The sequence below is a fragment of the Gordonia sp. PvP123 genome, assembly GCF_040547295.1.
Taxonomy (GTDB): Bacteria; Actinomycetota; Actinomycetes; order Mycobacteriales; family Mycobacteriaceae; genus Gordonia; species Gordonia terrae.
The window spans coordinates 457,057-514,130 of the sequence record NZ_JBEPPN010000003.1 but is presented as its reverse complement, the minus strand read 5'-3'; the positions used below and the strand labels follow the sequence as shown (position 1 = coordinate 514,130).

At 67.6% G+C, this 57,074-nt stretch carries 54 protein-coding genes (2 of these 54 only partly in view); 27 read left to right on the top strand and 27 right to left on the bottom strand.

The window, feature by feature from the left end:
- Nucleotides 1-460: the 3' portion of an SDR family oxidoreductase gene (locus ABIC25_RS07775; RefSeq protein WP_064569247.1), read on the top strand. Its footprint begins 395 nt before the window's first position; 460 of the gene's 855 nt are visible here — the last part of the coding sequence; its start codon lies off the left edge, out of view; it ends in the stop codon at nt 458-460.
- A 77-nt stretch (nt 461-537) separates the two neighbouring features.
- Here ABIC25_RS07775 and ABIC25_RS07770 read toward each other — a convergent pair whose 3' ends face one another.
- The 3 genes from ABIC25_RS07770 to ABIC25_RS07760 form a co-directional block, all read right to left on the bottom strand.
- On the bottom strand, nt 538-1,908 hold the full coding sequence (locus ABIC25_RS07770; RefSeq protein ID WP_064569224.1) for an MFS transporter: 1,371 nt from the start codon (nt 1,906-1,908) through the stop codon (nt 538-540).
- Nucleotides 1,909-2,129: 221 nt separating this feature from the next.
- On the bottom strand, nt 2,130-2,786 hold the full coding sequence (locus ABIC25_RS07765) for a TetR/AcrR family transcriptional regulator (protein WP_354560779.1): 657 nt from the start codon (nt 2,784-2,786) through the stop codon (nt 2,130-2,132).
- A gap of 28 nt (nt 2,787-2,814) precedes the next feature.
- Nucleotides 2,815-3,696 carry a TetR-type transcription factor C-terminal domain-containing protein gene (locus ABIC25_RS07760; protein ID WP_354560777.1) on the bottom strand — a complete coding sequence of 294 codons (882 nt, stop codon included), beginning with the start codon at nt 3,694-3,696 and terminating at the stop codon, nt 2,815-2,817.
- A 298-nt stretch (nt 3,697-3,994) separates the two neighbouring features.
- Between ABIC25_RS07760 and ABIC25_RS07755 the strand changes: the two genes are divergently transcribed.
- From ABIC25_RS07755 to ABIC25_RS07745, 3 genes are all read left to right on the top strand, one after another.
- A complete protein-coding gene (locus ABIC25_RS07755) occupies nt 3,995-6,535 on the top strand; it encodes an ATP-dependent Clp protease ATP-binding subunit (protein WP_004020727.1) in 2,541 nt (846 codons plus the stop codon).
- A gap of 135 nt (nt 6,536-6,670) precedes the next feature.
- Nucleotides 6,671-7,537, top strand: a complete 867-nt coding sequence (locus ABIC25_RS07750) for an enoyl-CoA hydratase-related protein (RefSeq protein ID WP_354560776.1) — start codon at nt 6,671-6,673, stop codon at nt 7,535-7,537.
- Nucleotides 7,538-8,066: 529 nt separating this feature from the next.
- On the top strand, nt 8,067-8,564 hold the full coding sequence (locus ABIC25_RS07745) for an HNH endonuclease (RefSeq protein ID WP_004020724.1): 498 nt from the start codon (nt 8,067-8,069) through the stop codon (nt 8,562-8,564).
- Between the two features lie 30 nt (nt 8,565-8,594).
- Here the strand turns inward: ABIC25_RS07745 and ABIC25_RS07740 are convergent, their stop codons facing one another.
- From ABIC25_RS07740 to ABIC25_RS07730, 3 genes are all read right to left on the bottom strand, one after another.
- Entirely contained in the window at nt 8,595-9,254 is a 660-nt protein-coding gene (locus tag ABIC25_RS07740) for a DUF305 domain-containing protein (protein ID WP_354560774.1), read from the bottom strand.
- Entirely contained in the window at nt 9,251-10,726 is a 1,476-nt protein-coding gene (locus tag ABIC25_RS07735) for an LVIVD repeat-containing protein (protein WP_354560846.1), read from the bottom strand. The genes ABIC25_RS07740 and ABIC25_RS07735 overlap by 4 nt, the downstream gene beginning before the upstream one ends.
- Nucleotides 10,727-10,973: 247 nt before the next feature.
- Nucleotides 10,974-11,300, bottom strand: coding sequence for a hypothetical protein (locus ABIC25_RS07730; RefSeq protein WP_239400275.1), 327 nt, complete (start codon nt 11,298-11,300; stop codon nt 10,974-10,976).
- A gap of 183 nt (nt 11,301-11,483) precedes the next feature.
- On the opposite strand from ABIC25_RS07730, the gene ABIC25_RS07725 reads away from it, so the two are divergent.
- Both ABIC25_RS07725 and ABIC25_RS07720 read left to right on the top strand, forming a co-directional pair.
- Nucleotides 11,484-12,329: a 3-hydroxybutyryl-CoA dehydrogenase gene (locus ABIC25_RS07725; RefSeq protein WP_354560772.1), complete on the top strand. Its 846-nt coding sequence runs from the start codon at nt 11,484-11,486 to the stop codon at nt 12,327-12,329.
- 134 nt (nt 12,330-12,463) lie between these two features.
- The gene (locus ABIC25_RS07720) at nt 12,464-13,330 is read left to right on the top strand and encodes an oxygenase MpaB family protein (protein WP_435529042.1); all 867 of its coding nucleotides are present in this window, start codon (nt 12,464-12,466) and stop codon (nt 13,328-13,330) included.
- Here ABIC25_RS07720 and ABIC25_RS07715 read toward each other — a convergent pair.
- Entirely contained in the window at nt 13,327-14,613 is a 1,287-nt protein-coding gene (locus tag ABIC25_RS07715; RefSeq protein WP_354560769.1) for an MFS transporter, read from the bottom strand. The two genes, ABIC25_RS07720 and ABIC25_RS07715, sit on opposite strands and share 4 nt — an antisense overlap.
- A gap of 65 nt (nt 14,614-14,678) precedes the next feature.
- Here ABIC25_RS07715 and ABIC25_RS07710 point away from each other — a divergent pair, with 65 nt between their 5' ends.
- Entirely contained in the window at nt 14,679-15,371 is a 693-nt protein-coding gene (locus tag ABIC25_RS07710) for an SDR family NAD(P)-dependent oxidoreductase (RefSeq protein ID WP_064569231.1), read from the top strand.
- A 93-nt stretch (nt 15,372-15,464) separates the two neighbouring features.
- Here ABIC25_RS07710 and ABIC25_RS07705 read toward each other — a convergent pair whose 3' ends face one another.
- From ABIC25_RS07705 to kstR, 3 genes are all read right to left on the bottom strand, one after another.
- Nucleotides 15,465-15,932: a MaoC/PaaZ C-terminal domain-containing protein gene (locus ABIC25_RS07705; protein ID WP_354560767.1), complete on the bottom strand. Its 468-nt coding sequence runs from the start codon at nt 15,930-15,932 to the stop codon at nt 15,465-15,467.
- On the bottom strand, nt 15,929-16,939 hold the full coding sequence (locus ABIC25_RS07700) for an alpha/beta hydrolase (RefSeq protein ID WP_004020715.1): 1,011 nt from the start codon (nt 16,937-16,939) through the stop codon (nt 15,929-15,931). Before ABIC25_RS07700 ends, ABIC25_RS07705 begins: the two co-directional genes overlap by 4 nt.
- 124 nt (nt 16,940-17,063) lie before the next feature.
- Nucleotides 17,064-17,714 (bottom strand): cholesterol catabolism transcriptional regulator KstR, encoded by a 651-nt coding sequence (gene kstR, locus ABIC25_RS07695; RefSeq protein WP_004020714.1) that lies wholly within the window; start codon nt 17,712-17,714, stop codon nt 17,064-17,066.
- A 133-nt stretch (nt 17,715-17,847) separates the two neighbouring features.
- Here kstR and ABIC25_RS07690 point away from each other — a divergent pair, with 133 nt between their 5' ends.
- The 7 genes from ABIC25_RS07690 (at nt 17,848) to ABIC25_RS07660 (ending at nt 26,969) form a co-directional block, all read left to right on the top strand.
- Nucleotides 17,848-20,055, top strand: a complete 2,208-nt coding sequence (locus tag ABIC25_RS07690) for an acyl-CoA dehydrogenase family protein (protein WP_354560765.1) — start codon at nt 17,848-17,850, stop codon at nt 20,053-20,055.
- 123 nt (nt 20,056-20,178) lie between these two features.
- Nucleotides 20,179-21,318: an acyl-CoA dehydrogenase family protein gene (locus ABIC25_RS07685; protein WP_354560764.1), complete on the top strand. Its 1,140-nt coding sequence runs from the start codon at nt 20,179-20,181 to the stop codon at nt 21,316-21,318.
- On the top strand, nt 21,308-22,471 hold the full coding sequence (locus ABIC25_RS07680) for an acyl-CoA dehydrogenase family protein (RefSeq protein ID WP_101820883.1): 1,164 nt from the start codon (nt 21,308-21,310) through the stop codon (nt 22,469-22,471). Before ABIC25_RS07685 ends, ABIC25_RS07680 begins: the two co-directional genes overlap by 11 nt.
- Entirely contained in the window at nt 22,468-23,532 is a 1,065-nt protein-coding gene (locus ABIC25_RS07675) for a bifunctional MaoC family dehydratase N-terminal/OB-fold nucleic acid binding domain-containing protein (RefSeq protein ID WP_354560762.1), read from the top strand. Before ABIC25_RS07680 ends, ABIC25_RS07675 begins: the two co-directional genes overlap by 4 nt.
- Entirely contained in the window at nt 23,529-24,002 is a 474-nt protein-coding gene (locus ABIC25_RS07670; protein WP_354560760.1) for a MaoC family dehydratase, read from the top strand. Before ABIC25_RS07675 ends, ABIC25_RS07670 begins: the two co-directional genes overlap by 4 nt.
- Complete coding sequence (locus tag ABIC25_RS07665; RefSeq protein ID WP_101820886.1) at nt 24,002-25,174, top strand: lipid-transfer protein; 1,173 nt, start codon at nt 24,002-24,004, stop codon at nt 25,172-25,174. The genes ABIC25_RS07670 and ABIC25_RS07665 overlap by 1 nt, the downstream gene beginning before the upstream one ends.
- A 160-nt stretch (nt 25,175-25,334) precedes the next feature.
- Nucleotides 25,335-26,969, top strand: a complete 1,635-nt coding sequence (locus tag ABIC25_RS07660) for an acyl-CoA synthetase (protein ID WP_239400256.1) — start codon at nt 25,335-25,337, stop codon at nt 26,967-26,969.
- Here the strand turns inward: ABIC25_RS07660 and ABIC25_RS07655 are convergent, their stop codons facing one another.
- Nucleotides 26,970-27,611 (bottom strand): LysE family translocator, encoded by a 642-nt coding sequence (locus ABIC25_RS07655; RefSeq protein ID WP_239400254.1) that lies wholly within the window; start codon nt 27,609-27,611, stop codon nt 26,970-26,972.
- Nucleotides 27,612-27,826: 215 nt separating this feature from the next.
- Here ABIC25_RS07655 and ABIC25_RS07650 point away from each other — a divergent pair, with 215 nt between their 5' ends.
- Nucleotides 27,827-29,392 carry a PE family protein gene (locus tag ABIC25_RS07650; protein ID WP_275447413.1) on the top strand — a complete coding sequence of 522 codons (1,566 nt, stop codon included), beginning with the start codon at nt 27,827-27,829 and terminating at the stop codon, nt 29,390-29,392.
- A gap of 139 nt (nt 29,393-29,531) precedes the next feature.
- Here the strand turns inward: ABIC25_RS07650 and ABIC25_RS07645 are convergent, their stop codons facing one another.
- Both ABIC25_RS07645 and ABIC25_RS07640 read right to left on the bottom strand, forming a co-directional pair.
- Nucleotides 29,532-30,827: an SLC13 family permease gene (locus ABIC25_RS07645; protein ID WP_354560757.1), complete on the bottom strand. Its 1,296-nt coding sequence runs from the start codon at nt 30,825-30,827 to the stop codon at nt 29,532-29,534.
- 13 nt (nt 30,828-30,840) lie between these two features.
- Nucleotides 30,841-32,502 carry an MFS transporter gene (locus ABIC25_RS07640; RefSeq protein WP_239400250.1) on the bottom strand — a complete coding sequence of 554 codons (1,662 nt, stop codon included), beginning with the start codon at nt 32,500-32,502 and terminating at the stop codon, nt 30,841-30,843.
- 213 nt (nt 32,503-32,715) lie between these two features.
- Between ABIC25_RS07640 and ABIC25_RS07635 the strand changes: the two genes are divergently transcribed.
- On the top strand, nt 32,716-32,913 hold the full coding sequence (locus tag ABIC25_RS07635) for a hypothetical protein (protein ID WP_354560755.1): 198 nt from the start codon (nt 32,716-32,718) through the stop codon (nt 32,911-32,913).
- 52 nt (nt 32,914-32,965) lie between these two features.
- Here the strand turns inward: ABIC25_RS07635 and ABIC25_RS07630 are convergent, their stop codons facing one another.
- The 3 genes from ABIC25_RS07630 to kstD form a co-directional block, all read right to left on the bottom strand.
- Entirely contained in the window at nt 32,966-33,397 is a 432-nt protein-coding gene (locus ABIC25_RS07630; RefSeq protein ID WP_004020702.1) for a DUF6918 family protein, read from the bottom strand.
- Between the two features lie 122 nt (nt 33,398-33,519).
- The gene (gene chsH3, locus ABIC25_RS07625; protein ID WP_354560754.1) at nt 33,520-34,383 is read right to left on the bottom strand and encodes an enoyl-CoA hydratase ChsH3; all 864 of its coding nucleotides are present in this window, start codon (nt 34,381-34,383) and stop codon (nt 33,520-33,522) included.
- A 3-nt stretch (nt 34,384-34,386) separates the two neighbouring features.
- Nucleotides 34,387-36,120 carry a 3-oxosteroid 1-dehydrogenase gene (kstD, locus tag ABIC25_RS07620; protein WP_354560752.1) on the bottom strand — a complete coding sequence of 578 codons (1,734 nt, stop codon included), beginning with the start codon at nt 36,118-36,120 and terminating at the stop codon, nt 34,387-34,389.
- A 327-nt stretch (nt 36,121-36,447) separates the two neighbouring features.
- Between kstD and ABIC25_RS07615 the strand changes: the two genes are divergently transcribed.
- Entirely contained in the window at nt 36,448-36,828 is a 381-nt protein-coding gene (locus ABIC25_RS07615; RefSeq protein ID WP_354560750.1) for a nuclear transport factor 2 family protein, read from the top strand.
- A 140-nt stretch (nt 36,829-36,968) separates the two neighbouring features.
- Here the strand turns inward: ABIC25_RS07615 and ABIC25_RS07610 are convergent, their stop codons facing one another.
- From ABIC25_RS07610 to ABIC25_RS07600, 3 genes are read right to left on the bottom strand one after another with little or no spacing between them, the layout of a single operon-like run.
- Nucleotides 36,969-37,772 (bottom strand): MaoC/PaaZ C-terminal domain-containing protein, encoded by an 804-nt coding sequence (locus tag ABIC25_RS07610; RefSeq protein ID WP_354560749.1) that lies wholly within the window; start codon nt 37,770-37,772, stop codon nt 36,969-36,971.
- 56 nt (nt 37,773-37,828) lie between these two features.
- A complete protein-coding gene (locus ABIC25_RS07605) occupies nt 37,829-38,281 on the bottom strand; it encodes a MaoC family dehydratase (protein WP_354560747.1) in 453 nt (150 codons plus the stop codon).
- Nucleotides 38,282-38,317: 36 nt separating this feature from the next.
- A complete protein-coding gene (locus ABIC25_RS07600; protein ID WP_354560745.1) occupies nt 38,318-39,673 on the bottom strand; it encodes an MFS transporter in 1,356 nt (451 codons plus the stop codon).
- Nucleotides 39,674-40,032: 359 nt separating this feature from the next.
- Between ABIC25_RS07600 and ABIC25_RS07595 the strand changes: the two genes are divergently transcribed.
- From ABIC25_RS07595 to ABIC25_RS07570, 6 genes are all read left to right on the top strand, one after another.
- A complete protein-coding gene (locus tag ABIC25_RS07595; RefSeq protein WP_354560743.1) occupies nt 40,033-40,548 on the top strand; it encodes a nuclear transport factor 2 family protein in 516 nt (171 codons plus the stop codon).
- 288 nt (nt 40,549-40,836) lie between these two features.
- Nucleotides 40,837-41,784, top strand: a complete 948-nt coding sequence (locus ABIC25_RS07590) for an SMP-30/gluconolactonase/LRE family protein (protein WP_354560742.1) — start codon at nt 40,837-40,839, stop codon at nt 41,782-41,784.
- Nucleotides 41,785-41,855: 71 nt separating this feature from the next.
- Entirely contained in the window at nt 41,856-42,764 is a 909-nt protein-coding gene (locus ABIC25_RS07585; protein ID WP_354560740.1) for an SDR family NAD(P)-dependent oxidoreductase, read from the top strand.
- 34 nt (nt 42,765-42,798) lie between these two features.
- Complete coding sequence (locus tag ABIC25_RS07580) at nt 42,799-44,049, top strand: cytochrome P450 (protein WP_354560738.1); 1,251 nt, start codon at nt 42,799-42,801, stop codon at nt 44,047-44,049.
- 9 nt (nt 44,050-44,058) lie between these two features.
- On the top strand, nt 44,059-44,379 hold the full coding sequence (locus ABIC25_RS07575) for a 2Fe-2S iron-sulfur cluster-binding protein (protein ID WP_354560737.1): 321 nt from the start codon (nt 44,059-44,061) through the stop codon (nt 44,377-44,379).
- Between the two features lies 1 nt (nt 44,380).
- Nucleotides 44,381-45,667: an NAD(P)/FAD-dependent oxidoreductase gene (locus ABIC25_RS07570; RefSeq protein ID WP_354560735.1), complete on the top strand. Its 1,287-nt coding sequence runs from the start codon at nt 44,381-44,383 to the stop codon at nt 45,665-45,667.
- A gap of 46 nt (nt 45,668-45,713) precedes the next feature.
- Here the strand turns inward: ABIC25_RS07570 and ABIC25_RS07565 are convergent, their stop codons facing one another.
- The 6 genes from ABIC25_RS07565 to ABIC25_RS07540 form a co-directional block, all read right to left on the bottom strand.
- A complete protein-coding gene (locus ABIC25_RS07565) occupies nt 45,714-46,685 on the bottom strand; it encodes an alpha/beta hydrolase (RefSeq protein ID WP_354560733.1) in 972 nt (323 codons plus the stop codon).
- A 68-nt stretch (nt 46,686-46,753) separates the two neighbouring features.
- A complete protein-coding gene (locus tag ABIC25_RS07560; RefSeq protein WP_354560732.1) occupies nt 46,754-47,464 on the bottom strand; it encodes a GntR family transcriptional regulator in 711 nt (236 codons plus the stop codon).
- Nucleotides 47,461-48,690, bottom strand: coding sequence for a CaiB/BaiF CoA transferase family protein (locus ABIC25_RS07555; RefSeq protein ID WP_435529049.1), 1,230 nt, complete (start codon nt 48,688-48,690; stop codon nt 47,461-47,463). Before ABIC25_RS07555 ends, ABIC25_RS07560 begins: the two co-directional genes overlap by 4 nt.
- A 50-nt stretch (nt 48,691-48,740) precedes the next feature.
- The gene (locus ABIC25_RS07550; RefSeq protein WP_354560728.1) at nt 48,741-49,841 is read right to left on the bottom strand and encodes an acyl-CoA dehydrogenase family protein; all 1,101 of its coding nucleotides are present in this window, start codon (nt 49,839-49,841) and stop codon (nt 48,741-48,743) included.
- Nucleotides 49,838-50,995, bottom strand: a complete 1,158-nt coding sequence (locus ABIC25_RS07545; RefSeq protein ID WP_354560727.1) for an acyl-CoA dehydrogenase family protein — start codon at nt 50,993-50,995, stop codon at nt 49,838-49,840. The genes ABIC25_RS07550 and ABIC25_RS07545 overlap by 4 nt, the downstream gene beginning before the upstream one ends.
- The gene (locus tag ABIC25_RS07540) at nt 50,992-51,804 is read right to left on the bottom strand and encodes an enoyl-CoA hydratase-related protein (RefSeq protein WP_354560725.1); all 813 of its coding nucleotides are present in this window, start codon (nt 51,802-51,804) and stop codon (nt 50,992-50,994) included. Before ABIC25_RS07540 ends, ABIC25_RS07545 begins: the two co-directional genes overlap by 4 nt.
- Nucleotides 51,805-51,990: 186 nt before the next feature.
- Here ABIC25_RS07540 and ABIC25_RS07535 point away from each other — a divergent pair, with 186 nt between their 5' ends.
- The 4 genes from ABIC25_RS07535 (at nt 51,991) to ABIC25_RS07520 (ending at nt 55,783) form a co-directional block, all read left to right on the top strand.
- Nucleotides 51,991-52,806, top strand: coding sequence for an SDR family NAD(P)-dependent oxidoreductase (locus ABIC25_RS07535; protein ID WP_354560723.1), 816 nt, complete (start codon nt 51,991-51,993; stop codon nt 52,804-52,806).
- A gap of 97 nt (nt 52,807-52,903) precedes the next feature.
- Nucleotides 52,904-53,662 (top strand): SDR family NAD(P)-dependent oxidoreductase, encoded by a 759-nt coding sequence (locus ABIC25_RS07530; RefSeq protein ID WP_354560721.1) that lies wholly within the window; start codon nt 52,904-52,906, stop codon nt 53,660-53,662.
- On the top strand, nt 53,659-54,060 hold the full coding sequence (locus tag ABIC25_RS07525) for a VOC family protein (protein ID WP_354560720.1): 402 nt from the start codon (nt 53,659-53,661) through the stop codon (nt 54,058-54,060). Before ABIC25_RS07530 ends, ABIC25_RS07525 begins: the two co-directional genes overlap by 4 nt.
- 151 nt (nt 54,061-54,211) lie before the next feature.
- Nucleotides 54,212-55,783 carry an FAD-dependent oxidoreductase gene (locus ABIC25_RS07520; RefSeq protein ID WP_354560718.1) on the top strand — a complete coding sequence of 524 codons (1,572 nt, stop codon included), beginning with the start codon at nt 54,212-54,214 and terminating at the stop codon, nt 55,781-55,783.
- Between the two features lie 124 nt (nt 55,784-55,907).
- Here the strand turns inward: ABIC25_RS07520 and ABIC25_RS07515 are convergent, their stop codons facing one another.
- On the bottom strand, nt 55,908-56,699 hold the full coding sequence (locus ABIC25_RS07515; RefSeq protein ID WP_354560716.1) for an SDR family NAD(P)-dependent oxidoreductase: 792 nt from the start codon (nt 56,697-56,699) through the stop codon (nt 55,908-55,910).
- A gap of 127 nt (nt 56,700-56,826) precedes the next feature.
- On the bottom strand, nt 56,827-57,074 hold the 3' end of the coding sequence (locus tag ABIC25_RS07510) for an IclR family transcriptional regulator (RefSeq protein ID WP_354560714.1). 553 nt of this gene lie beyond the right edge of the window; 248 of the gene's 801 nt are visible here — the last part of the coding sequence; its start codon lies beyond the right edge, outside the window — the gene reads right to left on this strand; the stop codon is at nt 56,827-56,829.

The following is a 57,074-nucleotide window of genomic DNA, read 5'->3' as shown; positions in this document are numbered from 1 at the left end:
CTTCGCGCTGACGAAGGCGGCGATCCCGCATCTGCGGGCGTCGGAGAATGCGCATGTGCTGACGCTCTCGCCGCCGATCGATCTCGATCCCAAGTGGTTCGCTCAGATCGGCACCGCGTACACGATCTCGAAGTTCTCGATGTCCATGGTCACCATCGGCCTGGCCGCCGAGCTGAAAGCCGATGGCATCGCAGTCAATTCGCTGTGGCCGCGGACCACCATCAACACCGCGGCCGTGCGCAACATCCTGAGCGAGGAGCTCGTCGCCCGGAGTCGGAAGCCGAGCATCATGGCCGACGCCGCGATGAGCATCATCACCAAACCGGCCTGGCTGGCGACCGGGCAGTGCTTCATCGACGATGACGTCCTCGCACGAGACGGTGTCCGTGATTTCGAGCAGTACCGCGTCGTGCCCGGGGACGAGGAACTCGAGCTCGACTTCTGGATGAACTGGAACTGAACCACCACGACGGCGCCGGGGCATCAAGGACGATGACCCGGCGCCGCCGCGTTGTCTTGGTTGCCGGTCGTGGGTGACTATCGAACCGGCTGAGCCTGTGGCTGCGTGTCGTCGACGCCGGCCGAGGCCGGTGAGTCGAACTCGCCGTGATAGCGCTTCTTGACGATGACGTACAGGCAGAGCAACGACGCGGCGGCCAGCAGGGTCAGGAAGAGCCCGACGCGCCAGGCGTTGTCCGGGTTGCCGTTGATGATCGCGACCATCACGAACGGCGCGAACCCGCCGACGATCGCCGAGATCTGGTAACCCAGGGACGCGCCCGAGAAGCGGATCTCCGGTGGGAACAGCTCGGCGAAAAGTGTTCCCTGCGTGCCGGTCTGCAATGCCATCGCCACGACGCCGACGAGAACGGCGACTGCGAAGGGCCAGATGGACGTCGGCGAAGACGACCCGATCAGCAGCCACATCGGGATGGCCCAGATCATCATGGCCGCCGAGCCGATCGCGAAGACCAGTTTGCGGCCGACGCGATCCGACAGCCAGCCGAAGGCCGGAACCAGCGGGACCATCACGACGCAGGAGATCAGAATCCAGGTCAGCACAGTGGATCGCGCGACGTCGAGGTAGGTCGTCACGAACTGCACCGAACCGGTGATCATGATGTAGAAGAAGACGATTCCGATCGTGTTCGCGCCGGCGGCCATCAGGATGGTCCCCGGGTTGCGGCGGATGACGTCGAGCATCGGGGAGCGCTGCACGTCGGGTGTCTGTGCGATCTTGGCCGCGACTGCCTTGAATTCCGGTGTCTCCTCGAGGAACCGATGGATGGCGAACGCGACCGGGAGCATGACCAGGCTGATCCAGAACGGGATTCGCCAGACCCAGGACAGGAACGCGTCCGAACTCGACAGCCCGGTGGCGAGCAGGAACGCGACATTGCCCAGCACCAGGCCGATCGGCACGCCGAGCTGGGCGAAACTGCCGTAGAACCCACGCAGATGTGCCGGTGCGTTCTCGGTGGCGATCAGGACGGCACCTCCCCACTGTCCGCCCACGGCCAGGCCCTGGCAGATGCGGAGGATCACGAGGAGGGTCGGTGCCAACCACACCGTCTGGGTGTTGGGCACGCAGCCGATCAGGAAGGTGGCGACGGCCATCAGGCACACCGCCCCGACCAGAACGGGCTTGCGGCCGTAGCGATCACCCAGTTGGCCCGCGAGAATGCCGCCGATCGGCCGGGCGATGAAGCCGACGGCGACGGTGGCGAAGGAGTTGAGTGCGGACACGACGGTGCTGTCGGTGGCGAAGAACGTCACGTTGAACACCAGCGCAGCCGCGGTGGAGTAGATGAAGAAGTCGTACCACTCGAGCGACGTCGAGATCGCGGCGGCGATCGACGCTCGAGCCGAACGGGGTGCCGGCCGTTCGCCGGTGTGATCTGTGGGCACGGAGATGCTCCTGGCTCAAGGGGGGGGTGCCCGGCCGACGGACTCGAGCCACGGCCGTTCTTCCGGGGGTCGCCGTGAGGTCGTCGAAGGTGCGGCCGTCGGGCCGGAGGGGTGTTCCCGGGCACAGTCCGCGCCGAGTGTCGGTCACGTCCCAGCTCCGGGTAGCTGGAGATTAGCCAACCCCGATCGAAACAGTCAACCCGTACTCTTACGGGTGGAGGTCAGACCTCGAGGAGTACGAGGGCAGTGTCCGTCCACTGCGGCAGATGGGGGTCGCGCCGCGGGTCCCGGTGATCGAAGGCGTAGGCGAGGGCGACCCCGCGCATGCTGGTGAAGAGGATCTCGCGCAACTGCGCGTAGCGCGGGTGGCCGACCAGCTCGGGGCCCCACATCCGGTCGATGCTCGATCGGATCACGCCCCCGAGGTGCCGCTCCACGGGAAGCAGCGCGCCGGCGATCCACTCGTTGGTCCTGGACGCGGTCCAGAGTTCGACCGCGGCCCAGAAATGTGGCTCGTGGAACGACATCCACATCATCTCGACGACGTTCGTGACCCTGGTGGAACCCGTGACGTGACCATCGATCTCGGCCACCGCGCGTGCCGTGGTCGCCGCCACCCGTTCGGCGGCGAGGTGTCGGGCGGCCGCCACGAGCAGGTCCTCCCGGGAGGGGAAGTGATGCAGTAACCGGCCGCGCGAGACGCCCGCCCGTGCCTGGATCGCCGACGTCGTCGCCCCGGCGAAGCCGTGCTCGATCAGGCAGTCGACGGCTGCCTCGAGAATGCGTCGCTGGCTGGTGATGGTCCGCTGTTCGCGGCGAGTGGGCGCCGTCTCGGCAGGTGCTGCCGTGCCGGCCGGTACCTCGGGTGAACTCACCATGCCAATATAGGGGTCAGAGTTGACTTGTTCACGACGCCGGCGGTTGGTATCGCATGATCCCCAGGGCGTAGTCGACGTATTCGGCTGCCAGTTGTTCCGGGGTGAGCCGACCGTCGGGCTGCCACCAGGTCGGCAGGGCCGTGCACATCGTGACGACGGCGCGTGCGGCGTCGTCGGGATGCGGCGGCCGGAAATGTCCGAGGGCACCCGCGGCGTGTACCTGCTCGTCGACCAGCGCTTGTTGACGGTTTCGTCGCCGGCTGACGTTCCGCTGGTTGGACGGTTCGAGCGCTCGCACCTCGCTGGAACCGAGAAATCCGAGCCGGCGGCGGTGCGTGTGGTAGAGCGCGAGGTTCTCCACGAGCGCACAGAACTTCCCGACGGCGTCGTCCTCGCTCGCCGCCGCGGCCGCGGCTCGCCATTCGAGATCCGCCATCGTGCGGTCGAGGATGTCGACCAGGATGAGCTGCTTGCTCGGGTAGTAGTTGTAGATCCCGGGCACCGACATCCCGCACCGCGTGGAGATCCGTCGCATCGTCGTCCCGTGATATCCGACCGCCAGGAACTCCTCGACGGCGGCCAGCAGGATGGGGGAGAAGTCGAGCGGGCCGTACTGCCGCCAATCCCCGTGAACGACGGCCGCGTCCGGTGCGCCGGTCGCCGAACGCCGCGGCACCGTGCCCTCGATGATCTGGGTGACGCCGACTCCGAGAGCTGCCGCGATCGCCTCGAGCCGATCGACGCGCAGGCCCGTTCTCCCGTTCTCGATCTGGCTCAGCGTCGCGGGACTCACGCCGATGGAGGCGGCCAACGACCGTAGACTCACCCCGGCGGCCTCGCGCGCTCGCCGGACCCGCACCCCGGCGGCGGACCGGGCCGTACTGTCGTCGATCGGCTCTCCCCGGGACACGCACCGCAGTCTAGGTTCTCCGGATGGGCCCGGGCGAGGAGATGCGGGCCCGTCGGCGCCGCGTTCGCTCTCGGCGTAGCCGCCCGGGAACACCGCCCCGGCCAGCGCAGTTGTACTGTGCACATCCCCGCCGCATCGGTGGATCCATGCACTCTGCGCAGGCGTTAACTGCAGGTGCACCCGAGACGACCTCTAGAGTGGAAGCAGGCTGGTCGTCGTCTATCCGCACCGGTTGTCCTCCGGGACCTCCGAGGTGGTCTCCGCGGCGGCCGGGGCGCTAGCAATGTGAGGGAGAACAATGTTCGAACGGTTCACCGACCGCGCGCGTCGGGTTGTGGTTCTGGCCCAAGAAGAAGCGCGCATGCTCAACCACAACTACATCGGTACCGAGCACATCCTCCTCGGCCTCATCCACGAGGGCGAGGGCGTGGCCGCCAAGGCGCTCGAGTCGCTCGGGATCTCCCTGGAAGGGGTCCGCAGCCAGGTCGAGGAGATCATCGGCCAGGGCCAGCAGGCACCGTCGGGACACATCCCGTTCACCCCGCGCGCCAAGAAGGTGCTGGAGCTCTCGCTGCGCGAGGCCCTGCAGCTCGGCCACAACTACATCGGTACCGAGCACATCCTGCTCGGCCTGATCCGTGAGGGCGAGGGCGTCGCCGCCCAGGTGCTGGTGAAGCTCGGCGCCGACCTCAACCGGGTCCGCCAGCAGGTCATCCAGCTCCTCAGCGGATACCAGGGCAAGGAGCCGCAGGAGGCGGGCACCGGCGGACGCAGCAGCGAGTCCGGCACCCCGTCGACCTCGCTGGTCCTCGACCAGTTCGGTCGTAACCTGACCGCCGCGGCCTCCGAGGGCAAGCTCGACCCGGTCATCGGCCGGGAGAAGGAAATCGAGCGTGTCATGCAGGTGCTCAGCCGCCGCACCAAGAACAACCCGGTGCTGATCGGTGAGCCCGGCGTCGGCAAGACCGCCGTCGTCGAGGGCCTCGCGCAGGCCATCGTCAACGGCAAGGTCCCCGAGACACTCAAGGACAAGCAGCTCTACACCCTCGACCTCGGTTCGCTGGTCGCGGGCAGCCGCTACCGCGGTGACTTCGAGGAACGCCTCAAGAAGGTGCTCAAGGAGATCAACACCCGCGGCGACATCATCCTGTTCATCGACGAGCTGCACACGCTCGTCGGCGCAGGTGCCGCCGAGGGCGCGATCGACGCCGCCAGCATCCTCAAGCCGAAGCTGGCCCGGGGCGAGCTGCAGACCATCGGTGCGACGACCCTCGACGAGTACCGCAAATACATCGAGAAGGACGCCGCCCTCGAGCGTCGCTTCCAGCCCGTGCAGGTCGGCGAGCCGTCCGTCGAGCACACCATCGAGATCCTCAAGGGTCTGCGCGATCGGTACGAGTCGCACCACCGCGTCTCCATCACCGACGGTGCGCTGGTCGCGGCTGCGACGCTGGCCGATCGCTACATCAACGACCGGTTCCTGCCGGACAAGGCGATTGACCTCATCGACGAGGCCGGTGCGCGGATGCGCATCCGCCGGATGACCGCGCCGCCAGACCTGCGGGAGTTCGACGACCGCATCGCCGATGCCCGCAAGGAGAAGGAAAGCGCGATCGACGCGCAGGACTTCGAGAAGGCCGCCAGCCTCCGCGACAAGGAGAAGCAGCTGGTCGCCGAGCGGGCCGAGCGTGAGAAGCAATGGCGCAGCGGCGACATGGACGTCGTGGCCGAGGTCGACGACGAGCAGATCGCCGAGGTCCTCGGCAACTGGACCGGTATCCCGGTGTTCAAGCTCACCGAGGAGGAGACCACCCGTCTGCTCCGCATGGAGGACGAGCTGCACAAGCGGATCATCGGCCAGGAGGACGCCGTCAAGGCGGTGTCGAAGGCCATCCGTCGTACGCGCGCAGGCCTCAAGGATCCGAAGCGTCCGTCGGGCTCGTTCATCTTCGCCGGCCCGTCCGGCGTCGGTAAGACCGAGCTCTCCAAGGCGCTGGCGAACTTCCTGTTCGGCGAGGACGATGCGCTCATCCAGATCGACATGGGCGAGTTCCACGATCGCTTCACGGCGTCGCGCCTGTTCGGTGCGCCTCCCGGATACGTCGGCTACGAAGAGGGTGGCCAGCTCACCGAGAAGGTGCGCCGTAAGCCGTTCTCGGTGGTGCTGTTCGACGAGATCGAGAAGGCCCACTCGGAGATCTACAACACCCTGTTGCAGGTCCTCGAGGACGGTCGCCTGACCGACGGTCAGGGTCGCACGGTCGACTTCAAGAACACCGTGCTGATCTTCACCTCGAACCTCGGTACCTCGGACATCTCCAAGGCCGTGGGCATGGGCTTCTCGTCGAGCGACGGCACCCAGTCGAACTACGAGCGGATGAAGCAGAAGGTCAACGACGAGCTCAAGAAGCACTTCCGGCCCGAGTTCCTCAACCGCATCGACGACATCGTCGTGTTCCACCAGCTCACGCGTGAGGAGATCATCCAGATGGTCGATCTCATGCTGACGCGCGTGGAGGGTGCGCTGAAGAACAAGGACATGGCGCTCGAGGTCACCGACCGCGCGAAGTCGCTGCTGGCCAAGCGTGGGTTCGATCCGGTGCTCGGTGCGCGTCCGCTGCGTCGTACGATCCAGCGCGAGATCGAGGACCAGCTCTCGGAGAAGATCCTGTTCGGCGACATCGCTCCCGGACAGATCGTGCTGGTCGACGTCGAGAACTGGGACGGCGAGGGCGACGGCGAAGACGCCCGGTTCGTCTTCACCGGCTCGGAGAAGCCGCGCATGGTTCCCGACGCACCGGTCGAGCTCACCAAGGCCGGCGAGGCCGACGCGAGCTGACACCAGGTCCGTCTGAGCTGATCTGACACCACTGACGGCGGCGTCACCCGACAAGGGTGGCGCCGCCGTTGTGGTGATTCCGGGACGGATTGACACAGCCGACGCGGAGTGTCCAGCGCCCGATAGCATCGACCTGTGACGAGCGATACATCAGAGGTCGGGCGCAAGTCCCGGCAGGACCAGCCCACCATCACCGTCGAGCGGGACGGCGAGATCGCGATCTTCCGGCTCAACCGGCCCGACCGGCTCAACGCCTTCACCCTGCAGATGGGTGAGGAGCTGCGAGCTGCGTTCGACGACACCGACGCCGATGACTCCGTCCGAGCGGTGGTGATCACCGGCAACGGACGCGCGTTCTGTGCGGGTGCGGATCTCGAGGCGGGCGGGTCGTCGTTCGACGCCTCGTCAGCTGTCGAGTCCGACGAGATTCCCGCGGACGAGGGCGGCAAGCTCACGCTGCGGATGTTCGCATCGCTCAAGCCGATCGTGGTGGCCGTGAACGGGCCGTCGGCCGGTGTCGGCGTCACGATGACGCTGCCCGCCGACGTCCGGATCGCCTCGGAGGATGCGAAGTTCGGCTTCGTCTTCGCGGCGCGAGGCCTCGTACCCGAAGCCGCGTCGAGCTGGTTCCTGCCCCGGCTCGTCGGACTGCCGACCGCACTGCAGTGGACGATCGGCGCCAAAATGGTCCCGGTCGCCGAAGCCCACGAGCACGGACTGGTCCAGCAGGTGGTGCCCAAGGAGCAGGTCCTCGACACCGCGATCGCCGTCGCCCGCGAGATGACCGCGAACAGTGCGCCCGTCTCGGCGGCACTGACCCGGCAGCTGCTCTGGCGGATGGCCGGTGCGCCGAGCCCGCTCGACGCCCACCACGCCGACTCGAAGGCGATCTTCTACCGCGGGCAGTCCGGTGACGTGTACGAAGGCGTCATGTCGTTCCTGGAGAAGCGTCCGGCGACCTACCCCAACACCGTCTCGGACGATCTGCCCGAGATCTTCTGACCATTCAGTCGAGGGTCCCGGCCTGGCTGCCGATCTCGAGTACCACGAAGATCATCACCAGCTGGATGGCGCAGCACCACGCTGCGGCCGGCCACGCCGGGAGTCCTCGGCGCGTCGAGGGTCGACACGGGTGGCGGCGGTGGGGGATTCTCGGCGGTCTCCTCGGTGGGCATCCGCCGAAGATAGCGTCGGACATTCTCCCGCGGGACCGGCTCGCGGTGAAAAAGTCCTGCAAACAGCCCGTGTGAACTGGGTGAACATCCGAACACGCCGGACATAAACGGTGGCAGTGCTCATCGACCGCGGTTATCGTGGCGACAGAGCAGGCCAGACCAACGAGAGGAGGTGACGCAGATGTCGATGGGTGACAAGGCTTTCGCCGGCGAGTGGCGGACGGCCCCATCCGAGCGTCGATGCGGACTGAAATCCGACGGCAGGCCCGGACCGATCACATCACGCGTCACCAGTTCCTGAGGTCATGAACCTCGGTGGTCGGCGCACTCACTCGCCCACGCATCGAGGAGCTGTCATGACCATCTTCGTCACCAATGCCGGACTGCAGATCCTGGCGCGCGTCACCTGGCGTCGTGCTGCCGTCCTGCTGACCACCGAGGTCGCGCGGAACGTCGAGGGCACCCCGCTGGTCCGCGTCGTCCATTCCCCGACGCTGTCGCTGCCCATTCACAAGGTGGTGGCGATCAAGCGAGATGCCTACCGCCCGTTCGCCGGTAAGACGATGGACTCGTATGCGTCGAACGCGACCATCCTGCGCCGTGATCAGTGGATCTGTGCGTACTGCGACGGACCGGCAGACACCGTCGACCACATCGTCCCGGTGTCGCAGGGCGGCCCGAGCACGTTCGGCAATCAGGTCGCGGCATGCAAGTCCTGCAACGGGTTCAAGGCCAACCGGACGCCACGCAAGGCGGGGATGGCCCTGCGGCACGCACCGTTCGTCTACGACCCCTGGGCGGCGGACCAGAAAGAGGTGTGGGAGATGTTCACCCTGCATCCGAAGACCGATTGAGGCTGACGCCGATTCGTTGACGACCCGTGATCAGGTCGGCAGCGGGTCGGCGCCGCGCTCCTTGAGCAGCATCGTCATCACCCCGATCTCGTCGCCCTGGTCGCCGATCATCATGAGCGCCAGGTCTTTTGTCGCGGACCCCGAACGCGCGTCGTTGTAGGCCGCCTGGGCCATCGACATCCCGCCGCGATGGTGCCGGATCATCAACTGCAGGAACAAGATCTCCGCCTCGTCCGGTGGCAGCGTGGAGAGCCGCCCGACCTCGTCGATCGTGGCCATGCCCGGCATCGGCGGACGGGAGTCGTCGGGTCCGGCGCCGTGGTGGGAGTGCCCGCCGGACATCCAGGACATCGGCTCCGTCGCGGTGATCGGCTGGTCGAACCACTGAAGCCAGCCTCGCATGGTCGCGGTCTCGGCGGTCTGCGTGTAGACGATCCGGTCGGCGACACCGCGGATCTGCGGTGTGACCCCGGGTACCGCGCCGATCGCCCGCGACATCAGGATGGCCTGGTCGTGATGCGTCGACATGTCCTGGGCGAACCCGATGTCCGACAGGCTCATCGCGGACGAACCATGGTCGCGTCCCGGCCACACCGCACCGATGACGACGCCCATGGTGACGAGCAGGGCGGCGGTGACGCCGAGGACAGCCGCCCGCACCAGCGGGACGCCGGGCCGACGACTGCTCATCCGATCGAGGAGTTCTGGTCCGGCGGCGGGGTGTACACCGCGGGACTCAGCCGCAACACCTGGAAACCGCCGTCGGAACAGGTGACCCGCAGCTCGTTGCCCCGGAACTCCGGCGGGGACATGCACCAGTCGGTCGACATGTCGCCGCCGACGACCATTCCGCTACGCGGACCGACCATCTCGTTCAACCGGACCTTGCCGTTCGCGATCGACATCCCGAGACTGAGGAATTCGACGGCGGGCACACCCAGCAGCGAACCGACGACGTGCGGCGAGTTGGGTGTCTCCAGCAGGGTGGTGCCGGTACGGGCCGGCGGGTTGTAGTAGGCGATCTCGCGAATCCGGTCGAGGTCGCGGATGTCGAAGACGCGGATGCCCGACGACTCCCAGCCGCATGCCAGGGCGGTGGGATCGTTCGGCCGGTCGACCGCGCAGTAGTGCGGATTGCTGCTGAACAGCGAACCGCCGGTCGACGACCGCAGGTTGGTGTCGAGGTTCTCCGGGAGATTGATCTCGAGTTTGATCTGCGCGGTGTAGCGGGGTTTGTTCACCCTCGTCACGTCGAAGATCTTCACCCCGCCGGAGCCGGCCTCGTCCGCGGTGACGATGTGCGGCCGGCCGCGGTAGGTGATCGGGATCGAATGCTGGTTGAGCTGGCCGTCGGGCCACAGATACGCGGCGACGTGGGGGACCTGGGGGTGCGGCCGTCGGCGCTGGACGTCGCTGATGTCGAGCACGGTCACCCCGGCCATGTTGGACAGGAACATCCGATTGCCGTCCGGCGAGACGCCGAAGCCGTGCCCGAGAAACGAGTGGAGCCCCTGCCAGATGACGCGGGGCGACCGGGGATCGGCGATGTCGATCGCGCTGAGGTGACCGGGGAAGACGCCGGAGGCCCAGTAGGTGCGGCCGTCGGGGGAGAAGCCGCCCTCGTGCGAGGTGAACGGGAGTGGCGTCGACGTGCCCGGTCCCCTGTTGAGGAGTTTGGGGCGGGCGCAGTCGGAGATGTCGTACACGGCGAAGAAGCCGCCGCCCCACAGCAGCGGCACCGAGGTCGCGGCGAGGAGCTTGCGCTCCTTGTTGACCTTCAGGGTCTCCCAGGTGCCGCCGCGCATCGCCGGGTCGGTCAGCGAGCCGACCACTCGCGGTGCGCGGGGGTTCGAGGCGTCGATGACCTGAACGCCCGGCGGGTTCACCCAGTTGTTCCCGGGGAACAGGCTGCCGGTGTAGCTGCAGTTCTCGAAGTTCGCCGACACGATGCCACCGCCCGCGCCGCGCACCCCGCCGAGTCGCGTGATGTTGCAGCGGTAGCCGCGCATGCTGCGTCCGGACAGGCGATCCTCGGCGCTGACGTCACCCTGCAGGCCCGGTTCGGGTTGCGACCCGGGGCCACACTCGGCCTGGGGAACCGAGACCTCGGAGATGTCGGGGAACAGGTGGTTGGCCGCCTGTGCGGGTGCGGCCACCAGCATCGTGGCGAGGAGTGTCGCGCCGGCGGCGAGACACGTGACGGCGCGTGACCGTCGGCGCCATCGCCCTGCCGGGCGGGCCGAAACGTGCGCGTCGAATCGAACTGGCATCATCGCATCCCCCGATCGTGATCTGAGTCACGCTAGCGGGCGAGGTGAGACGACACGGCGGAATCGTCGAATCGGCCCCGACGCAGGCAACCGGCCCGGGATCGCCGGGCCGGCTGTCGCTGGAGGGGATGGAACCCGGTCAGACGGCGTCGCCGCCGTCGATGCTGCCGAAGTCGCCGACCTCGACGTTGCCCTCGTCGTCGACGGCGGTGTCGAAGGTGCCGTCACCGTCGGTGTCGGCGACGGCGATGTCGGTGAGACCGTCGGCGTCGGTGTCGGCTTCGATGACGTCGATCTCGCCGTCGGCGTCGGTGTCGTAGGCGATGGAGTCGGCCTGGCCGTCGCCGTCGGTGTCGAGGATGGCGTCGGTGGTGCCGTCACCGTCGACATCGGTGAGTGCGGCGTCGACGGCTCCGTCGCCGTCGGTGTCGACGAGAACGGCGTCGGCGGGGATCTCGGTGCTCATGGTGGGTCCTTCCACGTGGATCGCTGAGGGTGGTGGAGCGCTGCTGGTGCAGCGCTTCCGGGCGGTTCGTGTACTTGGAGGCGGCACCCGGGGCGAATGTTCCCGAGATGCCAGGAGTCGTTCGATCGGCTGATCCGAGGACCGACTACCGTTTGTCGTACCACTCGACTTCGGAGGTTCACTGTGCAGCAGATCGGCGTCATCGGCGGAGGCACCATGGGTGCGGGCATCGCGGAGGTGTGTGCCAAGGCGGGCAGCGACGTCGTGATCGTTGAGGTCAAGCAGGAGTTCGCCGACGCCGCGCGATCGCGGGTGGAGAAGTCGTTGGCCAAGGCGGTCAGCCGGAACAAGCTCGCCCAGGACGACGCCGACGCCGCGCTCGGGCGTCTGCGGGTGACGACCAAGTACGCCGACCTCGCCGATCGCGAGCTCGTGATCGAGGCGGCCCCCGAGATCGAAGAGCTCAAGCGCGAGATCTTCGCGAACCTCGATCAGGCAACCGGCGCGAACACCATCCTCGCCACGAACACGTCGTCGATCCCGATCATCAGGGTCGCGACGGCGACCAAGACGCCCGAGCGCGTCGTCGGCGTGCACTTCTTCAACCCGGTGCCGGTGATGCCGCTGGTCGAGATCATCTCCACGCTGACGACCGCGCCCGAGACGGCCGACGCCGTGAGCGCATACGTCACCGACACCCTCGGCAAGACCGCGGTCCGCGCGGGCGACCGGTCCGGTTTCATCGTCAACGCCCTGCTCATCCCGTACCTGTGTCAGGCGATCCGGATGTTCGATTCGGGTTACGCCTCGGCCGAGGACATCGACCTCGCGATGAAGGGCGGCTGCGGCTACCCGATGGGCCCGCTGACCCTGCTCGACACCATCGGCCTCGACGTCACGCTGTCCGCCGCGGAGTCGCTGTACGCGGAGTTCGCCGAACCCAACTATGCGCCGCCGGCCCTGCTGCGCCGCATGGTCGACGCCGGCCGCCTCGGACGGAAGACCGGTCGCGGGTTCTACGCCTACTGATCCGGCAGAAGACAGACGCCGAACCCCGGCTCACCTTCGGGTGAGCCGGGGTTCGCTGCATCCGGGACTGTCGACCGATGTGTCGACACGCGCTAAGCTGGCCACGACACAATCAGACAACACTTGTTATCAGAATGGGCGGGGCCATGACGCAGGGCGATCAGCGCATGTCGCGGACGGAGATGGACAACATCGACAGCAGCTTCTTCGCGCGTTCGCTGCTGTCGATGGGGCAGACGATGAGCACGACGAACGTGATCATGCAGCTGGCGAACCCTGCGGTCGGATACGGCGTCGCACACAGCAAGGTCGAGAACGGGCGACTCGATCGTCATCCGGTCAAGCGCGCCCGGACCACCGCGTCGTACCTCGCGGTCGCGATGCTCGGCAACGCCGACGACCGGCGCCGGTACCGGCACGCCGTCAACCGGCAGCACGCACAGGTGCGGTCGGACGAGAACAGTCCGGTCGAGTACAACGCGATGAACACCGACCTGCAGCTGTGGGTCGCGGCGTGTCTGTACTACGGCTGGGAGGACATCTACGAACGGGTGCACGGCCCCCTCCACGGCGCGGATCGCGAGAAGTTCTACCAGCAGGGCAAGGTCTGCGGCACGACGCTGCAGATGCCCGCCGAGGCCTGGCCCGCCACGCGCGACGAGTTCACGGCCTATTGGGACGACCAGGTCTCGCGCATCGAGATCAGTGACGAGATCCGCGACTTCCTGCTCGACATCGCGAACTTCGGCTACGCGCCGACCCGCATCCAAAAGAAGTACGGCCCGGTCAAACTCCGCCGGACCATCGGCTACCTGCCCCAGCCGTTCCGCGACGCTCTCCGTGTCGAGTGGACCGACGAGGACCAGGAATGGTTCGACGGCTACGTCGCCGGGCTGGTGGAGAAGGAGCGTCGCACGCCGCTGTGGGTGTCCCGGTTGGGTTTTCGCCTTCTGCTCGCCGATGTTCGGCTTCGGGTCCGGATGGGACGGCCGCTCGTCTAGGGGAGAGCGGCGCCGCTGCGGCGAGCGGCCAGGAAGGCCAGTGCTCCGGCGACCAGACACGCGACGGCTCCGACCGCGAGACCGACACGCGCGTCGAAGGTCTCGATGATCGCGCCGACGATCGGACCCCCGATCGGCGTCGACCCCATGAACGCCACCGACCACAACGCCATCACCCGCCCCCGCATCCGCGGTTCGGAGTTCAGTTGCAGTGTGGCATTGCCGGTCGACATGAATGTGACACTCAGCCAGCCGACTCCGAAGAGCGCACAGATCGCAGTCGGCAGATTCGGTGCGAGGGCGGTCGCCCCGACCGCGACGCCGAAGCCGAACGCGGCCAGCGTGAGTGGGCGCAGGCCGGTCGTTCCGCGGGCCGCGACCACCAGGCCGCCGACGACCGCACCCACACCCATCGCCGACGTCATGAAGCCCAGTGCCTCGGGCCCGCCGTCGAACACGAAGTCCGCGACGGCCGGAAGGGTGACCGGAAAGTTGTACGTCAACGTCCCGACGAGCGCCATCGTGGCCAGCGGAATCCAGAGTGCGGGGCTGCCGCGGACATATCGGAGACCTTCTCGCAGCTGGCCTTTCGCGCGTGGGATCGGGGTCTCCGTCGTGATCTTCGACGAGTCGAGCGCGAGGAGCGAGGCGACCACGGCGACGAAGCTGACCGCGTTGACGGCGAAGCACAAGCCGGATCCGACGAGGCCGAGGACCACGCCGGCGACGGCCGGACCCACCGCGCGGGCGGCGTTGACCATCACCGAGTTGAGGGTGACCGCGTTGCGTATCAGGTCCTTGCCCACGATCTGATGGATGAACGCCTGGCGTGCCGGCTGTTCGAAGGCGTGCCCGAGCCCGAGCATCACCGCCAATACGCCCACGTGCCAGACCTCCACCACCCCGGTGAGCGTGATGACGGCGAGCGCCGCGGCCAGCAGGCCCATCATCGACTGCAGGGCGATGAGCAGTCGGCGCCGGTCCACGCGATCGGCGATCACCCCGGCGTACGGACCGATGAGCAGGACGGGCAACGCCTGGAGGGCGACGATGAGCCCCAGGACCGATGCCGACCCGCTCAGCGTCAGGACGAGCCAGGCCTGCGCCGTCGCCTGCATCCACGAACCCGTCATCGAGACGGCCATCCCCGCGTAGAACAGCCGGTAGTTGGGGATGCGCAACGACGCGAACATGCTCGTCCGGTCGGACTCGACGGGGGGATGACCGCCCGGCTCACGGTCCCGCGAATCGTCTTCGATCTCGGGAACGCGCTCGTCGGTCATCGACGACCATCGTAGGCGCGCGGCGTGAGCCGCCGGGGTGACGCACCTCCAGTAGGGTCGGCATGATGACTCAGACGGTGATCGTGTCGGGTGGGACGGGCGGCCTCGGGTCGGCGGTCACCCGGAAGTTGCTCGACGACGGCAGGCGCGTGGTGGTTCCCTGGATCGCCGAGTCCGAGTTGTCGAGGCTGCCCGAATCGGACCGGCTGGTCGGTGTTCACGCCGATCTCTTCGACGAGGCGTCGGTGGCCGAGGTCGTGGCGGTCGCGGCCGGTGATGCGTCGGCGCCGGTGACCGCGGTGGTGAATCTGGTGGGCGGTTTCGCGATGGGGGACCGGGTCGACGCCACGCCGGTCGACGAGTTCGAGCGCCTCCTGCGGCTCAACCTGCGGCCGCTGTATCTGCTGTCCGCGGCGGCGATCCCGAAGCTCGTCGAGGCCGGTGGCGGGTCGATCGTCGGGGTGTCGGCGAAGGCGGCGTTCGCACCCTTCTCCGGTGCGGCGGGCTACATCACGTCGAAGGCGGCGGTGTGGGCGTTCATCAGTGCGCTCGCCGCCGAGTACAAGTCCGACGGCGTCCGGGCCAACGCGATCTTGCCGTCGGTGATCGACACCCCGGGGAACCGGGCGAGTCAGCCCGACTCGTCCCGCGCGGGTTGGGTGTCGCCGGAGTCGATCGCGGAAACGATCTCGTTCCTGGTCTCCGATGCCTCCAGCGCGATCACCGGAGCGCAGATCCCGGTGCCCGGCGTCGGCTGAGCCCGGCACGATCGGAGATCAGGCGCACAGTCGACGGAATCAGACGCACAGTCGACGGGGCCTCGACACCGCTGCAGCGCAACCGATCGGGGATCAGTCGCGCGAACGGCCCGGACGGGTGTGCACATAGGCCTCGACGACCGTGCGCATCACGGGTTTGCCCTCGCCGTTGCGCAGCTCCGCCGACGAGGTGACCAGTGCGCGGTCGCGGTCGTCGAATTCGATCGCGTCGATGACGGTCGACCCGGTGAGGGTGTCGCCGGGTCGGACCGGACGCAGGAACTCCACGTCGCCGAGTCGCTTCCCGGCGATCACCCGCCAATTGGTCAGCACGCCGGTGACATTGAGCTTCTGATAGATCGACATCGTGTGCAGCCCACTGGCGATGAGCCCTCGGTAGGGTCCGCGTTTCGCGACGTCCTTGTCCACGTGGAAGTCCTGCGGATCCCATGCGCGAGCGAAGTCGAGGAGTTCCTCTTCGCTGACGACATGCTCGCCGAACTCGAAGATTTGGCCCACGGACAGGTCATCGGCCCACAAGCGGTCCGATGCGTCGCTCACCTCAGGTCTGCCGCGATCTTCGGCCAGGTGGTCTCGAGGTCACGTTCCCAGTAGCCCCACGAGTGCGTGCCGCTCGGCCGGAAGGTGACCTCGTGCGGCACCTTGAGGGCCCGCATGCGCGAGACCATCTGCTTGGTGCACTCGTTGACCGCGGCCTCGATGATGCCGCCGATGACCATCTGGTTGGCCAGCGTCAGCGGATCGCCGGCGACCAGCGGCGCCTCGAGCCGGTCGAACTGGCCGGGCATGCCGGTCCCGCTGGTCATGTAGACCTTGGTGCCGCGCAGCTTGTCCGCGTGGATGTACGGGTCGTTGTCCCGCCAGCCGGCGGAGTTGACCGGTCCCCACATGTTGTTCAGGTTGCCCTGCCCGCGGTCGGCGACGACCATCCGGATGTAGGCCTGTCCGACCGGATCGCTGGTGCGGGCGCATCCGCTGTAGGCGGCGGCCGACCGGTACAGCTTCGGTGCGGCGATCGCGAGATTGAGCACCGAGGTGCCGGCCATCGAGATCCCGGCGATCGCATTGACCCCGGTGGTGTCGAATTCTTTGTCCACCAGCGGTGGGAGTTCCTTGGTGAGGAACGTCGTCCACTTGTTGCGGCCGAGCACCGGATCGTCGTGCTGCCAGTCGGTGTAATACGAGAACGCGCCGCCGATCGGCGTGACGACGTTGACCTCTTTGTCGGCGAAGAACTTCGCGTACTGGGTCTTGGCCGCCCAGGTCGCCGAGTCCTCGCCGCCGCCGGCGCCGTTGAGCAGGTAGAGCGTGGGGCGCGACTTGGTCGTGTCCTTGGGGCGCAGCACGTTGACCGGGATGAGTTTGCGCATCGCCGCCGAGTACACGATGAGGGTCGACTGCTGGGCCGAGTCGTGGACCACGGTGTCGACGCGGGCGCGATCGGGGTCGGGTGTGGGTTCGGCCAGCGCGGCCGGAGCCCATCCGGCGGTCGCGACCGCAACGGCACATCCGGCGACGCACAGTCGTCGCAACCAGGAGGATCGCACCTCTAGCCCCTTCTGTTAACAAAATTCTCAGACGTAACAAAGGTAGCCGAGAACGTCGAGGGCACCCAACCCGAGAAGGCCCTCGTCACCCAGTTGTGACGTCACTTTCGAGGGGGGGAGGTGACTACTTGGCGCGATCTTTGAGCAGCAGTCGGACGGTCAGCTCGAGTCGGTTGGTGACGTCGGTGGCCGACGCCCGACGGGTGAGCCACTGCACGAGGTTCGACATCCACACGTCGGAGAGGACACGGGCGATCGCGAGATCTTCTTCGGTCGGCTCCCCGTTGTCGACGATGGCGCCCGCGAGGAGCCGGTCGATGATCCCGGCGACCTGGTCGACCTCGGCGGTGGCGGACGCATCGGCGAACATGAAGGCGCGCGTCATCGCCTCGGTCAGGAGCGGATCGCGCTGCATGGCGAAGGTGATCATGTCCAGGACATGCCGGAGCCGGTCGATGGCGGTGTCGCCGCGCAGCTGCGAGCGGTCGACCTTGGACTCGACGCGCTCGAACTCGCGGGCCAGCGCGGTGACCAGCAGGTGGACCTTCGACGGGAAATAGCGATACAGCGTGCCGACGGCCACATCGGCCTTGTCGGCGACGGTGCGCATCTGCACGGCGTCGTAACCGCCCTTGGATGCCAGGGCGAGGGTGGCGTCCAGGATGCGGCGGCGACGTTCGCGCTGCGCGGTGGAGCCGGCTTCGGACGAGGCGGCAGGCGCCGCAGCCCCGTTGGGGGCGTCGACCGCGGCGTTGCCGGGTGCAGAACGGGCCATGTGCTCTCGAACATCCTCACGTGTCAAACGGTCTGGCGGGTGGATCGCGGGTGGGTACCCGATCCGAGTACACCCATGGCATATTAGAACAGGTTCTAATTATTCGTCACAACTCGACATACAGGGATTGCCAGTGACAATCGCCACGTCTTCCGAGCAGATCGCGGTGCGCGACAGCATCGCGTCCTGGGCGCGCTCCACCAGTGTGACCGACATCGTCCGTTCCGACATCGACAAGCCCCGCGACCAGTGGACGCAGTTGCTGTCCCAGATCGCCGACCTGGGCGTGTTCGCCGCAGCGGTCCCCGAGACCTCCGACGGCCTCGGGGCGAGTTTCCTCGACGTGGCCGCCATGCTCGAGCAGTGCGGGGTCGACCTCGTCCCCGGCCCGCTGGGTCCGACGGTGTCCGCGGCGATCGCGCTTGCGATCGCCCGCCGCGACGCGCACAAGGGTGGCGCCGACCGGGGCGCCGCGCTGTTGCCGGAGGTGCTCGCCGGATCGGTGCCGGTGGTGACGCCTGCGACGAGTTACGCCGGGGTGGCCCGCGAACTGTCCGGCGGCGACCTCGACCTCGGGCTCGTCGGCGGGTACGTCGAGGGTTGCGCCGTCCTGGTCGAGTTCGGGACCGCCGACCGCGAACGGTCGTGGTGGATCGTCCCGCCGGGTGTCGGCGTCGCCGATGTCGCGCCGCAGACCCCGCTCGACGGCACCGCATCGGTCAGCCGCGTCCGCGTGTCCGAGATCGAGGTCGACGACCTGATCGAACTCGGGGACCCGACGTTCGTCGCCGGCTTGCTGTCGGCGACGCTCGCCGCCTACCAGAGCGGCGTCACCCGGTGGGCCCTCGACACCGCCGTCGAGTACGCGAAGGTCCGCACGCAGTTCGGCGTGCCGATCGGATCGTTCCAGGCGATCAAGCACATCTGTGCGGAGATGTTGTGCCGCAGTGAACGGGTCACCGCGGTCGCATGGGATGTCGCTCGCGCGGTCGACGACGTGCTCGCGGCCGCGCCGGGGGACGAGCTCGTCTCCGCCCGCGAGCAACTCGAGATCAGCAGGCTGGCCGCCGACGTCGTCGTGGGCCGCGATCCGGTCGCCAACACCAAGGACTGCGTCCAGGTTCTCGGCGGGATCGGGTTCACCTTCGAGCACGACGCCCATCTCTATCTCCGTGCGGCGCTCGCCGCGCAGGCGACGCTGGCGAACGCATCGGCGCATGCCGCCGCACTCGCCGGGCTCGGACTGTCGGGGACGCGGCGACGTTTCCGTCTCGACCTGTCGCAGGTCGAGGACCGGCGCGAGGAGGTCCGGGCCACCGTCGCGGCGATCGCCGACGCGGCCCCGGACGAGCGCCGCAGACTCCTCGCCGAGACCGGCTATCTGACCCCGCATTGGCCGGCGCCGCACGGCCTGGGTGCGGACGCGGCGCTGCAATTGCTGATCGACATCGAGCTCGAGTCGGCCGGCATCGAGCGGCCCGATCTGGTGATCGGCGCGTGGGCGATCCCGACGATCCTCGAGCACGGCACCGACGCGCAACGTGAACGGTTCGTCGCGCCGACACTCGCCGGCGACATCGTGTGGTGTCAGTTGTTCTCCGAGCCCGAGGCGGGCTCGGACCTGGCCGCGTTGCGAACCCGAGCCGAGCGGGTCGACGGCGGCTGGCGACTGGACGGGCAGAAGATCTGGACCTCGCAGGCCCACAACGCGCAGTGGGCGATCTGTCTCGCGCGCACCGATCCCGACGCGCCCAAGAACAAGGGCATCACCTATTTCCTCGTCGACATGAGTTCGCCCGGAATCGACATCCGTCCGTTGCGCGAGCTCTCCGGACGGGCCAACTTCAACGAGGTCTTCCTCGACGGCGTCGTCGTGCCCGATGACTGCGTCGTCGGCGACGTGAACGGCGGCTGGCGGCTGGCCCGCACCACCCTCGCGAACGAGCGGGTGGCAATGGGTGGGACCGGTCTGGGCAAGGAGATGGAGGCGCTGCTGTCGCAGGTGCGGTCGATGGACCGGGAGCTGACCGCCGAGGAGCTGTCGGCGCTCGGCACCCAGCTCGCCGACGCGCATGTCGGCCGGGTCCTCGACGCGCGGGCGGCGACGAGGCAACTGGCCGGGCTCGACCCCGGCGCGTTGTCGAGCGTGCGCAAACTGATCGGCGTCGAACATCGCCAATCGGTACCCGATCTCGCGCTGCGGCTCCTGGGGGCCGCCGGCCTGGCGGCGTCCGAGGCATCCGACGCGGTCCTGCAGAACCGGTGCCTGTCCATCGCGGGCGGGACCACCCAGATCCTCCGCACCGCGGCCGCGGAACGCATTCTCGGTTTGCCGCGCTAGCCGACTGCGGCGAAAGTGCCGAAAGCGCAGATAAACGCCGATTCCGACACCCTTGCGCGCGGACTCTGATACAACTAGAACAGGTTCTAGTTCTTGACGGGTTCATGGTGAGGGAGGCACAGGGTGGACTTTGCCCTGGACGGCACGGCGATCGCGGTTCGCGACGTCGCCGAAGACGTGTTCGCGCGGCGACAGCCCGACTGGGAGTCGAGATTCGGTGGGCACGATCCCGAGACGACCGGAGCGACCCGCGGCGGGTTCGAGGCCGACGGCTGGCAGGCCCTCGTGGACGCCGGACTGCTCGCGCTGCCGCTGCCGGCCGCGCTCGACGGTGACGAGGTCGACGAGTCGGGTCTGCTCCCGCTGTTCCGCCGGATGGGACGCGCCGCGGCCGTGACCCCCGCTCTCGGCTCGCTGACCGCGGCGCTCGTGTTCGCGAAGGCGGACCCTCAGACGGGCGAGGGATCGGTGTGGTCGCGGTTCGGGAGCTCGCTCACCGGCGGCAGCTGGGTCTCGATCGCGATCGGCGAGCACGGCGACGCTCTGACCGCCACCCCACGGACGTCCGTCCGCGACGGACGACTGACCGGGACGAAGGTCGGTGTGCTGCACGCCGACGGTGCCTCGCTGTTCCTCGTCGCCGCCGATGCGGGCGTCGTCGCCGTGTCCCCCGACGCCGAGGGGGTCGCCATCGCGCGCACGCCGACCTCGAGCGGCTGGGGCGAGTACACGGTGACCTTCGACGACGTACCCGTCGACGATGCCGACATCGTGGTCCGCGACCTCGCGGTGCTCCGCGACCGGTATCGCCTGGCCCTGTGCGCCTACGCGGACGGCCTGGTCGCCGGCGCCACCCGCCTGACCGCCGACCACGTCTCGACGCGTGAACAGTTCGGCAAACCGATCGCCCTGTTCCAGGCGGTGGGTCAGCAACTGGCGGACATCTACGTCGTCGGCCGGTCGATGGAACTGGCGACCACCGCGGCGGCCTGGCGACTGTCCGAGGGGCTCGACGCCGCAACCGATCTCGCGATCGCCGCCTACTGGCTGGCCGAGGAGATCCCGCCGACCACGCGGACGATGACCCACCTGCACGGCGGCATCGGAGTCGACATCACCTATCCGCTGCACCGCTACTTCTCGCTCACCAAGGACCTGGCGCGCCTGGTGGGCGGAGCGCACGTGCGGCTCGACGAGCTCGCCGACATCACCGACGTCCCCGCCGACGACACCCGTATCGCAGAGGTGCCCGATGTTCATTGACCTGACCCCCGAACAGCGCGCGCTGCGCGCCGAACTGCGCGAGTACTTCGCCGATCTGGTCACCCCCGACGAGGCGGCGGTGATGCTCACCGAACGCCACGGACCGACCTACCGCAAGGTCATCAAGCGGATGGGCGACGACGGCTGGCTGGGCGTCGGCTGGCCGAAGGAGTTCGGCGGCAAAGGCTTCGGCGAGATCGAACAGCAGATCTTCACCAACGAGGCGGTGCGTGCCGACGTCCCGCTGCCGTCGGTGACGCTGCAGACCGTCGGGCCGACCCTCCAGGTGCACGGCACCGACGAGCAGAAGCAGAAGTTCCTGCCCGCGATCCTGGCCGGTGACGTGCACTTCGCGATCGGCTACACCGAGCCCGAGGCCGGCACCGATCTCGCGTCGCTGACCACCACCGCGGTCCGCGACGGCGACCACTACGTGGTCAACGGGCAGAAGATCTTCACCACGGGTGGGCACGACGCCGATTACATCTGGCTCGCTGTTCGCACCGACAAGGACGCGCCGAAGCACAAGGGGATCTCGATCCTCATCGTCGACACGTCCGATCCGGGCTTCACCTGGACGCCGATCATCACCGCCGACGGTGCCCATCACGTCAATGCCACCTACTACCAGGATGTTCGGGTTCCGGTGTCGATGCGCGTCGGCGACGAGGGCGGCGGCTGGAAACTGATCACCACCCAGCTCAATCACGAACGCGTCATGCTGGGCCCGGCCGGCCGGATCGACGGACTCGCCGCGCGGGTGCGTGCCTGGGCGCAGCGGCCAGGTCCGGACGGGACGGTCATCGCGAAGCATCCGGACGTCCGCCGCGCGCTCGCCACCATCGACGCGTACGGCCGTATCAACGAGTTGCTCAACTGGCAGGTGGCCGCGACGGGAGAGGCCATCTCGATGGCCGACGCGGCGGCCACCAAGGTGTTCTCGACCGAACGCATCCAGACCGTCTGCCGGATGGTCGACGAGATCGTCGGGCGCTACGGCGATTTCACCGATCCGGAGACCGCGGCGCTGGTGAACTGGCTCGACGTCCAGCAGAAGCGCCACGTGGTCATCACCTTCGGCGGTGGAGTCAACGAGGTCATGCGCGACATGATCGCGACCGCCGGTCTCGGACTACCGCGAGCCAAGCGATGAGCGCGCCCGAACTCGCCCGCGACGGCGTCACCGGCGACGAGGCGATCCGTGCCGCCGCGCAGGAGATCATCGACGCTGGCCCGAGCGCGCCGGTCACCGGTCGGGACCCGATCAACCAGCCCATGATCAACAACTGGGTCGAGGCGATGGGGGACACGAACCCCGTCTACACCGACGCCGACGCCGCCCGGGACGCCGGACATCCCGGCATCGTCGCGCCGCCCGCGATGGCGCAGGTGTGGACGATGCGCGGCCTCCACGGCGTGCGGACGGCGGATGACCCATTGGGCCGCGCGAGCGAACTCTTCGACGAGGCCGGCTTCACCTCGGTGGTGGCGACCAACTGCGACACCGTCTATCACCGCTACACCCGCCCGGGCGAAGAGGTCGCGCTGTCGGCCGAGCTCGTGGAGGTGGTGGGCCCGAAGAACACCGCCCTCGGTGAGGGCTGGTTCTTCACGACCAAGAACGTCTGGTCGGTCGGGGACGGCAGCGGGACGCGGGAGGTCGTCGCCGAGATGCGGTTCCGCATCCTCAAATTCCGGCCCGCGGCCAGGACCACGGCGACCGAGCAGGCGCCGTTTGCCGACGTACCTGCCGACCTGGACCCGGCGCGATTGCTGAAGCCCAGCGCATCCCGGGACACCGCCTTCTTCTGGGAGGGGGTGGCCGCGCATGAGCTGCGGATCCAGCGTGATGGCCACGGCGTGCTGCGTCACCCGCCCGTGCCCGCGACCTGGAAACCGCGTGCGGCCGACGGCACTGTGCCGCCAACCGATTTCGCGGTGGCCGCCGGGACCGGCACCGTCTACAGCTACGTCGTCCACCGCGCGCCGAAGGTCCCCGGACGGCAGCTGCCGTTCGTGGTGGCGCTCGTCGAACTCGACGAAGGGGTTCGCATGCTCGGCGAACTCCGGGGCGTCGAACCGGACGAGGTGTCGATCGGCATGCGCGTGCGGGCAACCTATCTGGACTTCCCGGCCGACGAGGAGACCGGGGCCGACCCGTGGACACTGCACGCGTGGGAACCGGCCACGACGACGGAAGGGGCTCCGGCATGACGAGCGTTGCAGCTTACCCCGCGGCGGTCGGAACGACGCTGCCGCCGTTGACGATCGAGGCGACGCCGACGTTCGTGGTGGCGACCGCGCTGGCCACGCGCGACTTCCAGGACGTGCACCACGATCGCGATCTCGCACACGCCAAGGGGTCCAAGGACATCTTCGTCAACATCCTCACCGACACCGGACTGGTGGAACGGTTCATCACCGACTGGGCCGGTCCGTCCGCCCGGATCGGCTCGATCGCACTGAAACTCGGCGTCCCCTGGTATGCCTACGACACCGTCACCTTCACCGGCGAGGTCACCGCCGTCGACGACGGGGTGATCACGGTCGCCGTGACCGGCACCAATTCGCTGGGCAAGCACGTCATCTCGACGGTCACACTCACGATCGGCGCGGCCGAGCCCGCCGCCGTGGGTTCGGAGTCGGAGCATCGAGGCCCGGCCGGTCGAGGGGAGGAACTCTGATGGGGTCACTGTCCGGCCAGGCGGTGATCGCCGGAATCGGCGCCACCGAGTTCTCCAAGGATTCCGGTCGCAGCGAGCTGCGGCTCGCCGCGGAGGCGGTGTCGGCGGCGATCGCCGACGCCGGTCTCACACCCGCCGACGTCGACGGTCTCGTCACCTTCACGATGGACACCAACAGCGAGATCTCCGTCGCGCGAGCAGTGGGTATCGGAGACCTGACGTACTTCTCGCGGATCCATTACGGCGGCGGTGCCGCGTGTGCCACGGTCCAGCAGGCCGCGATGGCGGTGGCCACCGGCGTCGCCGACGTCGTGGTGGCCTACCGTGCCTTCAACGAGCGATCCGGTCTGCGCTTCGGACAGGTGAATTCGGCGGTGGCGAACCAGGAGAACTCCTCGGGTACCGAGAACGCCTTCACCTACCCGCACGGTCTGTCCACCCCGGCCGCCTTCGTCGCGATGATCGCGCAACGCTACATGCACGACTTCGGGGCCACCAGCGAGGATTTCGGGCGCATCGCCGTCGTCGACCGCAAGCATGCGGCGGTCAACCCGGACGCGTTCTTCTACGACAAGCCGATCACCCTGGAGGACCACCAGAACTCGCGGTACATCGCCGAACCCCTGCATCTGCTCGACTGCTGCCAGGAGTCCGACGGTGGCGTCGCACTCGTCATCGTGTCCCCGGAACGGGCGAAAGACCTGCCGCACAAGCCCGCCGTGATCGCCGCCGCCGCTGCCGGCAGTGCGGCTGATCAGTACATCATGACCAGCTACTACCGCGATGAGCTCGCCGGTCTGCCGGAGATGGGGCTCGTCGGCCGCCAGCTCTGGTCGCAGTCGGGGCTGCGTCCCGACGACATGGACATGGCGATCCTCTACGACCACTTCACCCCGTACACGCTCCTCCAACTCGAAGAGCTGGGGTTCTGCGGGCGCGGCGAGGCCAAGGACTTCGTCCGCGAACCGGGGGCTCTCGAGGTCGGTGGCCGGTTGCCGTTGAACACGCACGGCGGCCAGCTGGGCGAGGCCTACATCCACGGGATGAACGGGATCGCCGAAGGGGTCCGACAGATCCGCGGGACCTCGGTCAACCAGGTCGAGAGCGCCGAGAAGGTCGTCGTCACGGCCGGGACCGGCGTTCCCACAAGCGGATTGGTGCTGACCGCATGACAGCTGCCGATCCGAGGATTTCAGACGACCCTTCGAGGCTCGTCGCTATCGCTCCTCGCACCTCAGGGAGCAGATGGTCGACCGCTATCGCTCCTCGCACCTCAGGGAGCAGATGGCGAACCCCCACCAACCCACTCCGTATGACCAAGGAGCGCGCACGATGAAGTTCAACCTCGCCGATGTCTTCGAGACCGTCGCCGACTCGGTGCCCGAGCGGATCGCGCTCAGCTACCAGGGCAGGCAGATCAGCTACGCAGAACTCGACACCCTGTCGAACCAGGTGGCACATCTGTTCGCCGGGTCGGGGATCGGTGCGTTCGACAACGTCGCCCTGTTCCTGAAGAACAGCATCGAACACGTGACGAGCCTGTTGGGTCTGCTCAAGGTGCGTGCGGTTCCGGTCAACGTGAACTACCGCTACACCAACGCCGAACTGCAGTACATCTTCGACAACTCCGACTCCCGCGCGATCATCGTCGAACTGCCCGAACACCAGCGCAGTGTCGCCGAACTCCTGGCCGAGATCCCCACCGTGCGCACGGTGTTCGTGATCGGCGAGATCGTCGAGGAGCTGGCGACGGCGGCCGCCGCGCTTCCCGACGGACGCACTGTGGAGATCGTGTCCTTCGCCGACGCCGAGTCCAAGCCGGACGGCCGCGACTTCGAGCCGCGCAACGGCGAGGAGCTGTACCTGCTCTACACCGGCGGCACCACCGGGTACCCGAAGGGTGTCATGTGGCAGCACGACGACTTCTTCCGCAAGCCGCTTTCCGGCGGCAATCCGTACGGGGAGGCCCGTAAAGACCTCGACGAGATCGGCACGGCGGTCAAGGATTTCCCGCCCATCGCCTTCCTGCTCGCGGCGCCGCTCATGCACGGCGCGGCGTCGTACTCGCTGTTCACCTTCTTCACCCTCGGCGGGCGACTGGTCATCCAGCGGGACTTCGATCCCGAGGCCATCGTCACCGAGATCGAGAAGGAGAAGGTGAACATCGTCCTCATCGTCGGCGACGCCATGGGCATGCCACTCGTCGAGGAACTCGAGAAGCGCAAGGACGCCGTCGACCTGTCGTCGATGTTCTCGATCACCTCCGGCGGCGCGATCTGGTCCCAGCACGTGCGCGACCGGATGCTCGCGGTGAAGCCGGATCTGGTGCTGCGCGACAACTTCGGCGCGTCGGAGTCCGGCAACGACGGCGAGATCATGATGGACGACAACGGCAACCTGAAGGTGCCGCCGACCGACCGGATGATGGTGGTCGACGAGCGGCACAACAAGATCGAGCCCGGCTCGGGGGAGGTCGGTTACATCGCGCGCATCGGCAACGTCCCGCTCGGCTACTACAAGGACGAGGAGAAGACCAAGAAGACGTTCCCGACCCTGGCCGATGGCACCCGGATCTCCATCCTGGGCGACATGGGCACCGTGGAGGCCGACGGGTCGATCGTGTTCCTCGGACGCGGTTCACAGTGCATCAACACCGGCGGCGAGAAGGTCTACGCCGAGGAGGTCGAGGCGGTTCTGCACGCGCATCCGGCGATCGCCGACGCTCTCGTCGTCCCGGTTCCCGACGAGAAGTACGGGCAGCGTGTCGCCGCCGTGGTGAAGGTCGCCGACGGCGCCGTCGAACCGTCGCTCGAGACGATCCAGGACCACTGCCGCGAGACCCTGGCCCGCTACAAGGTCCCGCGGACCGTCGTCTTCGTCGACGAGGTCAAGCGCACCCCGGCGGGCAAGGCCGATTACCGCTGGGCGAAGGCCGCCGCCGCGGCCCAGGAGACCGCCCCGGTCTGATCAACCCTCAAGTGCGAGACGCACTCCGAGCCCGATCAACGCGACTCCGCCGATCGCTTCGACGCGACGGCGGAGTCGTGCGTTCTGGAGCCAGCCCGCGATGCGGCCGGCGGCGCCCACCAGCACGGTGAAGTACGCCGCGGTCAGCGCGATGTAGATGGCCCCCAGCCCGAGGGTCGTCCATCCCGTCGAGGACCCGTCCGGCACGAAGCCGGGCAGCAGGCTGATGAACAGGATGCCGATCTTCGGGTTGAGGATGTTGGTGAGCAGTCCGGCGACGAAGCCGGAGAACAGCATTCCGAGTTCACGACCCGCGGCCGGTTTGTCACCGTGTGCCGCGGCGAGATCGGGGCCGGCCCGAAGCAATGCGCGGACCGAACTGATGCCCATCCACACGAGGTAGCAGGCTCCGACGATCTTGAGGATCTCGTAGCCGGTCTCGCTGGCCTGCAGCAAGGCCGACAGTCCCAGCACGGCGGCGGTGACCCAGACCATCAGGCCGCACAGGATCCCGGCGGCGGTACGCAGGGCTTCCCCGCGTCCGCCGCGTACCACCGCGCGCAGGACCACCAGGGTGTCCGGACCCGGCAGCAGCACGATCAGTGTCGCGGTGACAACGAAGGACAACAGCGCGGCGAGCATGGGGTCATGGTAAGAACCGGCGCGCGGATGGGTGCGCCGGGGAGTGGTGCCGACCAGATCACGGATGCGCGAGCACACCCGTCCGGGCAGAACGAGTGCGTTCCCCGAAATCCACCCTAATTCGATGTAGTCCGACTACATTGAAATTCGTTGATCGCGAGCTGACCCGTGATGGGGCATGTCGTGTCGGAGAAGTTCGGCGAAGGGTTGAGCAGATGAAAATGTCTCGGGTGGTGGCATCCGGCGGTGTGGCAGTGGTGATCGTGCCGGTCGCGTTTGCGGCCGGCGGTCCGGCTGCTGCCTCATCGACCCCGAGTGGTGAGGTCGCACCGTGGTCGCATCAGCTGAGCGAGCTCACGTCGTCTCTCGGCGTCGGTGAGCCGGTCGCGTATCGGGGCGGGCGCCTGCAGGTGGTCGAGACGTCGCAGTTGCTCGCTGCGGTCGTCGCGCAGGGCGGGAGTCCCGCCGCCGGCGTCGGGTCACGCAGGTTCGCGACCCGGGTGATGCAGGCGGCGGCGCAGCTGGGTCACCCGGCCGTCGTGCCTGTTTCGAGTCCGTCGGCCACGATGGCGGCCTTCACGCCGCCGTCGGTGACGTCGGTGCCCGCGGCCGTCGTCACCGGGGGCGCAGGTCCCGCGCGAATCCAGTTGTTGTTCACGGTGACCCGCGATCCCGTGACGGGACTGCAGGTGATCGGCCCGAACAGCGTTCTGTGGATCGGCGACGGCGCCGACGGAACCGCCGACAACCCGGACGGCGGCAACGGCGGCCTGCTGTGGGGCGACGGGGGTGACGCCTATGCCGGCGGACGAGGCGGTGACGCAGGGATGTTCGGCTCTGGTGGACACGGTGGAGACGGGGTGATCGGCGTCGCCGACGGTGCCGGCGGCGATGGCGGACGAGGGGGGTGGCTGTTCGGCAACGGCGGACGCGGCGGCGACGGCGCTGATGCCGACGGGATCGTCTACCTCGACGGCGGCTCCGGCGGAGCCGGCGGGCGTGCGGGCACCTTCGGCGACGGCGGTGACGGTGGCCAGGGCGGCGCCGGTGCCCACGGCGGCGACACCATCTCGACATCGCTGCACCTTCCTGAGCTCGACGGCATCACCTACATCGATATCGACGGGCAGGACAGCACCGTCCCCGGTGTCGAAGGCGGGCACGGCGGGTTTGCCTTCTACGGTCCGGGCGGTGTCGGGGGAGCAGGTGGCCCTGGCGCCAACGGCGGCAACGGGGGTACCGGCGGGATCCGGTTCGAGCCGCACCCTGAGACCGGAGAAATCCAAGTGATCGGCTTCCCCGGCGGCAGTGGCGGACGCGGTGGTGACGGGTTGCCCGGTGGCGACGGCGGAGCAGGTGGCGCAGGCGGTGCGGGCGGGGCAGGTGGACTGGTGTTCGGCAACGGCGGCACCGGTGGGGCCGGTGGCACCGGCGGCGACGGAGGTCGCGGCGGTAACGGCGGCAACGGGGGCATCGGCGGGCTCGGCAGCACCGACGACGTGCCCGACGGCCCGGACGGCTACGGCGGAGTCGGCGGCTCGGGCGGCGATGGCGGCAGCGGTGGCGCTTCCGGCAGCGGCGGTGCATCTGGATTCTTCGGTGCGGGCGGTCCCAGCGGCGACCCCGGTCTCAGTGGTACCGGCGGCAGGGGCGGCAACGGAGGCACGGGATTCGGAGGCAGCGCCGCGAGCGGATCACCGGGGTCAGATGGTGCCGGCGGCGACGATTCGGGAGATCTCGGCTCGTCGGCGGAGTCCGCGTCCTCGTCCGACGGCGAATGATCGTGGACATCGTCCGCCGACGCCCGGAGAGGTCGCCGTGGTTGGGGAGGGCTGGTGTGCTCGTCGCCGCGGTGGCGGCGGAAGCCTCATCGGAGGTGGTGGCGGTGGGTCGTCACTGTTGCCCGGCGGCGCGACAGCCCTATGTCAGCTGCAGCACGCCCCACAGCGCGACCACCGCGACGACGAGTGTCGCCGGCACGGTGAGTGCGCCGAGGCGTAGGTAGTCGCGGGAGGTCGGGGCACCCGTGCCCTCCCCGGGGCCGTCGCGATGCATGATGTCACGCCACAGCAGGTTGGCGAGTGACCCGAAGTAGGCGAGGTTGGGTCCGAGGTTGACGCCGAGCAGCATCGCCAGGACCAAGCCGGGTTCGTGGGCGACGAGCGGGATCAGCAGCAGGGTCGCGGGCAGGTTGTTGACCAGGTTGGCGAGGACGGCGGCCAGCGCCGCGACCGCGAGCAGCGCGAGGAGCGAGGACTCGTCCGGGATCAGCCCGCCGATCCAGTCGCCGATCGGGCCGGTTCGCACCGGGAGGATGACGACGCCCAGGACGGCGACGAACCCGAGGAACGGGATGTTCAGGGCGTGCAGCGTGTCCCGCAGGGTGGGCAGCGGGGCGTCGAGCAGCCGCGGCACCGTGAAGGCGGCCGCGCCCACGCCGGCCACCGCGGCCAGCGGGATGCCCAGCGGTTCGGTCACGACGAAGGCGACCAGCAGCAGGCCGAGCATCACCAGCATCAGGGTGGGGCGGGGTGGATCGTCGACCGGAGCCGGATCGCCGACCGTCGAACCGGCTGCGGGCGCGGTGCGCGCGAGCGAGTCGGCGAAGTACATCCGGAAGACCAGGTATTCGACGACGATCGCGGCCACCCACGGGGCCAGCATGACCCCGGTGAAACCGAGGAAGCTCAGTCCGGTCGCGGAGAACGCGAGCAGGTTGGTCAGGTTCGACACGGGCATGAGGGTTGACGCGGTGTTCGCCAGGTGTGCGTTCGCGAACGCGATCGGGGTCACCGGCGCCCCGATCCGCCGTGCGGTGGCGACGGCGACCGGTGTCAGCAAGACGATCGTGGTGTCGAGGCTGAGGACGGCGGTCGTCGTCGCCGCGGCCAGGAAGACGATGCGCAACAGACGATGTGGCGAGGCCCGACTCCAGCGGGCCAGGAGCGAACCGATCCAGGTGAAGACGCCCGCGCGGGCGCAGGCGTCGGCGACCACCAGCATCGCGGCCAGGAAACCGATGGTCGGCGCCATCGTGGTGATCTCGTCAGCGGCCTGCCCGAGGTCGGCCAGGCCGAGCGCGATCAGCAGCGCGGCCACCGGCGCGGCCACGACAACGGCCGGAACACGCTGGGCGACAACGGTCGCGACGATCACCACGAGCAGGGCGGCGACTCCGACCAGGGTGCCGGCGACGCTGTCCGCGGTGAGTACCACCGGGACAGGCTACTCAGTCGCGGGCGTAGGTGTCGTCGCGGTCCTGGTCGGGATCGGACGCGGCCTCGGTCGGTGGCACCTCGACGACGCGACGCGGGGTCAACCAGAGCAGCGCCACCGAGCTCGCGAGCATGATCCCGCCGAGCACGAGCGACGCCTGCTCGAACGGACCGTAGAAGGCCTCCCGGCTGCCCTCGGCGATGGTCTCGGCGAGATCGGCGGCCTGCCCGGAGAGTCGGTCGACGACCACCGTCGCCTCGGCGAGTGATCGCTCGATGAGCGTCCCGGCCTGCTCGGCCTCGGCGACCATGGCCTGCCCCCCAGCGGTGTCGCCGGCGGCGATTCGCTGCTGACCGGCCGCCGCCAGCTGCTCGCGCGCCAATTGCGCGGTCTCGCCGATCCGCGACTGGTATCCCGCCGCGACGATGCTGCCGGCGATCGCGATGCCGATCGCCGCGCCGATCTCACGTGCGGTGTCGTTCACCGCCGAGCCCACCCCCTGGTTGTCGAGTGGGGTGTTGGACATGATGGCCGTGGTCGCCGGAGCCGATGCGAGACCGATGCCCACGGCGATCACCGCGACCACCCCGGCCAGCGTCCAATAGGTCTCGTATCGGAACGAGCCGAGGAGGATCAGCCCGACACCGGACAGCAGGGCGCCGCCGGCGATCACGAACTTGAGCGAATCGAGCCGCACGGCAAGCCAGTTCGCGACCAGGGTGGTGAGGCCCACGCCGGCCACAAAGGGCATCAGGGCCAGGGCGGACTGCAGCGGGGTGTAGTCGAACACCAGCTGGAGCAGCTGCAGCAGCAGGAAGAACATGCCGAACGAGGCGAGGAACTGGACCGCGACCGACAGGGCCCCCGATCCGAAGGCACGGTTGCCGAGGAGCCGCACGTCGAACAGCGGCGACGTCGACCGCAGCTCGACGACGACGAAGGCTCCGGCGAGCAGCACGCCGCCCACGATGCAGATGAGGACGAGGGGATCGGCCCAGCCCCGGTGCGGGGCTTCCAGCAGTCCGAGGACGACGCCGGTGATGGCGAGGACCGAACACAGGGTTCCCGGGATGTCGAAGCGACCGGGGTCGCTGTCCTTCGACGTGCCGATGGTCAGGCAGAGGGCGGCAGCCACGGCCGACGACGCGGCGAAGGTGATGAAGATCGAATGCCACGAGAAGAACTCGAGCAGAAGGCCGGTCACCAGGAAGCCGGCGATGGCACCGCCGCCCGCGATCGCCGACCAGATGCTGATCCCGACCGCGCGTTGACCTTCCGGCATCCCGGAGGTGATGAGGGACAGGGTGGTCGGCATGATCAGGGCCGCGGCAGCACCGGCGAAACACCGGGCCAGGATCAGCTGGGTCGGGCCGTCCACCCAGATCGCCACCAGCGAGGCGAGGCCGAACAGGAGAAGGCCGGCGATCAGCACCTCGCGGCGTCCCAGGCGATCGCCGATCGCGCCCGCCGGGAGCAGGAGCGCCGCCAGCGCCAGGGTGTAACCGTCGACGATCCAGGTCATCTGTCCGGCGTCGGCGCCGGTGTCGATGGCGATGTCGGGCAGGGCCGTGTTGAGGGCCGCCATCGCGGCCACGACCATGCTGACCGACAGACAGGCGACGAGGACGAGCCAGGCAGATCGAGCGTCGAGGCGGATGGCGGACGGTAATCTCATTCGGCGTCCTGCGCTTTCGGGGTCTGCATGCGGCGACACGTGGTCGGCCGGCACCGACACTGTGTTGCGATTTCGTTATCGCGACACGCTATGTGGGCGCCGACGCTACACGAGTAACTTGTGACACATTTATCACTGCAGTATCGATACCGGGCGAACGCGAGACCGCGCCGGTCCCCGTTGGCCCCGGACAACCGAAAGTGGTGACAGGTCATGGCCTCACCCCGAATCGCACGAACCCCCGCCGCTGCTACTCCCGCCGTCGCGACCCCGGTCGCATCGCCCGACGTCGCCCCGCACGGGACCGAGATCTCGCCCGCCCGCGTCCATGTGTGGCGTGTGCTGTCGATGCTCGCCGCACTGATCGGCATCGTCGTGGCCCTCGTGGCCATCGCGTCGTCAGCGGTCTGACCCGACTCCGTCGGAGTGGCGTCCCGGCCGCCGACGACGCGCCTACCGATGCCTAGGCGGCGTGCCGCTCGATGGCGGCACCCAGACGCGGCAGTGCCGCGATCACGTACTTCTTTCCCTTGCCGCGCAGCGAGTTGTACGCCTTCGCGAGTGCGGGCTTGGCCGTCTCCGCCTGCTCGTCGGTGACCGAGAGCAAGGCCTCGGCCGCGGCATCGCTGTTGGCCGAGAGGTGATCGCCGAAGGCGACACCGGCGGGCTTGGAATCCCAGAACGGCGCCAGCGCCTTCAGGAAGTCCTCGGCCATCTGATCGGTGGCGCTGTGCACGACACCGGGCTTCACCTTCTGCACCGCGGAGTAGGCGGTCTTCACAGCAGCGCCGCTCAGACCCGACTGGTCGGCCACCTCGGCGTCGATGACACCGACGAGGTCGGTCACCAATGCACTGCGGTTGTCGGCGAGTAGGGGCGTCAGCGAATCGCTCATGGGCGTCTCCTCGGGGATATGCGACGTGGAACCTGCAGGCCGCCTCGCGGTCCGCGTGTGTAGCGTACTGGTCCCTCGAGACATCGTCTCCGGGCCGCGGCCGAGCCGTCGCGACGGCGGGGCTATCGGCGACGTTCGCAGACCACATTGCCGAGGGCCTTCGCGCCGTCGCGTTCGACGACGGTCGCGGTGGCCAGCAACCGGGAATCGTCCTCCCAGACCTCGACCGCGAGGGTCTCGCCCGGGAACACCACGCCCGCGAACGATGCCGAGTAGTCGGCGACCGCGGCCACGTCGCCGCCGAGGACCTCGTCGACGATCGCTCGACAGACCGTGCCGTAGGTGCACAGGCCGTGCAGGATCGGCCGGGGAAAGCCCGCGCGGGAGGCGAACTCGGGGTCGGAGTGCAACGGATTGCGGTCTCCGCACAACCGGTAGAGCAGTGCCTGCTGGGGGAGCGTCGCCACTGTCAGCCGATGATCGGGAGCGCGGTCGGGATAGTCGACCTTGGCCGACGACCCGCGCTCGCCCCCGAAACCGCCCTCGCCCTTGGCGAAGATGGACGAGCGAGAGGTCCACAGCGTCTGACCCTCGTCGTCGGCGGTCACCGACTCCTGCACGATGACGGCAGCCGAACCCTTGTCCTGGATCTCGGCGATCCGGGTGCGGGTGGTCGCCTTGCCGGCGGCCGGGAGCGGCCGGTACGCGGTCACCTGCTGGCTGCCGTGGACGACCTTCGCGAGGTCGATGTCGATGCCGGGGAACGAGACCTTCGGGGGTTCGGTGGTGTGGAACCCGGCGGCGACCGTGGCGAAGGTGGGCAGCACCTTCGGCGTGGCGTCGTGGATGTACTCGAGCCCGGTGGTGTCCATCGGGTCCGAGGCGGCACCCACCGCGAGGTTGTAGAGGGCGGCGTCCGACGCCGACCATTCGAAGCTCACCTCGGGCAGTTCGGCACCGAGGGCGACGGAGGGATCGATCGGCATGGGTCAGACTCCTGTGGTCGCGGTCGCCTTGGCGGCGATGTCGGAGGCGGCGAGATAACCGAAGACCATCGCGGGTCCGATGGTCGCTCCCGGGCCGGCGTAGGTGTGTCCCATGACCGGCGCGCTGGTGTTGCCCGCCGCGTACAGACCTTCGATGACCGAACCGTCCGCTCGCAGTGCCCGACCCGAGGCATCCGCGTTGATCCCGCCCTTGGTGCCGAGGTCGCCGGGCACCATCTTGACCGCGTAGAACGGGCCCTTGCTGACCTCGCCGAGGCTCGGGTTGGGCTTGTTGGTGATGTCGCCGTAGTAATGGTCGTAACCGCTTGTGCCCCGGCCGAAGTCCTCGTCGACGCCCTTGCGGGCGAAGCCGTTGAACCGCTCGGTGGTCGCGGTGAGCGTGTCGGCCGGGACGCCGATCTTCTCGGCGAGGGCCGCGATGCTGTCGGCCTTCACGACGACGCCCGACTCGAACCACTTCTTGGGCAACGGCTGTCGCGCGTTGATGCCCGCGAAGAGGTAGCGGTTGCGGCAACGCTGATCGAAGACGAGCCACGACGGCACGTTCTCGCCGGGCCCCTCGCCCTGGCCGAACTCCCCGCCGTACATCTGGTGCACCGCTTCGACATACGGCAGGGACTCGTTCATGTAGCGCTGTCCGCGCGTGTTCACCATGAAGGTGCCCGGTACCGCTCGCTCTGACAGCGCGAACCACGGACCGCGCGGCAGCGGGATCGTCGGACCCCACCAGGCGTCGTCCATGAGCGACACCGCGGCGCCGATCTTGAGTCCGGCGTTGATGCCGTCGCCGGTGTTGCTGGGGGCGCCGGTGGTCCACTCGGAACCGATGGGGTCGCGCTGGTACTTCTTGCGCATCTCGTCGTTGTGCTCGAACCCGCCGCAGGCGAGGATCACGCCGTGACGGGCCCGGATCTCGACGCGTTTGCCCTCGGATTCGGCGATCACGCCGACAACGCGGCCGTCTTCGGTGATGAGGTCGGCCAGGCCGGTGTTCAACCGCACCGGGACGCCCGCCTCGCGGACGCCGAGGAGGAGTTCCGCTGCGAGAGCTGCGCCCATGGCGATCAGCTTCTTGCCGCGGCTGCGCGCCCAGAAGAACCGGCTGCCGACCTTTGCCATCCGCAGCGGACCGCGCCAATGCCGCAGGCCGGTGTTCAGCCAGCGGTAGTCCGACTGCAGGACCACCATGTTCAGCGGCGCCTTGGTGTACTGCGGGTGCAGGGTCTTCAGGTCGTCCCCGAGCCGGCGCGCGTCGAACGGGCGCGGCTCGATCGACCGTCCGGCGAGCCGGCCGCCGGGTGCCTCCGGGTAGTAGTCGGAGTAGTTCTTCACCCACTCGAGATCGAGCGGGGAGTGCGCCATCAGGAAGTCCAGCGCCTCGGGGCCGCGGTCGATGTAGGCGTCGATGCGTTCGGCCGGCGCGTGTTCGCCGATGATCGCGTGCACGTACTCGCGCGCCTTGTCGGGGGTGTCGACCACGCCGTCGCGGCGCAGCACCGAGTTGTTGGGGATCCAGACCCCGCCACCCGACCGCGACGTCGAGCCGCCCCAGTACGGCGATTTCTCGATCAGGACCGTCGACAAGCCCTTCTGAGCTGCGGTGATCGCCGCGCTCAGGCCCGCACCGCCGGCCCCGACGACGACGACGTCGAAGGTCTCGGGTCCAGGGGTCTCGGGTTGGGTACTGGTCTGTTCTGGTTCGGTCGAGCCGGCCATTGGGTCCCCTTCGTGCGCGCAGCTGGAACGTGTTCTACCTGAATTAGAACACGTTACAGAAATGGGACGCCAGGGGTGGACCCGTTCCCGTTGACCGTGCACCCGTTCCCGTCGACTGTGCGCACGTTTTCGTCGACTGTGCGTCGGTTTGCCTCGACTGTGCGACGTAGATCATCCAGTGTGCGTTGGGAGGGGCCGGCGGTGATGTCCCGCCCAGCGGACGACGGTATGTCGTCGGGCCGAACCCGCTGATTCGATGACGTGAGCCCTTCCAAGGGGCCGCGCAGAGGCCGTAGTGGATGCGCGAGACTACTCGACAGGAGTTTCATGCCTCCCTCAACCAACCAGATCCGTGATGCTGTTGCCGGGTACATCACAACTGTCAGCACCGGTACGTCGGCCGAGATCGCCGCGTTGTATGCCGAGGATGCGACGCTCGAGGATCCGGTCGGTTCCGAGATCAAAGTCGGTCGAGCGCAGATCGAGAAGTTCTACAGCGCGCTGGACTCCATCGATTCGACCGCGGAGTTGCTGACCGTCCGGTCCGGCGGGTCGACCGCGGCCTTCCACTTCCGCGTCACCTCGCACCTGCCCGACCAGACGGTTGTCGTGGAGCCCATCGATGTCATGACGTTCGATGACGATCTCAAGATCACGAGCATGCGCGCGGTCTGGGCGCCCGAGGACGTCATCGCCAGCCAGCGGTGATGATCCACGCTGGTCCGTTGCCGTGCATCGCCAGTGCCGACGCCAAGTCATGAGAAAGGCAGTTTCGAATGTTCAGTCCTGTTGAAACGCAGACCAGGCCATGAACACGGAAACGGGTTGCTGCCGGCCCAGCCGTCCGGTCAGGGCCCGAAGGTGGCGACCGCGTTGTCGATGACGACTCCCTGAGGCCCGGACACGACGAATCCGTCTGTCGGGGAGTCGGTCACGTCGATGCGAAGCTCGTCGCCCGGGAGGACAACCGACCGGAACCGTCCCGAGAGCGAGGCCAGATCGGCGGGATGAGCGCCGCGGTGCCGCGCCAGTGCCACAACCGAGGTGGAGAGGGTGGCCAGGCCGTGCAGGATCGGACGGTCCTGGCCGATCGCACGTGCGGCCGCCGGGTCGATGTGTATTGCGTGGCGATCTCCGCACAGACGGTAGAGCGCCGCTGCGTTCTCGGCGGTGCGCACCGAGGTTGCGGGCGAGAGCGCTTCGGCGGCAGCACCACTCGGGCCGCGGTCGCCGCCGAAGCCGCCGCAACCCGGGGCGAAGATGGACCACACGGCGGTGAAGTGGTCACAGCTCACGCTGACGTCGAAGATCGCCGCCGAACCCTTGTCCCACACGTTGTCGACTCGTGCGGAAAGCGTCGCCTGACCCGCGGGCGGCAGCTCGTCGTGGACGATGAGCTGCTGGGAGCCGTGAAGCGACGTCCCGACGGGAAACGCTCCCTGTGAGCCGAGCTCGTCCGGGGCCCACTGACCGAGGGTGAGTCCGAAGGTCGGGAGCACGCGGAGCTCCCGCTCGTACACGAGGTCGAGATCATCGGCGCGCGCACCGACAGCCAATGCGAACAAGATCGCGTCGCGTTCGTCCCAGTGCACGGTGCGCGAGCCCAGATCGCGACCTATCCAGTCGACTGCCGAGTGTGTCGAAGTTGTCATCACGGTCCCTTTTCGTTGTCCTGGAGCGCCATTCGCCCACGGTCTCGTCGATTCCCTCAGAAGATCAGGAGCCGCAGATTCTGGGCTACACAGGCCGGTTCGGTCTCACCCTCGATCTCAACCGTCGTGGTGATGATCAGTCGGACGCCCTTCGGTGTTTCCTCGACCGAGGTGAACACCGCGTTCGCGCGGACACGAGCACCCACTCTGACCGGGTTCGGAAACCGAAGGCTGTTGATTCCGTAATTCAGTGTCAGCCTCGGACCTTCGATCGCGAAGATGCCTCCGATCAGCGACGACAGCAACGACATGGTCAGATTGTCGTGTGCAATGGTGGACCCGAATGGGCCCGCCGCGGCCCTGTCCGGATCGACATGATTCCACTGGTGATCGCCGGTCGCGTTCGCGAACGCATCGATGCGTTCCTGCGAAATCTCCAGCCAGGCACTGGAACCGAGTTCTTCGCTTATGGCCGATCTCATCTCATCGAGGCTGGTGAGGGTTCGCATGGGCGGGTCCCCCTTCCGATACCGAGCTGTTGCTGGTCACCTGTCAGCGTGTTTCGAAGAGAGATCAGGGTGGGCCGCGCCCACCGGTCTCGGCAATGTCAGCGCCATCAGCAGCCCTGCTACCGCGACTGCGGCGATGACGAGGTAAACCGTGGTGAATCCGGACGAGTCGTAGAAACTCGCGCCCTCGGCTACCACAGCTATGTGAGAGTTGTTCAGTACCGCGAATACCACCACGGTGATGACGGCAGTGAACACTCCCTGGTTCACCGACATCACGCTCGCCGTTGTCGCCTGGTGTCTGGGTTCGACGAATTCGATGAGGAGATTCGGGACGGATGCGTATCCCATGCCCTGCCCGAATCCGCATAGCCCGGCGCCGATCACGATGGTCAGCAACGAGTGATGGTCGACGGCCAACAATCCGAATCCACACGCGCTGAGCGCGAGTCCGACAACAACAGTGAGGCGCGGACGAAGGCCGCGCGTCACCAGCCAGCCGACGAGTAGACCGCCCACGACGATCGCGATGACGACAGGAAGTTTGTAGATGCCGTAGGTCGTGGTGTCGTAACCCCAGCCATAGCCCAGTTGGAGGGACGGTGGAGTCATGATCAACAGCGGTAGCAACACGCCGGTGAGTCCGGAGACGCCATAAACCACTCCGGCGATCAGCGTCGTCAGCAGCACAGGTCGTCGCGCGAGCACGTATGTGTCGATCAGCGGTTCGGGTAGCACGCGGGAGAAGACGAACCATCCGCACAGAAGGGCGATTCCGCCGAGCAGGAACGCCAGCGTCGAGCCCGATGCCCAACCCCACGAGGGGCCGAAACTCACTGCAACGAGAACGGCCGCGATACCGGCGCCGAGCAGGGCGGCCCCAGTGGTGTCGACCCGAGCGTGCACGCGCACCGGAGATTCCGGGACCAGAAAGCGCACCAGGGCGGCGAACGGCACCATTGCGCACAACATGAACCAGAAGATGCTGCGAAAACCGAAGGTGTCTATCAGCCAACCGGTCAGAAACGGTGCGGGAATCGCTACGAGTCCCAGGCCGCTGGTGACAATACTGATGGCCAGCGGAACGGTGCGGGCCGGGAACACATCGCGGATGATTAGGTAGCTCAGGAACATGCACGGGACGAAGAAGCCGAAGAAGGTACGTCCGGCAACCATCATCGCGTAGTTTGCCGCCATCGCCGAAACCAGCGCGCCCAGCGCGGCGATCGCCACAGAGACAAGCAACATCAATCGTTTGCCATGGAGGTCCGCGAGTTTGGCCACGATGGGCGAGACAACTGCGCCGGCCAGCATGAACGCTGTCACCATCCACGCGGTTTGCGTGGTCTGGAAGCTGCGACTGATGGCGGGTAGCGCTGTCGAGACCATCATGTAAGAAATCGAGCAGACCTCGAGGAGTGCCACGATCGCGGCGAGCCCGAAGCAGACTCGGGGCGACCATCCCGGAGCTCGCCAGGAGTCAACGACTTCGGGTTGAATCTGACTGTTGTTGTCTGAGTGGGGAAGTGACGACACGGATTGGCCCTCTGCTGTTGTCGGATGAGGAGATTGACATCGTGTGAAGTCCACTGCATTCGATCGCGGAGGGCGGTCGGCGTCGAGCGACACTTCCGCTGACCGGGACAGGACTCGACGCCGAAGTCTGCGCTGCGAAAACGTCGTTCGAATTGCTCCCGGTGACCGGACACAGAGGCGGCGGCGAGCGGACCTCCGGAAATAGCGTCCGACGTATGACAAACACATGGACACGACAGGAACTCGAAGAGGCGTATCAGACGTGGTTCGCCACCATCAATCGTGCGGGTTCGGGGGAGGGGAGCTGGCGGGACTTCCTCGACCTGTTCACCGACGATGTCGTCTATCACGAGCAGATGGCGGGGGAACTGAAGGGCAAGGAGGGGATCTGGGCGTGGGCCGAACCGAGCCTCGCGACGTTCCCGGGTTCGCACACCGAAAGCTTCCCGGAGTACTGGCACGTCATCGACGAGACCAACGGGACGATCGTGGCACGGCTCGACAACGTGATGAGCGATCCCGGTGACGGGAGTCGATTCGGAACCCCGCACATCAGCGTCCTCACCTACGCGGGAGACGGGAAGTTCTCGCAACAGCAGGATGTCTACGACGTCACGAGTTTCCTGGATCTGATCAAGGCCTGGGGTCGGCGGGCGATGGAACTCGGCACCTTCGACGACGAACAGCGAGCGTGGTTCGCGCGGGTGTACCCCGAGACCGTCCCTGACTGAAACGGTGCCACGCGACGCGGGGCGGCGGTCGGTGTCCACTGAATGGGACGCGCCCGACCGCCCCGCCGATGAGCACCTAGTGTTCGTCCCGTGCGCATCCCTGTGACCCAGTTCACGGTCTCCGGCGACGAGCCGGGCGGGGTATGGGCGACGCGAATCCAACGTCGAGAGCAGTCGGGGCGGCGGAAGCGGATTACGCCGTAGCGGCCTGCGACGCCCACCGCCGGGAAGCTCGCAGTGACTCTCGCACAACATTTCTCAACAGCCAGACCCACGGAAGGTTCACCGATGACCAGTCCCGTCGATACCGTCGCAGCGGCCGTTGCCGCCGCGGACGCGCCCACCTTCGCGGCCCGCAAGATCTCGACCGGGTACTCCTGGCCGGAATGCCCGCGTTGGCACGAGGGGACCTTCTGGTTCTCCGATATGTACACAGGCACGCTCAAGACCCTCGACGCCGATGGCAACGCGACCGTGGTCATCGATGCGACCGGGCGTGCCGCGGACACCGATGTCCCGATCTGCCTGGGCGGATTCGGGTGGTTGCCGGATGGTCGTCTGATCGTGAACTCCATGCACGAGCAGAAGGTTCTCGTCCACGGCGGTGACGGGTCGGATGACCTCACCGTGTACGCCGACCTCAGCGAGTTCGCGATCAAGGCCGTCAACGACATGGTCGTCGACGCCGATGGTCGGGCCTACATCACCCAACTCGGCTTCGACATCTTCCAAGGGGAGACGCCGATCACCTCGCCGCTGATCGTCGTCGAGCCCGACGGCGCCGTCGCGACACCGGCGGGAATCCCGGAAATGAACTGCGGCAACGGTATCGCGATCAGCGCCGACGGCGCCCGACTCTTCGTGGCCGAGGTGATGGCGCAGAAGATCACCGTGATCGACCGTGCCGCCGACGGATCACTCTCGAAAGCAAGGGATTTCGTCACCTGCCCGTTCATGCCGGACGGGATCGGCCTCGATGAGGAAGGCGGGGTCTGGGTAGCGATGCCGGGTGGCGGACACGTCGCACGGTTCACCGAAAACGGTCTGACCGACGCGGTCCCGATGCCGCTCGAGAGTGGAATTGCGTCCGCATGCCTTCTCGGAGGCCCCGATCGCAGCACCCTCTACATGACGGTCGGGTACGAGGTCTTCGACTTCGAGAAGTCCGCACGTGAGGCTCTCGGCGGAATCTTCGTCGCCGACGTCAAGCACCATGGCGGCCACACGCGGCCCTGACCCGGCCGGACCGGTTGTTCATCTCCTCGTATCGCCCACCTCATCGTTTCGACCCATTTCAAGGACGACAAATGACAGCACAACTCGACTTCACCGATTGCGTCGTGATCGTGACCGGCGCGGGCCGCGGCATCGGCCGCGCACATGCGCTCCTTCTGGCCTCGCGTGGCGCCTCGGTCGTGGTCGGCGACCTCGGCTCGACCACCGACGGCTCCGGGGTGGAATCGGGTGACCCGGCCGCCGACGTCGTCGCGGAGATCGCCGCAGCCGGCGGCAAGGCGGTCGCGGTGAACTCCGACATCACGACCGATGAGGGTGCAACCGCGCTCGTCGACGCCGCGATCTCGAACTTCGGGGGGCTCGACGCCGTGATCAACAACGCGGGAATCGTGCGGGCGGCACCATTCCGTGACGTGCCCGACGAGGAGTACCAGCGCCACCTCGACGTGCACTACCTCGGACCGATGCGGCTGTTGCGCGCCGCGTGGCCGCATCTGCTCGAGTCGCCGGCCCCGCGCGTGGTCAACACGATCTCGCAGGCGATGCTGGGCAACCCCGGCATGTCGCACTACGGCGGGTCGAAGGGTGCGTTGTTCGGCCTCACCCGCAATCTCGCGCTCGAGGGCCTCGAAGCGGGCGTCAAGGTGAATGCCATTGCCCCCGGCGCAGGTACCCGGATGGCCGAAGCCGCCGCCGACACGCTCTCGCCGGAAATCATGGAGTACATGCGAACTCAGCTGCTCCCGGAGCATGTCGCCCCGGTGGCCGCGTTCCTTGTGCACCCGTCGTGCGAGGTGACCGGTGAGGTGTTCAACGTCGCCGGCGGCATCGTGAACCGGCTCGCGCTCGTGAACACCGTGGGCATCCACGATCCCTCGCTCACCGTCGAGACCGTCGCCGAGCAGTGGGAACAGATCATGGCCGTCACCCCCGACGCGATCCCGCAGGTCGTCGCGCCCGCCCAGATGCCGGTCTCCTGACCGTCCGAACAGCCCCGATTTCTGGAGTATCGACATGAGCACAACCGAAGCCACTCCGACGACGAGCACCGAGTATCCGTTCGCCGCCGTACCGCCGAACGAGGCCGCCGCGCGCTATCGGGCGATCGCCGCCGATCGTCCGATGACGAAGATGACGATGCCCTACGGCGGGGACGTCTGGGTCATCCACCGCAACGCAGCTGCCCGCGAGATGCTCGGTGACGGACGGTTCGTCCGCAAGCCGTTCCGTACCGGCGAGCGGGTGGTCCCGTACTTCGTCGAGTTCCCCGACTTCCTGAAGTCGACCCTTCAGTTCGAGGACCCGCCCCACCACACGAAGCTGCGGAAGCTGGTGCAGCGCTCCATCTCCCCGAAGCGGGTCAAGGCCATGCGGGATTCGGCGGTCGAGTACGCCAACCAGCTGATCGATGCGATGATCGACAAGAGGGGCGAGAGCCTCGACCCCGTCAATCTCGTCGCCGAATACGCTGTCGCGCTACCGATCCAGATGATCTCGAACCTGCTCGGGGTACCCCCGGAGGACCGGGCGAAGTTCCAGAAGTGGAGCTCGGCGAGCTTGTCCACCTCGAACATGTCCGAAGACGAGGTCATGTCGAACATGGCCGAGCTCTTCGGCTACATCGTCGAGCTGATCGAGAAACGGCGACAGGACCCGCGCGAGGATCTGATCAGCGACCTCGCCAACGCCCGCGACAAGGACGACAGCCTCACCGACGGTGAAATCCTGCCCATCGCCATGCTGTTGGTGATCGCCGGCTTCGACAACACCGCGAACTTCATCTGCTTGGGCGTACTCACGTTGTTGCGGAACCCCGAGCAGCTGAAGGTCTTCTTGGGCGACCCGGACGGTCTGGCACCCACGACCGTCGAAGAGGTGCTTCGTTTCGGTCGCTTCGCCATCGACGACAAGATCGCCGGGGGAAGCGGTTTGGTTCCGTTCGTCGCCACCGAGGATGTGGAGATCGACGGGCACCTCATCGCCGAAGGCGAGGCCGTCCTGGTCGACCCGGCATCCACCAATCACGACGGGATCGTGATCGAGAGTGATGCGGAGCCCTTCGACGTCACCCGTCCCAACAATCCGCATCTGACCCTGAGTTACGGACTGCACCACTGCCTCGGCGCGCCGCTGGCACGTATGGAGATGCAGGTGGGTCTCGCCGAACTGTTCAAGCGCTTCCCGGAGTTGAGACTTGCCGGCGAGGTCGTCGTCGACGACACCAACCTCACCCAGCCGGTCACCAACCTCCCCGTCACCTGGTAGGAGGACCTCGTGCCCAAGGTGTTCTACACACAACCGGACGGCGCCGAGAAGATCATCGACGCATCGGTTGGTGACTCGGTGATGGCGACAGCAGTCCGTCACGGCGTGAGCGGGATCGTCGGCCAGTGCGGCGGGACGCTGTCGTGCGCGACCTGTCACGTCTATCTCGACCCGACCGAGATGGACAACTTCGCCGCACCGAGTGAGGACGAGGACGACATGCTCGAGTGCACGGCCTCCGACCGGGAGGACAACTCGAGGCTTTCCTGTCAGCTCACCCTGTCCGAGGGCGTCGATGTCCATGTCACCATTCCGGACGAGCAGGTCTGACGTGCGCGTCGGACCCGACCGCCGCACCGGTTCGCAGGCGCCGACCCCGCGCAGCGTGGCGGTGGTCGGTGCCTCGCACGCCGCGGTCCACTTCGCCGATCGGTTGCGCGCTGTCGGGTATACCGGTGACCTCACGCTGATCTCGCACGAGACCCACCTTCCGTACCAGCGTCCGCCGCTGTCCAAGACCATGCTCAAGGGGGAGGCCTCTGCGGATTCGGTGCTGCTGCGCGACCCCTCCTACTACGGCGACAACGGCATCGAGCTCCGCATCGGGACCCATGTCGCCGGGGTCACGCGCACCGATGGGCGGTACGCGCTCGAGATGATTCGCGAGAACTATACGGAGACACTCTCGGTTGACCGACTGGTCCTGGCGACGGGGGCACGCGCGCGAACCCTCGACCTGCCGGGGGCGGACCATCCCGACGTCCTGGTACTCCGCGAGATGGACGACGCGCACCGTCTCCTGTCGCGGGTGGCTCAGGGCCCGGTCGCGGTGATCGGCGGAGGTTTCATCGGGCTCGAGGTCGCCGCCACCGCACGGGGTCTCGGTGCCGACGTCACGGTGATCGAGGCAGGCGATCGCCTCCTCGCGCGGGCGGTCGGGCCGTCGACGGCCGAGACCCTGCTGTCCGCCCATCGGGCGATGGCGACCGACGTCGAACTGGGCGCCGTGCCGGTCGAGATCGTCGCCGATGGTGGAGGCCTCGTCGGGGTTCGCCTCGACGACGGGCGGGTGATCCCGGCCGCAACGGTCCTGGTCGGCGTAGGGGCGAGTGCGCGTACCGAGCTCGCCGAAGAGCTGGGTCTCGACACCGACGGGGGTGTCGTCGTCGACGGCAACTGCCTCGCGTCGGATGGAGAGACACTCGCCATCGGCGACTGCACCGTTCACGTCGCCGAGAGCGGTCGGCGATTCCGACTGGAATCGGTGGACAACGCCACAGAGCAGGCGACCATCGCGGCGAATGTGATCGCCGGCACGGAGGTCCCGCCGCGCGGAACGCCGTGGTTCTGGTCGGATCAGGGCGATCAGAAGCTGCAGATCGTAGGGCTCATCGGCGGGCACTCGTCGGTGCTCATCCGGGTCGATCCCGAACGTCCCCGTCGCCGCGTCGCGCTGTACTTCGCCGACGACGCGCTCGTCGCGGCCGAGTGTCTGAACGCGCCCGCCGACTTCGTCGCACTCCGGTCGGCCCTGGCCCGCGGGTTCCGTCCGTCCGCAGCGATGCTCAGCGACATGTCGATACCCCTCAAGAAGCTGCTGGCGCCGGTTCGGGCCTGACCTTCCTCGCTGCCGACCCTGCGCGGCGCCGATTCGCCTCCTGACGTCAGTGCGTCTGAGAGGCGAATCGCGCAGCGACCAGTGCGCCGACCTCGGCCATTGCCAGGCGCGCCCGCGCCACCGACGCGGTCTGCATCGCAAACCCATGTCCGACACCGGGATACCGCAGTTGCGCGACCTGGACTCCCGCATCGCGCAGCCGGTCACCGTACAGCTCGACGCTGTCGCGGATCGGGTCGCCGTGTCCGACGGCGATGATCGCCGCCGGGAGACCGGCCAGGCTCTCGGCGATCGCCGGCGTACCGTACTCGTCGTCCTGCGACGGGTCCTCGCCCAGGTACATGTTCTTCATCCAGTCGATGTCCTCGGCGGTCAGGAACACGCTGTCGCCGAAGTCGCGCATCGACGCGGTGTCGTCGCGGCGTGCGACACCGGGATAGAACATGACCTGCTGCGCGATTCGCGGGCCACCGGTGTTCCGACTGCGCAACGCGGTGGACGCGGCGAGCCCGCCACCGGCGCTGTCGCCGCCGACCCCGATGCGCGACGTGTCCAGGCCGAGGTCTCCTGCTCGGTGGTGGGTCCACTCGAGTGCGGCGTAAGCGTCGTCATTGCCTGCGGGATAACGATGTTCGGGAGCGAGGCGATAGTCCACGTTGATCAACACCGCACCGGTGGCATGGGCCACATCGCGCGCGAGTCGGTCGAACGAGTCGAGCGAACCCATGATCATGCCGCCGCCGTGATACCAGACGAGTGCGGGCGCTCCGACGGCCGGCGCGATGTGGGGGCGGTAGATCCGCAACGGGATCGGCCCGTGTGGCCCGTCGGCGGACGCATCTTCCACCGAAGCCATGTCCGGGCCCGGTGGCCGCACTATCGATTCGAGCATCTCCCGGGTCTTCTCGACGCCGCGCTGCCATGAGGCGGGCGCACCTGCCGCGATCATCCGGTCGACGATCACGGCGACGTCCGGATCCCAGGGCGGGCCGGCGTCGTGCGGTGTACTTGCGGTCATCTCTGGTGTCACCTCGGTCATGTCGTGGAGCACGGTGTCCGGCTATTCCGCGGGCTCTGATGGGGCCGTCACGATTCCGGTAGCTCGCCCGTCGATGTCGGTGATACGGCGCCCAGCATCACACCCGTGCTCGTCTCGCCGCCCTGACGGTGGACGTTCATCAACTCGATCAGACGGTGGTTGTCGCCGGCGACGAGTGCATCGACCATGTCGTCGTGCTCCGCGCACACCTTGCGGCGTACGTCGGCGTCGTACAGATATGCGGCGTGATAGGGCATGGCCAGGTTCCAGAGTCGCCGCAACTCCGCGACGACCAGGGACAGAGGCGACCGCTCGAAGACCGCGAAGTGGAACGTCTGGTTGCGCAGCCGCATCTCGAGGATGTCGGCGGCCTCGGCCGCTTCCGCGACGAGATCGCGGAGTTCGCTGATCTGGTCGAGCGCGGCTTCGTCGAGTCTCGGCAGCACGGCGAGGACCTCCCGCTCGAGAGCGGCTCGCATGAGGTAGATCTGGTCGAACTCCGACTGGTTGAGCCGCGCGACGGTGTAACCGACGTTGTGCTCGTGTTGAACAAGCCCCTCAGAGGTGAGCTGGCGGAGACCCTCACGGATGGGTAGCCGACTGACACCGAGGCGTTCGGCCATCAGCTCCTGCCGGATCGGCTGTCCGGGAAGCAGTTCACCGGTGACGATCATCCGCTCGAGTTCGGCGACGACGCGAGTGGCCGCACGTGACACCGCGGGCTTGCCCGAATCGCCGCCCATCGCAACACCGGTCATGCGTCGCCGAACACCCCCGCAGTGCGCAGCATCGACAACCGCTCGGCGTCGTATCCCATGGCTTCGAGGACCTCACCGGTGTGCGCGCCCCTGGCCGCTGCCGGACGTGGTGACCGGTGACCTGCGTCGCTCAGCGAGATCGGCACTCCGACACCGCGATAGTCGTCGGTCTCGAGGAACAGGCCACGGTGCCGAACCTGTGCCGAGGTGAGGGCTTCGTCGATGGTGTTCACCGAACTGGCGGGCACCCCGGCGGCTTCGAGGCGGACGGCGAGGTCGGCGCGATCGTGCTCGGCGATGCGTTCTCCCAGTGTGGCCGCGAGGATCTCACGGTGGGCGTAGCGGTCCTTGTTGGAGGCGAAGCGGGGATCGTCGGCGAGGTGTCCGATGTCGAGTGTTTCGACCAGAGAACGGAACTGGCGGTCGTTGGCGGCGCTGACGAAGAAGTCGCCGTCGCGGGCGGGAAAGACCTGGTAGGGCACGACGGTGGGGTGGAAGTCCCCGGTGCGCTGCGGGATTTCGCCGCCGGCAATCCAGTTCGCCGCATGGGGATGGAGAAGCGAGATGACCGAGTCGAGCAGGGTCATGTCGACAAGTTGTCCGCGTCCGCTGCGTTCGCGCGCGAAGAGAGCCAGCAGGATGCCGCTCACCGCCATGTTCGCCGCGACGATGTCGACGATGGGAACCCCGACGCGCAGCGGGCTGCCGTCGGGGTAGCCGTTGATGCTCATCAAACCGCCGAACGACTGGAGTACCGCATCGTAGCCTGGAAGCCCGCCCATCGGTCCGTCCACACCGAAGCCGGTGATGCGGCAATACACCAGCCCGGGATGCCGCTCGGCGAGGACCGTCTCGTAATCGAAGCCCCAGCGGGCCATGGTGCCCGCCTTGAAGTTCTCGATCACCACGTCGGCTCCCGCGAGAAGGTCGGCGAGGACCGCGCGTGCCTCATCGGTCCGCAGATCCAGGCAGATGTTCTCTTTGCTGTGGTTCAGGCTGTTGTAGTACGCGCTGCTGGTGTCGTCGTCGACGAACGGCGGCCCCCAGCCACGGGTCTCGTCGCCGCTCGGGGCCTCGACCTTGATCACCTCGGCACCGTGGTCGGCGAGCGTCTGTGCGCAGTAGGGTCCGGCGAGCACCCGGCTCAGATCGAGGACGCGGACGCCGGTCAGTACGCCGTTGCCCGCGGCGGTGTCGGCGGCCCGCCAAGCGGCCCGCGGGTTCACCGCGGGCGTCGGCTCGGGCGCGGTGTCGTCGCCGACCGAAATCGTCGTGCTCACTGCGAAGTCCGTTCTGTCGATGGCGGTTCGATGCCCGAAGTCGTTGCGGTGCCCTTGATCAGGTCCCACGGGTCGGAATCCTCGTCGAGGATCTGTGCGGCGATCACGTCCGCCCACTCTCGCTCGGTGCCGTAGCGGTCGCGCCACGCCCACAACGCGGTGGTCGAGCGTCCGAGCGCGTGCTCGGAGGTGAAGCCGATGGCACCGTGGATCTGATGACCCGCCGCAGCGACCTCGTGGCTGTAGAGCGATGTTACGACTTTCGCGGCCGCAGTGGCAGTTCGCGCGGGTCGCGGATCACTCGACGCCACCGCGGCGGCCCGGCGGCACGCGATCTCCATCATGGTCGTCGATGCGGCCATCGAAGCGAGTCGTTGCTGGATCGCCTGGAACTTGGTCAGCGGCCTGCCGAATTGGGTCCGCTCGGAGGCGTAGTGCACGGTCCGGTCGCGGACCGTTCCGGCAGCCGCCGCCATCGCGGCGGCATACACGAGCGCACCGCGCTGTCTCAGGTCGGCGGCGGTGACCGGGCAGTCCGCAGTGGTCGCCGGGACGGAGTCCAGGGTGACGGTGCCGATCGAGGCGCCCAGGAGGTCGCTCCCTGCGGTCACCGACACGCCGTCCTGGGCCAGCGAGATGGTCGCCACGCTCGCGCCTGAGTTCTCGGTCTCGGGGACAAAGATGACGAGCGATGACGCCGCGGACACGTGCACGACGTCGCGAACGATGCCGGTCACGCGCAGTGGCTCGACGGATTCGTCGACGGCGAATCCGGCGTCGGCCACCCCGATTGTCGCGGTGCCCTGACCGAGTTCATGTCCGGTCGTTCCGGACAACCATGCGGCGAGCATCGCATGTTCGATGAACGGGACGAGTGCGCCGCTCCCGATCACCGTGGACAGCACCGCGATCGCGTCGGAGGTGTCGCATCCGTGGCCGCCGGCCTCGGCCGGGACGTCCACCGCGGTGAAGCCCGCCTCGACCAGGGCGGCCCAGAGTGCGTCCGTCACCCCCCGAGCGGGGGTCTCGGTGTCGATGTCGATGCGGTCCAGCATCGAGCGGGTCGTCGCGGTCAATTCATCGGCCAGGTCGCTCATCGGATCCCCAATCCACGCGCGACGATCCCGCGCAAGATCTCGTTCGTTCCGCCCCGCAGGGTGAAAGCCGGTGTGTGCAGGACACTCTGCGCGAGCAGGCGTTCGAGCGGGGTGCCTCCGTCGCGGCGTGCGATGGTCCCGGAGGAGCTGCGGATCGCATTCACCAGATCACCCTCGAAGGTGGAGCCCAGGTCCTTGACCATCGCGGCGAGGACATCCGGCTTGCCCCCCGCGGACAGCTCGTCGGCCACCTGCAGCGACATTCCGCGCAGTGCCCACGCCACGGCGGTGAGCGTTCCGAGTGTGGTGCGTTGCTCTGGTGTCGCGCCGTGTGCTCGCAGTTGGCCGGCCCAGGCGCGGAGCAGGGGCATCGTGCTCAGGTACCGCTCCGGTCCGGAACGCTCGAAGGCGAGTTCGCCCATGACCTGGGCCCAGCCGCGACCGCGTTCGCCGAGCAGCGCCGACTTGTCGACGACCGCGTCGTGGAAGATGACCTCGTTGAAATGCGCCTGCCCGTCGATGCTCCGGATGGGCCGGATCTCGATCTCCGGGTGGGGGAGGTCCACAACGAGCTGGGACAGCCCCTGTTGTCGGTCCTCGGGGACGCCGTCGGTGCGTGCCAGCAGCACCATCGCATGCGCGAGGTGGGCGCCGGTGGTCCAGACCTTGGTGCCGCTGATTGTCCAGGTGTCACCATTGTCGACGGCGCGTGTGCGAACGGCAGCCAGGTCGGAACCGGCGTCCGGCTCACTCATGCCGATGGCGAAAAAGGTCGTGCCGGAAGCGATCCCGGGCAGGTATCGCCGCTTATGCTCCTCGGTTCCGTTCGCGAGGATGCCCGGTGCCATCTGGCGGTCGGCGATCCAGTGGGCGGCCACGGGAGCGCCGTGTGCGAGCAGCTCCTCGGTGACCACGAAACGTTCGACCGGCGTGCGGCCGTGGCCGCCGTACTCGGTCGGCACGGTCATCCCGACCCACCCACGCTCGCCCAGACGGCTACTGAAGCCGGGGTCGAATCCGGTCATCCAGCTGTCGACATCGGGAACGAAACCGCCACTATCGATCTCGTCGCGGAGGAATGCGCGAATCTCGGACCGGAGTGAGTCGAGGTCGTCGGTGGTCACCGACCGCCGCGGCGAGGAGGTGGCCGTCACCGGTTCGGTCCCCGCGAGGACCAGGCTTGCTGCCCCTTTCGCGACATCGACCACATCTGCACGCCGCGCTCGATCTCCAGGGCCGAAGACCAGCTGACCGCCGGCGGACCCAGTTCGAGCCGGGCGCTGGTCATGATCCGACGTGTCAGCTCGGGATCACGTGCGGCCGGGCCGGTCAGCCCGTCGACGAGCGCGGGCAATTCCTCGGCGGGGACCGCAGCGTGTGCAAGGCCCTTCGCGACCGCCTCGGCGCCGGTGAGGCTCTGTCCGCAGGCGGCCATGGCAATTGTCGTCGACCACCCCACTGCCCGCCCGAGCAGAGACAGATGACCGCCACCGGGATGGATGCTGCGCGCGAGGAATCCACTGTCGAGAATCGCGTCCGGTGTCGTGACGAGAATGTCGGTGGCCATGGCCAGATTCAGTCCGGCACCGACTGCGCCGCCCACCACCACGGAAATGGTCGGCACGGGCAGCGACCCGACCCGCACGAACGCGCCATAGACGGCCGAGGTACGTGAGACCGCCTCTGGCGACGCCGGATCGGACGACGAGGTCGCCAGATCGCGAGTGTCGGCGCCGCTGCAGAAGTACTGGCCCGCAGCATCGACGACCACGGCTCCGATCGTCGGATCGTCGATCACCCGGTCGCAGAACTCATCGATCCCCGTCGCCATGGTGAGACTGATCGCGTTCTTGCGGCGCGGGTTGTTGAGCGTCAGGCGGGCGACGCCATCTGCGAAAGCTGTTACGACAGAGGGATGTTCAGGGTTGCCGACGGCCTCGGAGGCGACTGGATCGGAAGTCATGGCGCCGACTCTACAAGATTGGATACAAAAAGACATCCAATCTCCCGCAACCATCCGCTGGTCGCCCGCTGAATGGGATGAGGCCGGGCAGATGTTGCCTGCGTCACTACTGTCCGGTTTCGGGTACGACGCGAGTACGCACTCCGCCCACCCGCGTTCAGGCCGGACGACGAAACAAGGATTGAGATGAGAAGACTCGACGGAAAAGTTGCCATCGTCACCGGCGCGGGACGAGTGGGCAACATCGGTCTCGCGGTGTGCGAAGCGTTTCTACGCGAGGGGTGCACGGGCGTCGTGGGAACCGACTTCCGCACCGACGACGCCGAACAGATCAACGAGCGGATGAGCGCAGAGTTCGGCGAGGGACGATTCCTGCTCCTGCAACACGATGTCACCTCTGCAGACGGCTGGGCGACGGTCGTCGATGCGACGGTCCAGGCGTTCGGGGTCGTCGACGTTCTCGTCAACAATGCGGGGATCTCGGTCCACGGCGGGGTCGCCGGCAGCAGCCTCGAGGACATCCGCAGGGTGATGGCGGTCAACCACGACGCGCTGCTGCTCGGTATGCAGGCGTGCCTCGAGCAGTTGCTCGCCGCACACGAGCGCTTCGCCGGTGGCGGCGTGATCATCAACAACCTGTCGATGTCCTCGTACATGTCCAATCCGAACAATCTCGCCTATTCGGTGTCGAAAGCCGCCGGACGAATGCTCACACTGTGTGCCGCAGATGAATTGGGGCCGCAGCGGGTCCGCGTCAACTCGGTGCACCCGGGCCTCACCATGACGCCGTTGATCGAAGAGGCGCTCGTCGAGTATGTGGACAGCGGTCTGTGGTCCGATCGGGACGCAGCCGAGGCTGCTATCGCGAGTGCCGCACCACTGAACACGAGCAGCCGGCCCGAGGACACTGCACACGCATTCGTTTATCTCGCCTCCGAGGAAGCTCGCTTCGTCACCGGAGCCTCGCTCTACCACGACGGCGGAATCGGCCGCCGTTACTGATCGGTGGTCACTCTCGCGAGCCTTTCGGTGGGCGAGGGTGGGCCACGTCGAATCTCCTATCGGCCGCAGGACAGTGGCCGGCAAGAAGGGAAATCACATGTTTGATCTCACCGGACGGGTCGCGTTCGTCAGCGGCGCGGGACAGAGCGTTGGCGAAGGGATCGCGAAAGTGCTCGCCAGGCAGGGAGCGTCGGTGATCGTCAACGATCTTCACGCCGACCGCGCGGAGAAGGTCGCCGCCGTGATCGTCGAGGAAGGCAACCGCGCCGTAGCCGCACCCTTCGACGTCGTCGACTACGGCGCCACCGTCGACAGCATCCGTGCCGCCGAAGCCGAGCTCGGCGGGCAGGTGAACATCGTGGTGAACAATGCCGGCGTTGCGGAAGGCCGAATGATCAAGCCTTTCCGTGACCTGGCGCCCGAGGAATGGCGAGCCCCCATCGACCTCAACATCTTCGGCGCGATGAACTGCATCAAGGCCGCGATCGATGGAATGTGCGACGCCGGGTGGGGGCGGATCGTCCAGATCTCGTCCGGCTCGGCGCGCACCGGTCAGAACATCAACCAGACGATGTACGCGACCGGGAAGAGCGGTATCGAGGGGTTCATTCGGCATCTGGCCGCCGAAACCGGCCAGTACGGCATCACCGCCAACATCGTGGCGCTGGGTCATCAGAAGAACCTCGAGGAGAAGATGCCGCCGGAGATGATCGAAACAATCCTGAAGACCATTCCGATCGGCCGGCTGGGTGACCCGATCGAGGTCGGGGCGTTCTGTGCGTACCTCGCCTCCGACGAGGCAGGCGGCATCACCGGCCAGACCCTCGACTTCAACGGTGGGTCGCAGACGCGATGAGCGGCGGCGCGGTCACTCTCTCGCTCACCGCGATCCGGGTCGGCGATCTGACGAGGTCGGTCGAGTTCTACACGAAAGGTTGCGGTTTCGAGATGGAGCGCGAGTTCACCACGCCCTCGTTCACCGCGGCGATCGTCCGCGCCGGCTCGGCGGGCCTCGAACTCATCCTGCCCGCCGACGCCACGGCGTCCGCACCCGCCGATCACAGTGACGCGCTGCGCAAGTTCGTCCTCAACACCGACGACCCGGCGGCGATCATGCGCCAGGCCTGCGGGCTCGGCGGCAGGGTGATCACCGAGGCCACCGAGTATCCCGAGTACGGGATGACGATCGGGGTGATCGCCGACCCGGACGGATACGAACTGGAGTTCGTCGGGCGGGTGCAAACCGCGGCGTGACAAGGACCACTGAGCGGGAACGGAACGGTATGGGTCACCACGCGGCCATTAGCGTGGCCGCTGCCGGTGGTGACCAGGAGCGCGGCCGGCATGAGATCGACATCCGCGCACGCCGGGACGGCCGGCGCGGCGCCAGAACACGGAGTGCGCAATGACTTGGAACAGCAGTTTCGACGTGGTCGTCATCGGTTCGGGCGGGGCCGCACTGGCCGGCGCGCTCGCGGCGACCTCGCGCGGGCTGACGGTGTGTGTGGTGGAGAAGTCGGACCGGTTCGGCGGGACCTCGGCCTACTCGGGCGGCAGTGTGTGGTTGCCCGGCAACCACGTCCTCGCGCGCGACGGCGTCGAGGACTCGGTGGAGAATGGGCTCACTTACTTCCGAGGCACTGTCGGCGAGAGGACCGATCCCGACGTGCAGCGCACGTTCATCGAAACCGGTCCGGTGGTTGCCGAGTTCCTCGAGAACGAGATCGGGATCCCGCTCGAACACCGGCCGTTCCCCGACTACTACGCAGCGCCGGGCCGAAAGGACTACGGGCGGAGCATCTTCGCCAAACCGATCGCCGCCGACGAGGTGGGGGCTCGAGTCCACGACATCCGCCCGATGGTCCCGACCGATCAGTTCGGCATCGAGATGGACCGTACTGTGCTCGACGGTGGGCAGGCCTGGATCGCGCGGATGTTGCTGGCCCTCGACGGATCCGGACGCGCAGAGCTTCACACGGAGACCGCCGCCGAGTCCCTGGTCTCCGACGAGTCAGGACGGGTCACCGGCGTCGTGGTTCGTAGTGCGAACGGCGAACACCGGATTCAGGCGCGTGGCGGAGTCCTGCTCGCGGCCGGCGGCTTCGAACGCAACGCCGAGCTGCGGCGCGATCTTCAGCACATGCCCTCGTCTGAGTGGACCTCCTCGCACCCGGACACGGGATCGGGCGACGCCCTCGCGATGCTCCGGAGTGTCGACGCGGCACTGGATCTGCTCGACCAGTCATGGTGGTGCCCGGCAACCCTCTTCCCGAACGGCCACGCGGTGTTCACGCTCGGCTTGCGCGCGGGGATCATCGTCGACGAGACGGGCAGCCGTTTCGCGAACGAACTGCTCCCGTACGACCAGATGGGCCGCGCGATGCGCGAACGGATGCTGGCCGGAAAGGGTGATGGGTTCTGGTACATCTTCGACGACCGATCCGGCGACGACCTCCCGGCGATCTGTGCGCCGTCCCCGGACCGAGCGGAGATGACCGAGGCCGGCTTGTGGCACACCGCATCATCGATCGACGACCTGGCGTCCGCGATCGGGATCGACGCCGCGGCGCTCACCGCGACCGTGGAGCGCTTCAACCAGCTGGCCGCGCAGGGCAGCGACGACGACTTCCAGCGTGGCGAGGACCCATACGGCCGGTTCTTCCTCGGTGCGCAGACGGCCGACCAGTGCCTGGTCGCCCTCGACGGATCGCGCTTCCACGCGGTCCGGATGGTGCTCGGTGATCTCGGCACGAAGGGCGGGGCGGTGATCACCGGCGACGGTGCGGTGCTCCGGTCCGACGGTAACGGCGTGGTGCCAGGCCTGTATGCGGCCGGAAACTCCACGGCTTCGATCTCGGGGGAGGTCTATCCAGGCCCTGGGACACCGCTCGGTTCCGGGATGGTCATGGCTTACCGTGCCGTCGCGGACATGGCCTCACAACTCGCCGACGCGGGACAGGCAGCCGAACCCGCCTGACGGCGAGACGACCTGCGGTCCGCCTCCGGAACGCATGTTCCACAAAGACTCCGGGCCGTGGCGCGGCAGAATGCGCGCCACGGCCCGGCTTCATGTCCCGCTCAGGTCGATCGACGAACCCGTGTCAGAGGTGACTGCCGCCGTCGATGCGGATCTCGGTGCCGCTGATGAACGCACCGTCGTCGGAGGCCAGCATGGCCACGACGCCGGCGACCTTATCCGGTCCGGCCATGCCGGGGATGGCCGGCGGTTCAGAATTTTCGATCCGGACCACCGGTTGCATCTTCATGAACAGCGATGCGTCGGAGTCCTCCGGCAACCCCGGGGCCGAGGTCATGCCGGACGAGATGCTGCCGGGCGCGACCGAGACGGCGCGGATGCCTTGCTTGGCGAACTCGAGCGCGATGGTGTGCGTCATCGATTGGATGCCGCCCTTGCTGGCCGCATAGGCAGCCATGTAGGGGTGCGCGAAGCTGGCCGAGGTGGAACTGAAATTGACGATCACGCCGCGGCCGCATTCGATCAACGCCGGCAGCGACTCCCGGATCATCAGAAAGGTGCCGGTCAGGTTGATGCGGATGATCTGATCCCACTCGTGCAGCGTGACCTGCTCGGTGTGTCCACTGCGGAGGATCCCGGCGGCGTTCACCAGTACGTCGAGCCCGCCGAGGTGTTCGGTGGCGAAGGCGACGCCGTCCCGTACCGAACCCTCGTCGCCGATGTCGATGGCACGCGAGACGAACTGGTCGGGTTCGGCGACGTCGGCTGCGGCCTGCGCGGTTGCGGCGAGCCCGCCGCTTGAGACGTCGGCCCCGACCACGGTGGCACCCTCGGACAGCAGTCGCAGCGCGGTGGCCCTGCCGATCCCCGAACCCGCGCCCGTGATCAGGACCCGTCGGCCGTCGAATCGATTCATCCGTTCCTCCTTCTCGTCGCCCTGTCCGGTACACGAGGGCTCTGGGCCTCGATCGTGCCCCGGGGGGAGGGTCGCGTCGCCCACGTCTCCCACTCGGTGGGCGGTGACGACAGTGGAGAGCCGCGTATCAGTGATCGGCCAGATCGGCTGCGACACACCGGTCCCAGATCTCGCGCGCTGCGATCCGGACCGGGCCGAGGAGTTTGCGATGATCGATCGCTCCCACCGGACCGCAGATGGAGAGGCCGGCCATGTTGCCGTAGATGTGATCGGGGGGCCCGATCGACACACCGACGCAGGCGATCCCCGGGAAAGCCTCTCCCCGATCGAACGCGCCACCACGATCGCGGATCTGCGCGAGCTCGCTGTCGAATC

Coding starts and splice junctions, on each gene's coding strand:
- ABIC25_RS07595 (WP_354560743.1), top strand. CDS start 40,033: ATGACAAACACATGGACACGACAGGAACTCGAAGAGGCGTATCAGACG.
- ABIC25_RS07540 (WP_354560725.1), bottom strand. CDS start 51,804: ATGACTTCCGATCCAGTCGCCTCCGAGGCCGTCGGCAACCCTGAACAT.
- ABIC25_RS07680 (WP_101820883.1), top strand. CDS start 21,308: ATGTTCATTGACCTGACCCCCGAACAGCGCGCGCTGCGCGCCGAACTG.
- ABIC25_RS07615 (WP_354560750.1), top strand. CDS start 36,448: ATGCCTCCCTCAACCAACCAGATCCGTGATGCTGTTGCCGGGTACATC.
- ABIC25_RS07765 (WP_354560779.1), bottom strand. CDS start 2,786: ATGGTGAGTTCACCCGAGGTACCGGCCGGCACGGCAGCACCTGCCGAG.
- ABIC25_RS07535 (WP_354560723.1), top strand. CDS start 51,991: ATGAGAAGACTCGACGGAAAAGTTGCCATCGTCACCGGCGCGGGACGA.
- ABIC25_RS07665 (WP_101820886.1), top strand. CDS start 24,002: ATGGGGTCACTGTCCGGCCAGGCGGTGATCGCCGGAATCGGCGCCACC.
- ABIC25_RS07550 (WP_354560728.1), bottom strand. CDS start 49,841: ATGAGCGACCTGGCCGATGAATTGACCGCGACGACCCGCTCGATGCTG.
- chsH3 (WP_354560754.1), bottom strand. CDS start 34,383: ATGCCGATCGATCCCTCCGTCGCCCTCGGTGCCGAACTGCCCGAGGTG.
- ABIC25_RS07560 (WP_354560732.1), bottom strand. CDS start 47,464: ATGACCGGTGTTGCGATGGGCGGCGATTCGGGCAAGCCCGCGGTGTCA.
- ABIC25_RS07585 (WP_354560740.1), top strand. CDS start 41,856: ATGACAGCACAACTCGACTTCACCGATTGCGTCGTGATCGTGACCGGC.
- ABIC25_RS07640 (WP_239400250.1), bottom strand. CDS start 32,502: ATGAGATTACCGTCCGCCATCCGCCTCGACGCTCGATCTGCCTGGCTC.
- ABIC25_RS07735 (WP_354560846.1), bottom strand. CDS start 10,726: ATGCTGGTGGCCGCACCCGCACAGGCGGCCAACCACCTGTTCCCCGAC.
- ABIC25_RS07605 (WP_354560747.1), bottom strand. CDS start 38,281: ATGCGAACCCTCACCAGCCTCGATGAGATGAGATCGGCCATAAGCGAA.
- ABIC25_RS07580 (WP_354560738.1), top strand. CDS start 42,799: ATGAGCACAACCGAAGCCACTCCGACGACGAGCACCGAGTATCCGTTC.
- ABIC25_RS07630 (WP_004020702.1), bottom strand. CDS start 33,397: ATGAGCGATTCGCTGACGCCCCTACTCGCCGACAACCGCAGTGCATTG.
- ABIC25_RS07610 (WP_354560749.1), bottom strand. CDS start 37,772: ATGACAACTTCGACACACTCGGCAGTCGACTGGATAGGTCGCGATCTG.
- ABIC25_RS07635 (WP_354560755.1), top strand. CDS start 32,716: ATGGCCTCACCCCGAATCGCACGAACCCCCGCCGCTGCTACTCCCGCC.
- ABIC25_RS07520 (WP_354560718.1), top strand. CDS start 54,212: ATGACTTGGAACAGCAGTTTCGACGTGGTCGTCATCGGTTCGGGCGGG.
- ABIC25_RS07675 (WP_354560762.1), top strand. CDS start 22,468: ATGAGCGCGCCCGAACTCGCCCGCGACGGCGTCACCGGCGACGAGGCG.
- ABIC25_RS07755 (WP_004020727.1), top strand. CDS start 3,995: ATGTTCGAACGGTTCACCGACCGCGCGCGTCGGGTTGTGGTTCTGGCC.
- ABIC25_RS07710 (WP_064569231.1), top strand. CDS start 14,679: ATGACTCAGACGGTGATCGTGTCGGGTGGGACGGGCGGCCTCGGGTCG.
- kstD (WP_354560752.1), bottom strand. CDS start 36,120: ATGGCCGGCTCGACCGAACCAGAACAGACCAGTACCCAACCCGAGACC.
- ABIC25_RS07670 (WP_354560760.1), top strand. CDS start 23,529: ATGACGAGCGTTGCAGCTTACCCCGCGGCGGTCGGAACGACGCTGCCG.
- ABIC25_RS07590 (WP_354560742.1), top strand. CDS start 40,837: ATGACCAGTCCCGTCGATACCGTCGCAGCGGCCGTTGCCGCCGCGGAC.
- ABIC25_RS07525 (WP_354560720.1), top strand. CDS start 53,659: ATGAGCGGCGGCGCGGTCACTCTCTCGCTCACCGCGATCCGGGTCGGC.
- ABIC25_RS07740 (WP_354560774.1), bottom strand. CDS start 9,254: ATGAGCAGTCGTCGGCCCGGCGTCCCGCTGGTGCGGGCGGCTGTCCTC.
- ABIC25_RS07650 (WP_275447413.1), top strand. CDS start 27,827: ATGAAAATGTCTCGGGTGGTGGCATCCGGCGGTGTGGCAGTGGTGATC.
- ABIC25_RS07515 (WP_354560716.1), bottom strand. CDS start 56,699: ATGAATCGATTCGACGGCCGACGGGTCCTGATCACGGGCGCGGGTTCG.
- ABIC25_RS07565 (WP_354560733.1), bottom strand. CDS start 46,685: ATGACCGCAAGTACACCGCACGACGCCGGCCCGCCCTGGGATCCGGAC.
- ABIC25_RS07715 (WP_354560769.1), bottom strand. CDS start 14,613: ATGACCGACGAGCGCGTTCCCGAGATCGAAGACGATTCGCGGGACCGT.
- ABIC25_RS07720 (WP_435529042.1), top strand. CDS start 12,464: ATGGGCGGGGCCATGACGCAGGGCGATCAGCGCATGTCGCGGACGGAG.
- ABIC25_RS07730 (WP_239400275.1), bottom strand. CDS start 11,300: ATGAGCACCGAGATCCCCGCCGACGCCGTTCTCGTCGACACCGACGGC.
- ABIC25_RS07745 (WP_004020724.1), top strand. CDS start 8,067: ATGACCATCTTCGTCACCAATGCCGGACTGCAGATCCTGGCGCGCGTC.
- kstR (WP_004020714.1), bottom strand. CDS start 17,714: ATGGCCCGTTCTGCACCCGGCAACGCCGCGGTCGACGCCCCCAACGGG.
- ABIC25_RS07660 (WP_239400256.1), top strand. CDS start 25,335: ATGAAGTTCAACCTCGCCGATGTCTTCGAGACCGTCGCCGACTCGGTG.
- ABIC25_RS07530 (WP_354560721.1), top strand. CDS start 52,904: ATGTTTGATCTCACCGGACGGGTCGCGTTCGTCAGCGGCGCGGGACAG.
- ABIC25_RS07655 (WP_239400254.1), bottom strand. CDS start 27,611: ATGCTCGCCGCGCTGTTGTCCTTCGTTGTCACCGCGACACTGATCGTG.
- ABIC25_RS07600 (WP_354560745.1), bottom strand. CDS start 39,673: ATGATGGTCTCGACAGCGCTACCCGCCATCAGTCGCAGCTTCCAGACC.